Here is a 46,212-nt window from a genome sequence, read left to right on the forward strand (position 1 = left end):
GCGTGCAGTACCACCCCGAGGTGATGCACTCCACGCACGGCCAGCTGGTGATGGAGCACTTCCTCTACCGGGGTGCGGGCCTCAAGCCCACCTGGACCACCGGCAACATCGTCGAGGAGCAGATCGCGGCCATCCGCGAGCAGGTCGGCGACAAGCGCGCCATCTGCGGCCTCTCCGGCGGTGTGGACTCGGCGGTCGCCGCGGCACTCGTGCAGAAGGCCATCGGCTCGCAGCTGACCTGCGTCTACGTCGACCACGGCCTGATGCGCAAGGACGAGACCGAGCAGGTCGAGAAGGACTTCGTCGCCGCCACCGGCGTGCAGCTGAAGGTCGTCGACGCGCAGGAGCGGTTCCTGACCGCGCTCGCCGGCGTCTCCGACCCGGAGACCAAGCGGAAGATCATCGGCCGCGAGTTCATCCGCGTCTTCGAGCAGGCCCAGCTGGAGATCCTCCAGGAGGACGGCCCCGCGGTCGCCTTCCTGGTGCAGGGCACCCTGTACCCGGACGTCGTCGAGTCCGGCGGCGGCACCGGCACCGCGAACATCAAGTCCCACCACAACGTGGGCGGCCTCCCCGACGACATCGAGTTCGAGCTCGTCGAGCCGCTGCGCCAGCTGTTCAAGGACGAGGTCCGGATGGTCGGCCAGGAGCTCGGCCTGCCGGACGAGATCGTCCACCGCCAGCCCTTCCCGGGCCCCGGCCTCGGCATCCGCATCGTCGGCGAGGTCACCAAGGAGCGCCTGGACCTGCTCCGCGAGGCCGACGCCATCGCCCGCCACGAGCTCACGGCGGCCGGCCTGGACCGCGAGATCTGGCAGTGCCCGGTCGTGCTCCTCGCCGACGTCCGCAGCGTCGGCGTGCAGGGCGACGGCCGTACCTACGGCCACCCGATCGTGCTGCGCCCCGTCTCGTCCGAGGACGCGATGACCGCCGACTGGACGCGCCTGCCGTACGAGGTGCTCGCGAAGATCTCCACCCGCATCACCAACGAGGTGGCGGACGTGAACCGCGTGGTCCTGGACTGCACGAGCAAGCCCCCGGGCACCATCGAGTGGGAGTAGTCCCCACCCGCGCGTGAAGCGAAGCCGCCGCTCCCTCCGGAGCGGCGGCTTCGCCGTTTCTATGGCCACCTGGCGGAGCCGCCGGTACCTTGCGCCGCGACCCGAGCCGTCGGAGTGGCGGAGTCGGAGTGGAGTCGAAGGAGGCCCCATGCCGGATCAGCCCGTACCTGTACCCGTACCCGTGGACCGGCTGGGCTTCGAGATGCCGCCCGTGCACGCGGACCCGGCCGACGAGCGCGAGTACCGCAAGCGGCGGCTCGCCGGGGCGCTGCGGCTGCTGGGCCGGCTCGGGTACGAGGACGGTGTGTCCGGGCACGTCAGCGCGCGGGACCCGGAGTTCGAGGACTGCTACTGGGTGAACCCCTTCGGGCGGGCCTTCGCCGGGCTGGCCCCCGGCGATCTGCTGCTGGTGGACGGGGACGGGCGGGTCCTCCAGGGCGACCGCCGGGTCAACGAGCTGGCCTTCGCCGTGCACGCCGCCGTCCACCGGGAGCGCCCCGAGGTCGTGGCCGTCGTCCGCACGCAGGCCCCGTACGGCCGCGCCCTCGCCAGTCTCGGCGAGCTGCTGGCCCCGATCACCCAGGAGGCCTGTGCCTTCTACGAGGACCACGCGCTGCTGGACGAGTTCGCGGGAGCCGAGGACGCGAGCCGGATCGGGCGCGCGCTGGGCCCGTACAAGGCGCTGATCCTGCGCAACCGCGGGCTGCTGACGGTCGGGGACTCGGTGGACGCGGCGGTCTGGTGGTTCATCGCGGCGGAGCGGGCGGCGCAGGTGCAGCTGATCGCGCGGGCGGCCGGGAAACCGGTGCTCATCGACCACCACAATGCCGTCGCCACGCGCGAGCGGTTCGGGTCCGATCTGGCCGCCTGGGTGAACTGCCAACCCCTGCTGGCAGCCCCTGCTCCACAACGGTGACACGCCGGTGACACGCCGGTGGCGTCAACATCATGAACGGTTAATCACCTGCTCTGACATCGTGCGCAATCCGGAGCACTGCCGCAGTGGTGCACAATTCGCTGGCATTGCACCGAAGTTCAGAGAGGCGGCACGCACGTGGCTGTCCAAGAGATGTCCCGAGGTACCCATACCGCGGCTTGCGCCTGCGACGAGTGCGCACGCGAGGGACACCGTCGCGCGGTCGCCGCGTTCCTGGAGAAGCGTGACGAGTTCGCCGCGGGCCAGGGACTGCCGGCCGCGGTGGCCCACTCCCTGGGCGCGTCCCGGCAGTGGGTCTCCGACGAGCTGACCCTGTCGGCCCGCACGGTCGCCGACCGGGGCCGGGAGGCCGGCAAATCCTGGCTGTACCTGTTCTCGCGGCGGGCCGTGCTCGCCGTGTGGATCGCCGCCGGGGTCCTGCTGGTGGTGCAGGTCGCCGCCGCACTCGGCACCGGCTGGTCCACCGCCCGCACCGCCGGGCTGCTGGCGGCGCTGGTGCTGGCCGGGCTGCTCACCGTCGCCGCCCGGGCGCAGACGCTGCGCGGCGGCCTGCTGGCCCCGCTGGTCGGCGAGGACAACCGGCTGTCCACCTCGAAGGCGGTGCCCACCGCCTGGCTCGTCCTGACGGCGTTCGCCGCGCTGCTGCCCGCCCTGCGGCTGGCCGCGTCCTCGCCCGGGCCCGAACGGCAGGCGCTGTACCAGGGTTTCGCGCTCGGGCGGGCGCTGCCGCTGCTGGCGGTCCTCGCGCTGACCTCGGCGGTGGCGGTGCTGGTGCGCCGGGTGGTCTCCGTACGGATCATGGGCCAGAAGCTGCAGAAGCTGCCCGCGGCCCGGCCGACCGGGGCGGACCTGCTGACGGACGACGCCGGGCGCGGGAGCTTCCCCGACGCGCAGTACGTGCTCGTCTCCACCGTCGTACTGGCCTACGCGGCGGTGTCGCTGGCCCGCTTCCCGGACCGGCTGCCGCAACTGCCGTGGGCGCTGGCGCTGCTCGTCGCGCTGTCGGCGGCGGTGTACCTGGCGGCCAAGTACGCGGAGGGCAGCCGTCCGCTGGTGCTGTCCGTGGTGCGCAGACGGGAGCCCGGGGATCTGGACGCGGCCGTCCGCCCCGGGGACGACATCGAGATCCGGGGGGTGGGGTTCGTGCCGCCCGGGGCGCAGACGCCGGAGATGCTGGCCCGGCTGGTGGTGCGGATCGGGGCGGTCCACGTGCACGTGCCGCTGGTCCCGGTGGCGGGCGGGTTCACCAATCCCTCGGACGCGGTGCTGACCGTACCGGTGCCGGCGGAAGTGGAACCGGGCCGCGTGGAGGTCCAGGTGGTCACCGCGGCGGGAGTGGAATCCAACCGCTGCACCATCGACGTGGCCGAGTGAACGGGGTACACATGTCCCCGTGACCCGAACTGACGTGACCCGAACTGACGTACCTTCCGGGCTGAGAGAACAAGCCCCCAGGTACGCGCTCCTGCCACTGCGGATCTTCCTCGGCCTGACGTTCGTCTACGCGGGGCTGGACAAGCTGACCGACGCCACGTTCTTGTCCGCCGACGGCGCCGGCTCCATCGGCGAGCTGATGCGCGGGGTGCGCGACACCGCCGCGTTCCCGGCCATGGTGGACCTGGCCCTCGACTCGCCCGTCGGCTGCGCCGTGGCGCTGGCCATCGGCGAGATCCTGGTGGGCCTCGGCACCCTGGCCGGCCTGCTGACCCGGATCGCGGCCACCGGCGGAGCGCTGATCTCGCTCAGCCTGTGGCTCACGGTCTCCTGGGCGGTCACCCCGTACTACTACGGCAACGACCTGATCTACCTGATGGCCTGGACCCCGCTGATCCTGGCCGGGGCGCGCTATCTCTCGCTGGACTCGCTGATCCGGTCGCGCCGGTCCCGGCGGACGGCGTAGGTGGTCATCCCCACCAGCCCGGCGAGCGTGAGCCCGCCCATCGCCATCGGCACCACGGCGAACCACGGCAGATCGGTCTCGCCGGCCGCGTCGAGCAGGTAGAGCACGCCCGCCGCGAGCAGGACCAGTCCCGCGATCAGCCGTCCCGGCTGGAACTCATGACGCCGCACGGGCCACCTCCACTTGTCCCACAGCCGCTTCGAGGCGCAGGTCGATCGTTCCGCCGGCCTCGGTGCCGGCGGCGGGCGCCAGGGTCACCTGCCGGTGTTCGCCGCCGTCGCGCAGGCGCAGGTCGTCGCTCCTGTCCCCTGGTAGCTGTACGTCGCCCAGGCGCCGGATGTCGATGTCGGCCTCGGCGGTGACCTCCCGGGGCACGACCACCTTGAGCCGGCCCGCGTCGATGGACACGGCGATCTTCAACGTGGTGCCCCTCGGCACGTCCAGGCGGCTCAGGTCCAGCGTCGCGAGCCCCGTGCCCGCCTCGTACACGGGCCGTACGTCGGCCACCGCCGCCGGGCGCCAGTCGACGTCCCGCCAGTCGGTGCCGATCTCACGGGGCAGCGCGGCCGCGCACGCCAGCAGCCCGGCGGTGGTCAGCGCCAGCAGGACGGTGCCGAAGCCGGTCCGGCCCTTGACCGAGCTGACCACCAGACCCAGGCCGAAGACGGCGAGCGCGGCGGCGAGACCCACCTGGAGGGCGTGCCCGAGCGTGCTGCCGTCCCAGACCGCGGCGGTGGCGATGCCCCCGGCCAGCACGGCCAGGACGAAGAGCCGGCCGCCGATGCCGCCCCGGGGAACGGCCGGGACGACCGGGGCGGCCACCCGCTGGGGGGCCGCCGGGGCGCCGGGGGAGGGCGCCGCCTCGTCGTCCGGGCCCCACAGGTACCCGACCGCGCCGACCGGACCGGTGGTGCCGTCCTTGACCAGCGGGTCCCGCCACCAGGACGGGCCGCCGGGGGTGGGCGGCGCCTGCGTCTCCGGCGGGGCCGGGCTGTGCGCGGGGCGCTGCGCCGCCGGGTCGGCCTCCGCCTCCGGCGCCTGGGCGCCGCGGCTGCGCTGCGACCAGTACGCGCCGCCGCCGACCGCCACGATGACCAGGGCGGAGAACACCCCGAGCCCGCCGCTGCCCAGCATCGACAGGAACAGCGCGCAGCCGATCAGGGCCGTGAACACAGCCGCCAGGGTGGTGCCCTCGACCCGGCCGGTGAGCAGCTTCTTCGCCTCGCTGTCCTCCTCGCCCTCCTGGGGGAGCAGCAGCCACGCGAAGCCGTAGAAGATCAGGCCGATGCCGCCGGTGAAGGCGAGGACGCCCAGCACGATCCGGAAGATCACCGGGTCTAGGTCGAAATACCGGCCGAGGCCGCCGCACACGCCCGCGAGGACTTTGTCGCGCTTGCCGCGGCGCAGGGGCGGTCGCCCGTCGGGTATCGAGGGGGCCCCGGAGTCCGGCGGGGCATCGTGCACTTCGGTCATGGGTCCATGGTGACGGGCCGCGCGGCGGTGCGGCACCGGGCCCGACCCTGGCGCGACCCTGATATCCCCCGCACAGAACTGGGGGGATGCCCTGATGCCGGGCGCACCCCGCGCATGTGACCATCGGTGGCATGCCCGTAGCCGCCGCTCCCCGAATCCCGCACGCAGCAGAGCCCCCGCCGAGCCCCGAGACCCCGCAGCGCAAGCTCTACCGCAGCGCCGACGGCCGGATGCTCGGCGGGGTCGCGCGCGGCCTGGCCGGGCACCTCGGGCTGCCGGTGATCTGGGTCCGGCTGGCCTTCCTCGGCCTGTTCATGTTCGGCGACGGCCTCGGCGTCCTGCTCTACGCCGCCTTCTGGGTCTTCGTCCCGCTCGGCGTGGGCGGCGGCAGCGGGCACCGCTCCTTCTTCGAGAACCTCGCCGGCGGCAGCCTGCGCCTGCGCAGGCCCGCCAAGGGGCAGATCACCGCGCTGATCGCGCTGTGCGTCGGCGTCGCGATCTTCAGCGCCAAGGTCCAGGCCGGCGGCGCGTCCGGGCGGTACGTCTGGCCGACGCTGCTGGTCGGCGCCGGTGTGGTGCTCGTATGGCGGCAGGCCGACAACGCCCGCCGCGCCCACTGGAGCGCCGCCGCGGGCCGGCACGCCCGGCTGCTGCAGATCGCCCGGGGACTCGCGGGGGTGGCGCTGGTCGGCGTCGGTCTGACCGTCTTCCTCGTCGTACGGGGCTCCGCCGCCCAGCTGGGCAACGTACTCACCGCCACCCTCGCCGTCCTCGTCGGCGTCGCCCTGCTGGCCGGGCCCTGGCTGATCCGGATGACCCAGGACCTCTCCGAGGAACGCCTCATGCGCATCCGCGCCCAGGAGCGCGCCGAAGTCGCCGCCCACGTACACGACTCGGTCCTGCACACCCTCACGCTGATCCAGCGCAACGCGGAGGACGTGGGCGAGGTGCGCCGCCTCGCCCGGGCCCAGGAGCGGGAGCTGCGGAACTGGCTCTACAAGCCCGAGGGCACCGGCAAGGACGAGGCCGAGGAGCCGGCCACCGTCGCGGAGGCCGTGAAGAAGGCCGCCGCCGAGGTGGAGGACCACCACGGCGTCCAGATCGAGGTCGTCATCGTCGGCGACTGCCCCCTCGACGAGCGGCTGGCCGCGCAGACGCAGGCCGCGCGCGAGGCGATGGTCAACGCCGCCAAGTACGGTGGCGAGAGCGGGCCCGTGCAGGTGTACGCCGAAGTGGAAGGGCAGACCGTGTTCGTGTCCGTACGGGACCGGGGACCGGGCTTCGACATCGACGCGGTACCGGACGACCGCATGGGCGTACGAGAATCGATCATCGGCCGGATGCAGCGCAACGGCGGGACCGCACGGCTGCGGTCCGCGCCCGGCGGCGGCACGGAAGTCGAGCTGGAGATGGAGAGGGCGGCGAGCACAGCATGACCGAAGAGACCACGACCGGTTCCGGTTCGGATGCGGGTTCCGGTTCGGATTCGGGTTCGGAGAGCAGGAGGGTCCGGGTGGTGCTCGTCGACGACCACCGGATGTTCCGCACCGGCGTCCAGGCCGAGATCGGCGACACCGCCCGCACCGGCGTCGAGGTCGTCGGCGAGGCCGCGGACGTGGACCAGGCCGTCACCGTCATCACCGCCACCCGCCCCGAGGTGGTGCTCCTCGACGTGCACCTGCCCGGCGGCGGCGGCGTCGAGGTGCTGCGCCGCTGCGCCCCGCTGATGTCGGCGGCCGAGCATCCGGTGCGCTTCCTGGCCCTGTCGGTGTCGGACGCGGCCGAGGATGTCATCGGGGTCATCCGGGGCGGCGCGCGCGGTTACGTCACCAAGACCATCACCGGCACCGACCTGGTGAAGTCGATCTTCCGGGTGCAGGACGGGGACGCGGTGTTCTCGCCGCGGCTGGCCGGCTTCGTCCTCGACGCCTTCGCCTCGACGGACGCGCCGCCGCTGGACGAGGACCTGGACCGGCTCACGCAGCGCGAGCGCGAGGTGCTGCGGCTGATCGCGCGCGGGTACGCGTACAAGGAGATCGCCAAACAGCTCTTCATCTCCGTCAAGACGGTGGAATCGCACGTCTCCGCGGTGCTCAGGAAACTCCAGCTCTCCAACCGCCACGAGCTGACCCGCTGGGCCACGGCCCGCCGCCTGGTCTGAGCGGGGCCCGCCCCGCTGTGATCCACGCCGCACGCGGCCCGGGCAACCGGGCCGCGCCGGGTGCGCCTCTTGGGGGGCGTGATGAGTCTGACGGGGACCCCCCTCTTCGCGACGGTGATCGCCCTGACGGTGACGGCCGTCGTCCTGCCGCTGGCGTCGTGGGGCAGGGTGCGCGGTCCCGCCGTCGTGCGGCACGCCACCCGCTGCCTGATGCTGCTGTTCGCCCAGGCGACCGCCATCGCCCTGGTCTTCGTCGGAATCAACAACGACCAGAACTTCTACACCTCCTGGGGTGACCTGCTCGGCACCTCGAAGTACGTCACCGCGGCCCACGACCTCGGCGCGGACGGGCTCGGCGGCAAGAAGGTCGAGGCCGAGCCGAAGGTCCTCCAGGAGTTCACCGCCGTCGACGGCCTGGGCGGGCGGGTCCGCAAGACCCAGCTCGACGGAAAGATATCCGGGGTCAAGGGCGACGTCATGGTGTGGCTGCCGCCGCAGTACGACGACCCGGCCTGGAAGGACCGCACCTTCCCCGTCATCGAGCTGATCCCCGGTATCCCGGGCACCGGCAAGTCCTGGTTCCAGGGGCTCAAGGCCCACGAGACGCTGGAGCCGCTCATGAAGAACGGCACGGTGCAGCCGTTCATCCTGGTGTCGCCGCGCGCCATGCTGCTCGGGGACACCGACACCGGGTGCGCCAACATCCCGGGGAAGGTCAACGCGGACAGCTGGTTCAGCGTGGACGTCCGCAAGATGGTGACCGACAACTTCCGGGCCTCCGGGGAGGCCCGGCACTGGGGCGTGGCCGGCTACTCGGCGGGCGCCCACTGCGCCGCCAAGCTCGCGATCGCCCACCCCGACCGCTACAGCGCGGCCGTCTCCCTGTCCGGGTACAACGACCCGGGCCAGGAACCCACGTCGCTGATCGCCAAGGACCCGGAGCTGCGCAAGGCGCACAACCTGGTGAACCTCCTGAAGGCCGCCCCGACTCCGCCGGCGGTGTCGCTGTGGATGTCGGGCGCGCAGCACGACGGTTACTCGTCCGGGCTCGACCTCGGGGCGGTGGCGAAGCCTCCCACGGTGGTGCACGCGGAGAAGGTGGGCGGCGGCCACAACATGGACTCGTGGACGCGCCAGCTGCCGCAGACCTTCGGGTGGCTGAGCACGGTGGTCAAGGCGCCGTAGCCGCTCCCGGGGGTACTCGGGGGTACCGGCGGGCGGCTATGAGGGCGCGGCGACGACGGGCGGGCGGCTGCGGGGCGGGCGGCTACGAGGGGCGGGCGGCGCCGGCCCAGGGCATCGAGTCGATCGGGGCCAGGCGGACCGTGGAGCCGGGGCGCGGGGCGTGGATCATCTGGCCGTTGCCGACGTAGAGGCCGACGTGCGTCACTCCGGAGTAGAAGAACACCAGGTCCCCGGGGGCCAGCTGGTCGCGCGAGACGCGCCGGCCGGCATTGATCTGGGTGTAGGTGGTGCGGGGCAGCGAGACCCCGGCCGAGCGCCAGGCTGCCTGCGTCAGGCCCGAGCAGTCGAACGAGCCCGGTCCCGTCGCGCCCCAGACGTACGGCTTGCCGACCGCCCCGTACGCGAAGGACACGGCGCGGGCCGCGCGGGAGCCGTCGGAGGAGGGCGGCGGGGGCGCGGTCTGGGACGGGGCCTGGGTCCGGGCGCCGGGCCGGGCGGGCGCGTCGTGGGCCTGGCGGGCGCCGGCCGCCTGCGCGCCGCTTCCGGCCGACTGGGCCTCGTAGGCGGCCCGCTGCTCGGCGGTGAGGCGGGCGAGCAGCCGCCTGGCGGCGCTGAGCTTTCCCTCGATGACCGCCTTGTGCTCGGCGAGTTCGCCCTGCCGGGCGCGGAGGTCGGCGAACCGACCGTCGGCCTGCTCGCGCAGCTGCCCGACCTCGTCGAGCTGACGGCGTACGTGGGTGATCTCGGCGGCGCTGCGGTCGCCGGTCCGGGAGAGGAAGGCGGCCCGGTCCAGGTACTCCTGCGGATCGTCGGCCATGGCCAGCTGGACGGCGGTGCCCAGGCCTCCCGCCCTGTACTGGCCGGCGGCCAGGGACCCGAGCGCGCGGCGGGCGGTGTTCAGCCGGTCGGTCCTGCGGGCGGTCTCGTCGCGGAGGGTGGTCAGCGAGCGCTGGGCCTCGTCGGCCTTCTCCTTCGCCCCGTTGTACTGCTCCGTCGCGGCCTCGGCCTCCTCGTAGAGCCGGTCCACCTCCGCCTTGACCTGCGAGGGGGTGAGCCGGGGATCGGCCTGGGAGGTGCCTTCGAACGCGGTGGCGGTGGCAGCGCCCGCGAGGGCGAGGGTGGTGGCGGCGGTCCGTACGGTGCCGCCGGAGAGCGGGCGCTGCCTGGGCTTTCGATGACTGGCCACGAGGGCCTCACGTCCTTCCTCTGCCGACTGGGCCGGTGCTTGGGCCGGTGCTTGGAGGAGGACGCTAGACCCGGAGGTAACGGGGAGATGTCGAGATGATCCGAAGTGATCGGATGCGGCTGGATCTGACCGGTCGGTGTCAGTTCCAGAGAACGGCGATGAAGATATTGGCCACGGTCAGTCCGCCGACCGCCCCGAACAGCGCCTTGTCCACCTGCTCCTCGTCACGCTTCACGTAGACGAGGGCCAGGATGACGAAGAGGATCGCCAGCTTCACGCCGATCTTGATGTTGTTGACGGGGTCGCCGTCCATCTCGCGGAAGCCGACGAGGAGCACGCCGGTCACGAGCATGGTCAGCGCGCCGTGCAGCATCGCGGGCACGAAGCGGGCGGTGCCGGCGCTCATCGCCTTCATCTGGGTCAGGAAACCGCCCAGGAGGGCGGCGATGCCGATGATGTGGAGGCCGACGAAGACATTGATCAGTACGTCCATGCCGTCGAGCGTACGGGCAGCTTTCCGGCGGAGTCCGGGCGGAGTCCGGGCGGCGACACCGGTGAATCCGGGGGATCCGGGGATCCGGCGGCTGCGGATCCGGCGGTCGCGCGGCGCCTTTTTTCCGGGGCCGGGACCGGCTGTCGGTCCCGCCCCCTAGACTCGGAATGCGATGAGCAGCCTCTTTGACGACAGTTTCCTGGCGGACCTCACCCCCTCCGACGAGGGCCCGCCGCCGCCCGAGGACCACGCCGCCCCGGAGCCGGGCGCGGACGATCTCTTCGGGGGCCGATTCGACGTGCCCATGACCGGGGACCGGGAGGGGGACGGGGACGGGGACGGGCACGCGTACTACCGCAACGGCGCCCCCAAGCCCGTCATCGACCCGGCGGCGCTGCTCGACGGGCTGAACGAGCAGCAGCGCGCGGCCGTGGTGCACGCCGGATCCCCGCTGCTGATCGTGGCCGGCGCCGGCTCCGGCAAGACCCGCGTGCTGACCCACCGCATCGGCCACCTGCTGGCCGCGCGCGGCGTCCACCCGGGCCAGATCCTGGCGATCACCTTCACCAACAAGGCCGCCGGCGAGATGAAGGAGCGCGTCGAGAGCCTCGTCGGCCCGCGCGCCAACGCCATGTGGGTGTCCACCTTCCACAGCGCGTGCGTCCGCATCCTGCGCCGCGAGTCCAAGCGGCTCGGCTTCACCTCGTCGTTCTCGATCTACGACGCGGCCGACTCGAAGCGCCTGATGGCACTCGTCTGCCGTGATCTCGACCTGGACCCGAAGCGCTTCCCGCCCAAGTCCTTCAGCGCCAAGATCTCCAACCTGAAGAACGAGCTCATCGACGAGGACGCCTTCGCGGGGCAGGCGGTGGACGGCTTCGAGAAGACGCTGGCCCAGGCCTACGCGATGTACCAGGGGCGGCTGCGCGAGGCCAACGCGCTCGATTTCGACGACATCATCATGACGACCGTCCACCTGCTCCAGGCGTTCCCGGACGTCGCCGAGCACTACCGGCGGCGCTTCCGCCACGTCCTGGTGGACGAGTACCAGGACACCAACCACGCCCAGTACACGCTGGTGCGCGAGCTGGTCGGCACCGGCTACCCGGACCTGCCGCCCGCCGAACTGTGCGTGGTGGGTGACGCCGACCAGTCGATCTACGCCTTCCGCGGCGCCACCATCCGCAACATCCTCCAGTTCGAGGAGGACTACCCGAACGCGACGACGATCCTGCTGGAGCAGAACTACCGCTCCACGCAGACGATCCTGTCGGCCGCCAACGCGGTCATCGAGCGGAACGAGAACCGCCGCGCCAAAAACCTGTGGACCGAGGCCGGCACCGGCGCCGTGATCACCGGCTACGTCGCGGACACCGAGCACGACGAGGCGCAGTTCGTCGCCGACGAGATCGACCGGCTGACGGACGCGGGCGAGGCGAAGGCGGGCGATGTCGCGATCTTCTACCGGACCAACGCGCAGTCGCGTGTGTTCGAGGAGATCTTCATCCGGGTCGGACTGCCCTACAAGGTCGTCGGCGGCGTCCGCTTCTACGAGCGCAAGGAGGTCCGGGACGTCCTCGCGTACCTGCGCGTCCTGGCGAACCCGGAGGACAACGTCCCGCTGCGCCGGATCCTGAACGTACCCAAGCGCGGGATCGGCGAGCGCGCGGAAGCGATGATCGACGCGCTCGCGATGCGCGAGAAGATCACCTTCCCGCAGGCCCTGCGGCGGGTGGACGAGGCCTTCGGCATGGCCGCGCGCTCCACCAACGCCGTGAAGCGGTTCAACGTACTGATGGAGGAGCTCCGCACGATCGTCGACTCGGGCGCGGGTCCGGCGGTGGTGCTGGAGGCGGTGCTGGAGCGTACGGGCTACCTCGCCGAGCTCCAGGCGTCGACCGACCCGCAGGACGAGACGCGGATCGAGAACCTGCAAGAGCTGGCGGCGGTCGCGCTGGAGTTCGAGCAGGCGCGGGCGGCCGCCGCGGCGGAGGCGCCCGAGGGCGCGGCGCCCGTGGGCCCCGGTACCCTCGCCGAGTTCCTGGAGCAGGTCGCGCTGGTGGCCGACTCCGACCAGATCCCGGACGAGGACACCGAGGGCACGGGCGTCATCACCCTCATGACCCTGCACACCGCCAAGGGCCTCGAATTCCCGGTGGTCTTCCTGACCGGCATGGAGGACGGGGTCTTCCCGCACATGCGGTCGCTGGGGCAGACCAAGGAACTGGAGGAGGAGCGGCGCCTGGCCTACGTGGGCATCACGCGTGCCCGGGAGCGGCTGTACCTGACGCGGTCCTCGATGCGCAGCGCGTGGGGGACCCCTTCGTACAACCCGCCCTCGCGGTTCCTGGAGGAGATCCCGGCGGAGTACCTCCAGTGGAAGCGCACCGGCGCATCGCAGAAGCCGGCGGGTCCGATGCGGAGTTCCGGGTACGGTGCGGGTTCGGGCGGATCGGGTTCCGGCTTCGGCTCGGGTTCGGGCTCCGGCTCGGGGAAGGGCGCCTCTTTCGGGACCTCGCCCGAGGCGTTCCTGTCCTCGTCGCGTACGAAGGCCGGCCCGTCCGGGTTCGCGACGCGCCGGGCGACGGACAAGCCGGTCATCGCGCTGGTCGTCGGGGACCGGGTCACGCACGACCAGTTCGGGCTGGGCACCGTCATGGAGGTCAAGGGAGCCGGCGCGGACGCGCAGGCCACCGTCGACTTCGGGGACGACAAGCCGAAGCGGCTGCTGCTGCGTTACGCGCCGGTGCAGAAGCTGTAGGGCTCGGGGCTTGGGCGGCTCGGGCTTGGGCTCGGGCTTAAGGACTTAACGGCTTGACGGATTAGGACGGGTCCAGGCCGTGGCTGCGCAGCCACGCCAGGGGGTCGATCGCCGCGCCCGCGCCGGGCCGTACCTCGAAGTGGAGGTGCGGGCCGGTGGAGTTGCCCGAGTTGCCGGAGTACGCGATGACCTCGCCGGCCTTGACCTTGCCGGACCGGATCTTGGTGCTGCTCAGGTGGCAGTACCAGGTCTCGGTGCCGTCGGGCGAGGTCACTATGGCCATGTTGCCGTAGGCGCTGTTCCACTGGGTGCGCACGGTGCCGTCGGTGGCGGCCATGACCGGGGTTCCGTAACCGACCGGGAAGTCGATGCCGGTGTGCACGGACATCCACATGCCGCCGGCCTGCCCGAAGTTGGCGCTGAGACCGTGCTGCGCGACCGGGATCGCGAATTTGGGGCGGGCGGCCTCCTTGGCCGCGGCCTCCTCGGCCTTCTTCTTCTTTTCCTCGTCCTGGCGCTGGCGGAGGTCGATGCGCTCCTGGGTGCGGCTCGCGCGGTCCGCGAAGTCGCCCGCGTCGGCGCTGAGCGCGGCCAGCTGGGTGTCCAGCTCGCTGTTCGCCGCGACCGGCTGCACCGAGGCCGGGTCGGGCGCGGCCAGGGTGGTGACCTCTTCGCCGGGCTTGTTGCCGGTGCCGGTGAGTCCGCCGACGGACGCGGCGGCGACGCCGGCCACGCCCATCACGCAGGCCGAGGGAACGGCGACGGTCAGCAAGGCGGAACGCTTCGCCGGCGTGCGGCGGCGGCTGTTGCCGCCCTTGGCGGCGCCGGCCCGGCGCGCGGCGCGGGGCGCGGGCGGGGTGACCGGCATGGCCTGGGTGGGGAGATCGTGCACGGCGCCGACCGGGGAGACGGTGACGGGGTCGATCTCGTCCTCGGCCTCGACCTCGGGCCCGGCCTCCGGCTCGACGGCGGGTACGACCACCGTCTCGGCGGCGGCGTACTCGGTGTGTGAGGGCGCGTAGTGCTGCTGCTCGTACGCGGCCTGCTCGGGCTGCTCGTGCTGCTCGTGCTGATGGAGCTGCTGCGGCTCCGCGAACGGCTCGTACTGCTGGTGGTGTTGGTGCTGCTCGTGCTGCTCGTGCTGTGCGTGCTGCACGTACGGCTCGTAGGCGTAGGCCGCCTCGGGCTGGAGCTGCTGCGGGAGCTCTTCCTGCGCCACGGTGTTCCAGGCGGTGGCGTCGTACGCGCCGGTCTCGGTGCCGGTGGTTCCGTAGCCGGGCATCGCCCAGTTGCCGGTCTGCTCGCCGGAGGTGTCGTAGCCGTAGCCGGTCGGCTGGTACTCCGTGGCCGGCGCGGCCCAGGCGCCCGTGTCGGTTCCCCAGCCACTGCCGTCGACGGCGGTTGCCTGGCTGGGGATCGTCGGGAGGTAACCGTTCTGCTGCGCGTAACTGTCCCGCGTGGCCCAGGCGGTGGTGTCGTACGCGCCGGTCTCGTAGGAGTTGTACGCGTAGTTGTACCCCTGACCCTGCGTCTGCGCCTGTGTTTCATAGGACGCATAGGTCGAATCACCAGCGAAAGTGGTGGTGGAAAGGCCGTCGTACCCCAGATCGGGGTACTGGCCCGACGATGGGCGGTCGTTCACCAACTTCTCTTTCGCCTCGGCGGTGGGGGGCCTGGGTGGCCGGGGACCAGAGGTACCCCGGAGGAGAGCAGTGGCGTGACTGTACCCGCCGGTTACGCGCAACGACAATCTTCAGCGGGCTTCCTCCTCGGGGGAACCGGGCATTCGGCCGCCTTTCGGTCGCCGGAAGACCTAGCCTTGGCCTTGAGTTCGAAATTCGTTCGACTTCCGTTGCGTTCTGTGAACCTCGATGGCGCGCGGTAACCGGTCAGGCTGACTCAGCGGAGTCGGAGCAGTCGGAGCGGTCGGAGGGGTCCGAGGGCCGGGCTCCCGCTCGCGGAGCCGAGAGCGCGCCGAGTTCGCCGGGCGGCCCGTCGAGGGCGCGGCGGACGGCGGCGATCACCGCCGGGTGCGCGGGGAGGGTCAGGTGTCCGATGCCGGTGACCTGCACGTTCTCGGTGTGCAGATCCGGATGCTCGATGCGCGCCGTTCCGGTCGGCGCCATCAGGGCGTCGAACTCGCTCCAGAACGCCACGCAGCGCGTCCGGCACCCGGGCGCGGGGGCGCGGAGCTCGGCCATCACCGCCGAGTCCGGGCGTATCTGCCGGACCAGCGGGTGCGCGTCCATGAAGGGGGCGACCCGGGTTCCGGAATGCGGGGTGCCGAGGGTGACGAGCGTGCGGACGCGCGCGTCGCCGCCGAGCCGCTGTACGTAGTACCGCCCGACCAGCCCGCCCAGGCTGTGGCCGACCAGGTCCACCCGGTCCTGCCCGGCCCGCTCGCACAGCTCCTCGACGCGCCGGGCGAGGTGGCGGGCGGTGACGCGCAGATCGCGGGTGAAGGGGGAGTAGTTGTACGTCTCCACCCTGCGTCGCCCGTCCGCGCCGAGCGCGCGGCGCAGCAGGACGAAGACGGACCGGTTGTCGGTGAACCCGTGGAGCAGCAGGACGGGCGGTCGCGGCCCGGCGGGCCCGGTGTCCGGCCGTTCGTCGAGCACGCCGGTGGGGTAGAGGAGCAGATGCCCGGCGAGTACGACCGCCTCCAGAAGGGCAGCCCGCAACGCGTCCCCGGACGACGGTCCGGATGACGGCATGATCGACAACCCCATCGACGGCCTCCCCTGAGCCCTTTGGGTACGCGCCTCGATGCCGTGATGCGTGATGCCGTGATGCGTGATGCCGTGTTCGGCGGTGCCGAGTTCGGCGGTGCCGTGTTCCGCGAGTTCCGCGATGCCGCAGATGTGATGTCGCCCCACCACCGTGCCGGGCGGCTGACGGCACGGTGGCGGGGCAACTGGTTGCGGCTCGGTGCGGCTCGGGCGGCTCCCCTGGTGAATCAGTCGCGGTGAATCAATGGCGTCCCACGTGTGATTTCCCCCTCCTGGTTGACCGTGAAACGGTGGCGTGCGCGATGCTGTACTTAACGTTCGTTCACTCGGGAGGCAGTGCGATGGGTGTGACCGGTCCGATCCGTGTGGTGGTGGCAAAGCCGGGTCTCGACGGCCACGACCGTGGTGCCAAGGTCATCGCGCGGGCCCTGCGGGACGCGGGCATGGAGGTCATCTACACCGGCCTCCACCAGACCCCCGAACAGATCGTGGACACCGCCATCCAGGAGGACGCCGACGCGATCGGCCTCTCGATCCTCTCGGGGGCGCACAACACGCTGTTCGTGCGTGTGCTGGAGTTGCTCAAGGAGCGCGACGCGGAGGACATCAAGGTCTTCGGCGGCGGCATCATCCCGGAGGACGACATCGCCCCGCTCAAGGAGAAGGGCGTCGCCGAGATCTTCACCCCGGGCGCGACAACGACGGCAATCGTCGACTGGGTCCGCACCCACGTCCGCCAGTAGCCTCCGGAGGTAGTGGGGGGCCGGCCTGTGTCTGCCGGGCCCCCCGATTCCGCGGCTCCGGCCCCCGGCGAAGCCGACCGGGTCCGCGCCCACGTCGGCCAGTAGCTTCCGGCGGTAGCGGGGGAGGGCCGACCTGTGTCTGCCGTGCCCTGCCCGCCCCCCTTCCGGCGAAGGTTTCGTGAAGGCGTGCACGAGAGGGCGCGGGCGCAGCTGCTGAGTGCCGTTCGGGGAAGCCTTCGCTTCCATGCGGTCTGATAAGAGTTGATCATGGATGTTGAAACCCTTGGCCCGATGGAACGCCTGATTGCCGAGCGGGCATGTGAGCGACTGATCATCGAGTTCGTCCGTCAGCTCGACCTCGGGAACCCGAGCTCGGTGGCGGACCTATTCACGCCAGACGGGATCTGGGAATGGCCCGCCGGGGATCGCCGCATAGCGGGCCGCGACGCTCTTCGTGACTACTTCGACGGCCGGCCCGCGGACCGGCTGTCGCGTCGTATGTGCACCAACATCCTGGTCACCGTGACCTCTGCGGACACGGCTGCTGCCACCACCTACTTCGCCACGTACCGAGTCGACGGCTACTCCGAGGGCATGGTGCCGCCCCGGCCCCCGGCTCAAGTGGGGCACTACGAAGACACGTTCCGCAAGGTGGACGGAATCTGGCTGCTCGCCACCCGGACCCTGTTTCTGTCCTTCGCCGGTCCCACGGAACACCTCGATCATCCCGGCCAATCGTGACGATGACCTGCCGAGCTCTGAGCTCCCAGGCGCCGTGGGACCGCATGATCCAGCCGGTGATCTTGCGCGGGCTGGGGATGTCGGCGGGGACGGGTTCGGCGTTGCCGGCGCGGAGGGCGGCGAGGTGTTTGCGGACGACCTGGCGGCTGCCGCGGTAGCCGCGTTCCTGGATCTCCAGGAACAGGCGGCTTCCGCTGACCTGGCCGAGGCTCTCGGTGAAGCGGGTGTTCAGGTACGGCTTGAACGGTTCCAGCACCCCGGCCGGTCGCGGAAGCGTCGGACGGTTTTGCGGTCGAGGTGGAGACGGCGGGCGATGGCGCTGATGGTCCAGCCGGCCGCGACGAGGCTCTGCACGTCTGCGTAGCGGTGCCGGGTCCGTTCGACGATCTGTGTCCGGGGCAGTTCCAGGCGCGGTGCCGGGGGGCATGCCCAGCCGGAACGTTCCCGCACACGCGCCCTGACCTGGGGATTCACGCAACTCCGGTCAGAGTCAAGTTCAAGGATCGCCATCGGGGGCCGGTCTGGGGCCGGTCTGGGGCCGGCCCCGTGCGGTGAGGCGGACTTCCAGACCTGGCGGTCGGGTCCGAGGTCAGGCAAGGCTGGACCCCTTGCTTGTCTGCGACGGGCGCCGGCGGCCCCACCGGATGGTGAGATGTGCCTCCGCCAAGCGTTCGGCTGGCGGCCCGGCGGGTGGTCGGCGTACAGACGTAACCTGCGAGAAGAGGCCGTCCGGGGCTCGGGTGAGCCATCGGCTACCGGTTCGAGGGGGGTGGGGGCACTCTCACCCTTCGCCGGGCCGACGAACTCCGTTCAAGGGCCTGCTCCTTCCGGGGCGAAGGTGCCACCGCGCAGCCGGCCTGTATCCGAGCTGGCGGTCGGTGCGCCCCCGGGTCGGATGCCAGTCGGGTCCAGACTCGGGCGGTCAGGTCCGGCGTCGGGCCAGCCCACCCTTCCCCCTCCCAGGCGGGACCCCCTTTCCCCTCCCGGGCCGAACCCCCTTGGAAGCGGCCCGGGGGTCCGCTCGACGGCCAAGCGGCCGAGCGACCTCGGGCCATGGGCCGACGACGAGGCGTCCTTGAACCTCGGGCCTCGGGCCACAGGTTGGCGGCCAGGCGGGCTCTGCCCCCGGCCCCCGGGGCCTCTGCCCCCGGCCCCCGGGGCCTCTGCCCCCGGCCCCCGGGGCCTCTGCCCCCGGCCCCCGGGCCTCGGCCCCCGGCCCCCGGCCCCCGGGGCCTCGGCCCCCGGCCCCCGGGCCTCGGCCCCCGGAGCCCGGGCCCCGGGCCTCGGGCCTCGGCCCCCGGGCTGGCGGCCATTGGCCTCGGACCACGGCCACCACGGCCAGGCGGACTCGGCACTCGGGTTGGCGGCCAGGTGGCCTGGGGCTACGGGCTGGCGGGCAGGGGGAACGCGGGTCAGACCTGGCGGTCAGTCGGGTCGGACAGGCCCTGGCGGTCAGTCGTCGGGGCAGGTCCTGGCGGTCGGGCGGGGCGGGGCAGGTCTCGGCGGGTGGGCGGGATCGGGCGGGTGGTCAGGGGGTTGGTGCGAGTTCCGAGAGCATGGTTGCGCGGATGCGGAGGGTGGATACCAGGCGCTGGAAGGCCTCCGACCAGTACGCCGCCGCGCCCGACGCCGAGTCGACGGGGTCCTCCACGGTGGCGGTCAGTGCTTCCAGACGCCCCGCCTCCGCAGGATCCAGGCAGCGCTCCGCCAGGCCCATGACCCCGCTGAAACTCCACGGGTAGCTTCCCGCATCCCGCGCGGCGGCCAGCGCGTCCACCACCGCCTGGCCCAGCGTCCCCGCCCACGGCACCACGCACACCCCCAGCAGCTGGAACGCCTCCGACAGCCCGTGCGCCCGTACGAACTCCGCCACCCACTGCGCCCGTTCCCCGTCCGGCAGGATCGACAGCAGCTTCGCCCGCTCGGCTATCGACGCCGTGCCCGGGCCCGCCGCGGGCGGCGCGGAGGCTGAGCCCAGCAGGGCCTTGGACCACTCCGGGTCGCGCTGGCGGACCGCCGCCCGGCACCACGCCGCATGCAGTTCCTCCGCCCAGCCCTCGGCCACCGGCAGCGCCACGATCTCCGCCGGGCCCAGCCCCCCGAACCGCTCCCGCCAGCAGGACAGCGGCGCCGCCTCCACCAGCTGGCCCAGCCACCACGCCCGTTCCCCGCGCCCGGCGGGCGGCCGCTTGACCACTCCGTCCCGCAACATCCCCGCATCGCACTCCGCAGGCGGAGTCACGCCCTCCGGGCCGACACAGGCCAGCGCCCGCTCCGCCATCCGCCCGGCCAGCGCCGAACCCGGCAGCGCGGACAGCAGCTCGGCGGCCGTCGCCCGGACGTTGCGGCTGCGGTCGCCCAGGGCCGCCTCCAGGAACGGCTCGTCCGCTTCCGACAGTCCCACCCGCAGCGAATCGAGGAACATCAGCCGGTCCTCGGCCCGTTCGGTGGCCCAGGTGGTCGCCAGCAGCCGCGTCGCCGCTGCCGCCTCGTCCGCCCGTACGGTGCCCAGCAGCGCCACCCGTTCCGCGAACAGGCCTTCCTGCCACAGCCGTTCCACGCCCGCCCGGTCCGAGACCTTCGGCAGTTCCCCGGCGCCCCCGGACCCGCCGCGCAGCGCGAACCGCCAGTCCGGATTCAGCCGGGCCAGCCACAGCCCCCGTACCCCGGCCAGGGCCAGCGCCTGCGGGCGCAGGTCCGTACGCGCCCGGGCGGCGTCCAGTAGCGCGGGCACCAGCGCCGCCGGTGCCCGGTAGCCGTGCCGCCCGGCGGCGGCCAGCCACTGCGGCAGCAGCTCGGTCAGATCCGGGGCGGTCCCGCGCCGGCCGCCCCCGCCGGCCGTGCCCGACCGGCCCGCCAGCAGCTGCGCGAGCCGCCGCCGGGCCGCTTCCGGAGGCGCCGGACGAGGGTCCCGGGGCGCGGGCTCCGGACGCGGTCCCGCCTCGGCCGGCCGCAGCCCGGCCCGCCGCCGTACGGTCTGCACGGCCGCCGCGTCCAGCAGTGCCTCCGGGCTGCCCTGCCGCCGCTCGGTGCCCAGCAGCGCGGCGCCGACCAGCTCGTCCCAGTCCCCGTAAACCGTCTCCATCGGACCCCTCCCTCTTCTTCGTCGTGTGCGTCGCTCCGGTCCCGCCCCCTCCGCGGGACCGGAGCAGCTCGTTGACCCGTCTGACCAGCGGCTCAGCTGGCGTGGCTGTCGTTCACGCATGCCCCCCGGCTTGCCCGTGTGTTCACGCCGACGCCCCCGCGCCGTGCGCTTCCTTCGTTTCCTCGCCGCCCGACGACCTCCCGGCCGTCGCCTCCCCGCCCGGCGACTTCCCGGCCGTCGCCCCCCCGCGGCGACTTCCCGGTCGGCGCCCCCGCTCGGCGACCTCCCGCCCGGTGGCGGGCGGTCAGAGGAGTGGCACCGGGTCCGCCGTATGGGGCTGCCAGGCCGTCAGGGGAGTGAAGCCGCGGTGGCCGCACTCGCCGAAGACCGTGACGGGACCGCCGCCCGAGAGGGCGGCCAGTTGCCACAGGCCGGATCGCGACCGCCCCCCGGTCAGCGCCACCGGCAGGGCGGACGTCCCCTCCGCGTCCGCCAGCTGCCAGCCCAGCTCTCCCGGTATCGGGATCACCGGACCCAGCACCACCGGCCACGACTCCAGCCACGGGTCCTCGCGCAGCGCGGCTCCGTACGCCTCCAGAGCCGCCTCCGTGCTCACCCCGGCCGGGACCCGCGCGCACGGCATCGCCGCCGCGAACCGCTCCCCGAGGTCCGCCCGCAGACCCGCCGATCCGGGCCGGAAACGAGCCTCCGCCTCCAGCACCAGCCCCACCGGCAGAGCCAGCCCCGGCGGCCGCCCGGGCGGGCCGAAGTCGAGCACCAGGGCCGGGCGCCCGCTCCCCAGCCCATGCAGCCATATCCGGCGGGTGGTGAGCCGGCCGTCCGCGGACACCGAGTCGTACTGGGCCAGGACCAGCCAGCGGTCCCGTACGACCTCCCCCTCCCCGGAGGCGCCCGGTATCCCCACCCGGTTGCGGACCGTCGCGGCCAGCGGTTCCGGTAGCCCCGACACCCCCAGCCAGGCCCGGTCCAGCAGGTGCAGCAGCGCGGCCTCCTCCAGCATCCGGGCGGGCCAGCCGGTGCCGCAACTGGGTATCGTCCCCAACTCCCGGACCCGCGCCGCCAGTCCGGGCGCCTGGGCATCGACCATCCGGGCGGCCGTCTCCTCCCAGGCCGCGTATCCCGCCTGCTCCTGGCCGGCCAGGCCGCCGCGCAGCAGATCCGAAAGCCGCTGCTCCAGCTCGGTGACGCCCGCGCCGACGCGGGCCGCCCGCCGCTCGGCCCGGCGCCGGGCGGCCTCCTCGTCCACCGGCTTGGCCGCCCCGGCGGCCGGGCGGACGGCCTTCGCCGCCCGCTCGGCCAGCCATTCCCCTGCCCAGTCAGGCGCCTCGCCGGGCTCGCCCAGGCCCTCCGCCGCCCAGAGCAGCAGCAGTCCCAGCGCGTGCTTGCACGGGAACTTCCGGCTCGGGCAGGAGCACTTGTACGCCGGGCCCGTCAGATCCACGACCGTCCGGTACGGCTTGCTGCCGCTGCCCTTGCACAACCCCCACACCGCACCGGAAGCGGAACCTCCAGTCTGTGACCACGGCCCCGCCCCGCCGAGTCTGCCCCCCGCCTTGCGTGACGCCACGTCAGGAGCCAGAGCCAGTACCTGTTCCGCCGTCCAGCGGTCCCCCTGCTCAGTCATGTGAACAACCGTAGAGACCCCCACTGACAATCGCCCTGACCTGCAACAACGCCTCGAACAAGGCCGGTTGTCAGTGGCGTGGTGCACCGTTGTCACAGCAGTCGGAAGCGGCTGCCGAGCACTGGAGGGGGACCATGACCATGCCCGAGGACAACAACGGCGCCGAGGCGCTCCGACCGCACGCCGAAGACGCCTTCGCACACGAACTGAAAGCCCTGGCGGCCGCCGACGACCGGCCCCGCCCGACCCGCTGGAAGCTCTCCCCGTGGGCCATCGCGACGTACCTCCTCGGCGGCGCGCTCGACGACGGAACCGTCATCACACCCAAGTACGTCGGCCCGCGCCGCATCGTCGAGGTTGCCGTCACCACGCTGGCCACCGACCGCGCCCTGCTCCTGCTCGGCGTCCCCGGCACCGCCAAGACCTGGGTGTCCGAACACCTCGCCGCCGCCGTCAGCGGGGACTCCACCCTCCTGGTCCAAGGCACCGCCGGCACCCCCGAGGAAGCCATCCGCTACGGCTGGAACTACGCCCGGCTGCTCGCCCACGGCCCCAGCCGCGAAGCCCTCGTACCCAGCCCCGTCATGCGCGCCATGGCCGAGGGCATGACCGCCCGCGTCGAGGAGCTCACCCGCATCCCCGCCGACGTCCAGGACACCCTCATCACCGTCCTGTCCGAGAAGACGCTCCCCATACCGGAACTCGGCCAGGAGGTGCAGGCCGTGCGCGGCTTCAACCTCATCGCCACCGCCAACGACCGCGACCGCGGGGTCAACGAGCTCTCCAGCGCGCTGCGCCGCCGCTTCAACACCGTCGTACTGCCACTGCCCGCCACCGCCGACGCCGAGGTCGACATCGTCGCCCGCCGCGTCGACCAGATGGGCCGCGCGCTCGACCTGCCGGCCGCACCCGAGGGCCTGGAGGAGATCCGCCGCGTCGTCACCGTCTTCCGCGAGCTGCGCGACGGGGTCACCGGCGACGGCCGCACCAAGGTGAAGTCGCCCAGCGGCACGCTGTCCACCGCCGAGGCCATCTCGGTCGTCACCAACGGCCTCGCCCTGGCCGCCCACTTCGGGGACGGCGTCCTGCGCCCCTCCGACGTGGCCGCCGGGATCCTCGGTGCCGTCGTCCGCGACCCGGCCGCCGACAAGGTCGTCTGGCAGGAGTACCTGGAGGCCGTGGTCCGCGAGCGCGACGGCTGGAAGGACTTCTACCGCGCCTGCCGGGAGGTGACGGCATGAGCGCGGCCGCGCGCGGGCCGCTGCTGCTGGGCGTACGGCACCACGGGCCCGGCTCGGCCCGCGCGGTGCGGGCCGCCCTGGACGCGGCCCGGCCCGCGGCCGTCCTGATCGAGGGGCCGCCCGAGGGGGACGCGCTGATCGCGCTGGCCGCCGATCCCGGGATGCGGCCGCCCGTGGCGCTGCTCGCGCACGCCGCGGACGACCCGGGCCGCGCCGCCTTCTGGCCGCTGGCCGACTTCTCCCCGGAGTGGGTGGCGATCCGCTGGGCCCAGGAGGCCGGCGTACCGGCGAGGTTCATCGACCTCCCGGCCGCCCACTCCCTGGCCGGAGTCGGGGCCGGGGAGCCCGACCCGGATGCGGACGGGGACGTGGAGGGGGACGCGCCCGATTCGGTACGGCTGGATCCGCTCTCCGTGCTGGCCGAAACCGCCGGGTACGACGATCCCGAGCGCTGGTGGGAGGACGTCGTCGAACACCGGGGCACCGGTGGGGAACGGGGACACCGCCCGGCCTCCGGGGGGCCGCTCGCCGCGTTCGAGGCGCTCGGCGAGGCCATGGGCGCCCTGCGCGAGGAGTACGGGGACGGCGGGCACGCCCGCGACCTGGTCCGCGAGGCGTACATGCGGCAGCGGATGCGGGCCGCCCGGCGGGAGTTCGGAGAGGACTACGCCGTGGTGTGCGGGGCCTGGCACGTCCCGGCGCTGCGGGCCAGGACCACGGCCGCCGCGGACAAGGCGCTGCTCACCGGACTCCCCAAGGTCAAGGTGGAGACCACCTGGGTGCCCTGGACCCACCGCCGGCTCGCCCGCGCCGGCGGGTACGGGGCGGGCATCACCTCCCCCGGGTGGTACGCGCACCTCTTCGCGGCCCGCGACCGGCCGGTCGAGCGCTGGCTGACCAAGGTTGCCGGGCTGCTCCGGGACGAGGACCGGCAGGTCTCCTCGGCCCACGTCATCGAGGCCGTCCGGCTGGCCGACACCCTGGCCGCGATGCGGGGGCGGCCGCTACCGGGGCTCACCGAGACCCTGGAGGCCGTCCGGGCGGTGATGTGCGACGGCTCGGACGTACCGCTGGCGCTGATCGAGGACCGGCTCGTCGTCGGGGACGTGCTCGGCGAGGTCCCCGACGCGGCACCCGTCGTACCGCTCCAGCGGGACCTCACCCGGCAGCAGCGCTCGCTGCGGCTCAAGGCGGAGGCCCAGGACCGCGAGCTGGAGCTCGATCTGCGCAAGGACACCGACGCGGCCAAGTGCCTGCTGCTGCACCGGCTGCGGCTGCTCGGGATCGAGTGGGGCACGCCCACCGCCTCCCGGGGGAGCACGGGCACCTTCCGGGAGACCTGGCGGCTGCGCTGGGAGCCGGAGCTGTCGGTGCGGGTCGCCGAGGCCGGCATATGGGGCACCACCGTCCTGGCGGCGGCCACGGCCAAGGCCGAGGCGGACGCGGCGGCCGCGGTGGAGCTCGGGGAGGTCACGGCGCTGGCCGAGCGGTGCCTGCTGGCGGGGCTGTCGGAGGCACTGCCGGCGGTGCTGCGGGCGCTCGCCGACCGGGCCGCCCTGGACACCGATGTGGCGCGGCTGGCCAAGGCGCTGCCCGCGCTGGCCCGCTCGCTGCGGTACGGGGACGTACGGGGGACCGACGCGTCGGCGCTGGGCACGGTCGCGGCCGGGCTCGCCGAGCGGATCTGTGTGGCGCTGCCGCCCGCCTGCGCCGCCGGGCTGGACGCGGACGGGGCGGCGGAGCTGCGCGGCCATGTCGACGGGGTGCACGGGGCGATCGGGCTGCTGACGGCGGCCGACGAAGCCGACGGCCTGCGCGAGCGCTGGTCGGCGGTGCTGCGGACGCTGGCCGGGCGGGACGCCGTGCCCGGGCTGATCCGCGGCCGCGCGGCCCGGCTGCTGCTCGACGAGGGACGGCTCCCGGCGGAGGAGACGGCTCGGCTGATGGGGCTCGCCCTGTCGCCCGCGTCCGCCCCGGCCGACGCGGCGGGCTGGATCGAGGGCTTCGCCGGCGGCGGCTCGGGCGGCGGCACGCTGCTGGTCCACGACGACCGGCTGCTGGGGCTGATCGACACGTGGCTGGTGTCCGTGCCGGAGGGCGCGTTCATCGACGTACTGCCCTTGCTGCGGCGGACGTTCGGCGCGTACGAGCCGGGCGTCAAGCGGACCCTCGGTGAGCTGGTCCGCCGCGGCCCGGGCGGCGGCCCCTCGGCGGCCGGCTCCGGCTCGGCCCCGGCGGGCTTCGCCCCGGACCTGGACCCGGTCCGCGCGGACGCGGTGGTGGACCTGGTCCAGCTCCTCCTCGCCGCCCCGGCGGCCTGACCCCGGCGGGCGGGCACCGGCCGCCGGACGCCTCAGCGGTCTCGGGGAAGGGGGGCACGCCTCCATGCCGCCCGGCACGGCACCTCGCCGCACTGCCGCATCGCCCGAGTACGGCAGGTACGCCGAGGCACCGCACCGGACGACGCGGAAACGCACGCACCCCACTACCCCGAGACCGCTGAGGCGGAACTCGGGCGGGGGTCAGCGGCAGCCGGGGCAGGGGCCGGGGGCGGAGCCCTGGGGTTTCGGGTCCGGGGCAGGCCGCGGCCGGGATCGGGGTACCGGGTCCGGTCGGAGACGAGAGCACACCGGCGGCAAGGGCCGCCGGGCTACAACGAGAGCAGGGGACGGACGAATGGCGAGTACGCGAAACCAGGTGGCGCCGGGTGCGGGGGTCTCCGCCGAAGCCGCCGGAGCCGCCGGAGCCGCCGGAGGCGAGCGGCTGCGGCGGTGGCGGATGGTGCTCGGCGGGGGAGAGGCCGACGGCACCGGGTGCGTGCTGGGCGGCCGGGACGCGGCGATGGACGGCGCCCTCGGGGCCCTCTACGGCGGCAACGGCGCCACCGGGTCCCGCAAGGCGTCGGGGGAGCGGTCGGCCGGGCTCGGCGGCTCCGCGCCCAACGTTGCGCGCTGGCTCGGGGACATCCGTACGTACTTCCCCAGCTCCGTCGTCCAGGTCATGCAGCGGGACGCCATCGAGCGGCTCGGCCTCTCCGCGCTGCTGCTGGAGCCGGAGATGCTGGAGGCCGTCGAACCGGATGTGCACCTCGTCGGCACGCTGCTCTCCCTGAACAAGGCCATGCCGGAGACGACCAGGGAGACGGCCCGCGCCGTGGTCCGCAAGGTCGTCGAACAGTTGGAGAAGCGCCTCGCGACCCGCACCCGGGCCACCCTCACCGGGGCCCTCGACCGTTCCGCCCGGATCAGCCGCCCCCGCCACCGGGACATCGACTGGGACCGCACGATCCGCGCCAACCTCAAGAACTACCTGCCCGAGTACGGCACCGTCGTCCCCGAGCGGCTGATCGGATACGGCCGGGCGGCCCAGTCGGTGAAGAAGGAGGTGATCCTCTGCATCGACCAGTCCGGCTCGATGGCGGCGTCCGTCGTCTACGCCTCCGTCTTCGGGGCGGTGCTGGCCTCGATGCGGTCGATCGCGACCCGGCTGGTCGTCTTCGATACCGCCGTCGTGGACCTGACCGACCAGCTCGACGACCCCGTGGACGTCCTCTTCGGCACCCAGCTCGGCGGCGGCACCGACATCAACCGGGCCCTCGCCTACTGCCAGTCCAAGATCACCCGCCCTGCCGACACCGTCGTCGTCCTGATCAGCGACCTCTACGAAGGCGGCATACGCGACGAGATGCTCAAGCGGGTCGCCGCGATGAAGGCGGCGGGAGTCGAGTTCGTGACCCTGCTCGCGCTGTCCGACGAGGGCGCGCCGGCCTACGACCGGGAACACGCGGCCGCCCTCGCCGCGCTGGGCGCCCCGGCCTTCGCCTGCACGCCCGACCTGTTCCCGGACGTCATGGCCGCGGCCCTGGAGAAACGCCCACTGCCCGAGCCCCGGCCCGAGCTCCGGCCCTAGCTCCGGCCCGTCCGCTGACGTCCCCCGAGTCCGCGGTCACCGATGCCGTAAATCGGCAGATCGCACGAAGACGCAGCTCAACCGTGAGGGGATCTGTGACAGGTATCACCGCTCAGGTGTGATCTGCGATTTAGGGACCCACGTCCCACGGGGATAACCTGCGAGACGGACATGCCGCGTCCACGGTCACCGTGTGCGCCTTCCTTGTGACAGAGCCGTCACGTTGCCCTCCGCGGCACGCCCACGCAGATAGCAGACAACCGCGAATCACTGCGAATCTTTGAAGACAAGGGACGGACGCGCGTGGACCTGTTCGAGTACCAGGCGAGGGACCTCTTCGCCAAGCACGGTGTACCGGTGCTGGCCGGTGAAGTCATCGACACGCCTGAGGCAGCCCGCGAGGCCACCGAGCGCATGGGTGGCAAGTCGGTCGTCAAGGCGCAGGTGAAGGTCGGCGGCCGCGGCAAGGCCGGCGGCGTCAAGCTCGCCGCCACCCCGGACGAGGCCGTCGCCCGTGCGACGGACATCCTGGGCATGGACATCAAGGGCCACACGGTCCACAAGGTGATGATCGCCGAGACGGCTCCCGAGATCCTTGAGGAGTACTACGTCTCGTACCTGCTCGACCGGACCAACCGCACCTTCCTGGCCATGGCCTCGGTCGCGGGCGGCATGGACATCGAGCAGGTCGCCGAGGAGACCCCGGAGAAGCTCGCCAAGGTCCCGGTGAACGCCAACGAGGGCGTGACCATCGAGAAGGCCCGCGAGATCGTCGCCCTGGCGCAGTTCCCGGCCGAGGTCGCCGAGAAGGTCGCCGAGGTCCTCGTGACCCTGTGGGCGACCTTCATCGCCGAGGACGCGCTCCTCGTCGAGGTCAACCCGCTCGCGAAGGTCGCCAACGGTGACGTCATCGCGCTCGACGGCAAGGTCTCGCTCGACGAGAACGCCGAGTTCCGCCAGCCGGGCCACGAGGAGTTCGTGGACCACGCGGCCGCGAACCCGCTGGAGGCCGCCGCCAAGGCGAAGAACCTCAACTACGTCAAGCTGGACGGCGAGGTCGGCATCATCGGCAACGGCGCGGGTCTCGTCATGAGCACCCTCGACGTCGTCGCCTACGCCGGCGAGAACCACGGCGGCGTCAAGCCCGCCAACTTCCTGGACATCGGCGGTGGCGCCTCCGCCGCCGTCATGGCCAACGGTCTCGAGATCATCCTCGGCGACCCGGACGTCAAGTCCGTCTTCGTCAACGTCTTCGGTGGCATCACCGCGTGCGACGAGGTCGCCAACGGCATCGTCCAGGCGCTGGCCCTGCTGGAGGAGAAGGGCGAGGCGGTCACCAAGCCGCTCGTCGTCCGTCTCGACGGCAACAACGCCGAGCTGGGTCGCAAGATCCTCTCGGACGCCAACCACCCGCTGGTGCAGCGCGTGGACACCATGGACGGCGCGGCCGACAAGGCCGCCGAGCTCGCGGCTGCGAAGTAAGGGCAGAGGTCACAGACTCACATGGCTATCTTCCTCAACAAGGACAGCAAGGTCATCGTCCAGGGCATGACCGGTGCCACGGGCATGAAGCACACGAAGCTGATGCTGGCTGACGGCAGCAACATCGTCGGCGGCGTGAACCCGCGCAAGGCGGGCACCACCGTCGACTTCGACGGCACCGAGGTCCCGGTCTTCGGGTCCGTCGCCGAGGCGATGGAGAAGACGGGCGCCAACGTCTCCGTCCTCTTCGTCCCGCCGGCCTTCGCCAAGGCCGCCGTCGTCGAGGCGATCGACGCCGAGATCCCGCTGGCCGTCGTCATCACCGAGGGCATCGCGGTGCACGACTCCGCCGCCTTCTGGGCGTACGCGACCGCCAAGGGCAACAAGACCCGGATCATCGGCCCGAACTGCCCGGGTCTGATCACCCCCGGCCAGTCCAACGCCGGCATCATCCCGGGCGACATCACCAAGCCCGGCAAGATCGGTCTCGTGTCCAAGTCCGGCACGCTGACCTACCAGATGATGTACGAGCTGCGCGACATCGGCTTCACCTCCGCCGTCGGCATCGGTGGCGACCCGGTCATCGGCACCACGCACATCGACGCTCTGGAGGCCTTCGAGGCCGACCCGGAGACCGAGCTGATCGTCATGATCGGCGAGATCGGCGGCGACGCCGAGGAGCGTGCGGCGGACTTCATCGCGAAGAACGTCACCAAGCCGGTCGTCGGCTACGTCGCGGGCTTCACCGCCCCCGAGGGCAAGACCATGGGCCACGCCGGCGCCATCGTCTCCGGCTCTTCTGGCACCGCACAGGCCAAGAAGGAGGCCCTGGAGGCCGCCGGCGTCAAGGTCGGCAAGACGCCGACCGAGACGGCGAAGCTCGCGCGCGAGATCCTGAACGCCGCGCGGTAGCAGCCCCTGGCTGTATGTGTGTGCGTACGTGTGTACGGGCGTGGCCCGCACCCTTCGAGGGTGCGGGCCACGCCCGTTCGCGCTACTCCCCCTTGGGGGCGAGGCGGGCCGGCCCGGCCGCCGGGTCATTGCGCAGCTTGTGGTGGAGCGCGCTGCTCCGCTCGGTCTGCTGCTGGGGGCCGCTGAGCGGGGGCACCCCGGAGACGCTCGTACCCGGGGCGAGCGGGGGCACGTACTCCGTCGGCGCGGTCGAGACCGTGTAGGCGGTCGCCACCGCGATCACGGCGGTCAGGCCGAATACGGCGCGGCTCCGGCGCCGGGTGCGCTGCTCGCCGGCGCCGCGTACGGCGGGCGCCGGGCGCGGGTCCAGGGGTACGGCGGGCCGGAGCGCGCCGAGCCGGTGGTGCAGTAGCGCGGACAGCTTCTCGGGTGGTGCGCCGGCCAGTTCGGGAACCCGGGCGGCGAGCATGGCGTGCGCGCGGAGGAGGCGGTTGCCGGCGGTGGGGGTGGTGGCCTCCGTCTCGGCGGCGGTGTCGGGGAGGTCGAGCCCGATGCCGTCGTAGAGCAGCACGGTGCGGCGGTGGACCGGCGGCAGCGCGAGCATCGCGTCCATCAGGGTCCGGTCGGCGGGGTGGGCCGGGGCCTTGTCGGCGTGCCGGTGCGCGCGGCGGAACCGGTGCCAGGGGGAGAGGGCGTACTCGTACGCGGCCGCGCGTACCCAGCCGACGGGGTCGGGGTCGGCGACGACCTCGGGCCAGCGGCCCCACGCCTGGTGGAATGCCCGCTCGACGGCCTCCAGGGAGAGGGTGCGGCGGCCGGTCAGGAGGTACACCTGCCGGGTCAGCGCGGGGGCGGCGTGGGCGTAGAGCACGTCGAACTCGGGAGTGGGTGCCGGTGCCCCCGGCGGTCTCAACGGGAACGGAACCTCGGCCCCTGGAGCCCCTGGAGCCCCTGGGACCCCTGGACCCGCCAGAGCCCCTGGAGCCCCAGGAGACCCTGGACCCCCCGGAGCCCCCGGAGCCCCCGGAGCCCCCGGAGCCCCCGGAGCCTCCGGGGAGGCGGAGTGCTCGGGGAAGCCGCCCGGTACGCCCGAAGCGTCGGGGGCGGCCGGGGCGGCCGGGGACCTGGGGGAGTCCGAGGTGTCGGGGGTTTCGTGGGACCTGTGGGACCCGTGGGGTTCGGGGTAGGCCCGGGCGCTCGGAGCGCTGCGCGCTCCCGGGGCTCCCGGGGCTCCCGGGGCTCCCGGGGCTCCCAGTGCTCCCAGTGCTCCCGGGGTGGCCGGGGTGGCCGGGGTGGCCGGGGACCTGGGGGGACTGAGGGAGTCCGGGGACCCGGGGGAAGTGAGGGGGGCCGGGTTGCCAGGGGCTTCATGGAACGCATGGGACCCGTGGAACCCGGTGGACCCGTTGGGGTCGGGGTAGGACCGGGTGCTCGGGGCGCGGGGGACTCCCGGGGTGGCCGGAGACCCAGGGAAGTCAGAGAAGCCGGGGGCTTCGTGGGGTCCATGGGGTTCGGAATCGGCCGGGATGCTGGGAGTGCCGTGGGACCCGTGAGGTTCGGGGAGCATCGTCGCGCTCGGAGCGTCGGGGGCTCCCGCGCTGTTCGGAGACCGGGGGGAACTGGGGAAGCCCGGGGTGTCGGGGGCTTTGTGTGACCCGTGGGGTTCGGCAAAGGCTGGCGTGCTCTGAGCGTTGAGAGCTCCCGGGGTGGCCGGAGCCCCGGGGAATCCAGGGACGTGGAGGGCTTCCTGGGACCTGTGCGATCCGGGGAAGCCCGGGCAGCCCGGAGTGCCCGGGGCATTGTGGGATCCCTGGGCGATTTTAGACCCAGAGGTGCTCGCAGCATCCGGGGAGCCGGGGAGGCCAGGGGTACCCGCAGCATCCCGGGTGCCGGGGGTGCCGGGGGTGCCGGGGGTGCCGGGGGTGCCGGGGGAGCTGGGGAGGTCAGGGGTGCCGGGGAGGTCAGGGGTGGCCGCAGTGTCTTGGGAGCTCTGGGAGCTCTGGGAGCTCTGGGAGCTCTGGGTGGGCGGGGGGCCTGGGGGTTGGGTGGCTGTCGGGTCGGGGTGGGTTCGGGGTGTCGCGGGGAGGGGCGGGCGCCGGGGAGTTGTGGGGCCGTGGGTGGTCAGGCCGGCGAGGAATGCGGCGTAGGAGTCGCGTTTGCGGCCGCGGGGTTCGGTGCGGCCCGCCTCCCAGGAACGGATGGTGGTCACGGTGACCCCGACCTTCGCCGCGACCTCGTAATGCGTCAGGTCCGCCGCCTCGCGCAGACGTTGGCGCTCCTCGGGCGAGGGGAGGACGGGCTCAGGATCCGGGCCCTCGCCGGAGGTCGTACCGACGTTGTGTGTCATGCCACGCTCCCCGCGACGACCCGGCGACCCTGGGCGAAAAAATACATAAACGTATCTTGGGCGACACAACGGACATTCGCCTGTTACACGCCCAAAGCGCGTGTCGTTGGCACCATGGCGGGGTGACCCAAGTAATCGAACGAGGGACTCTGTTGTCGGCGCCGCCGCAGGCCCGCGGCCGCCGCCGCTCGCCGGCGGCCGCCGCGTGTGTGCTGGGCGGCGCCATGGCCGCCGGACTGGGGCTCGGCTTCCTCGCCGTGCTCGTGATCGTGCTGTGGATCAGCTCCCCCTACCCCGACAGCGGCCCCGGCGGCGCGCTGCACCTCGCCGCCGGGCTGTGGCTGCTCGCCCACGGCACGGACCTCATCCGCTACGACACCCTCTCCGGCGTCCCAGCGCCCGTCGGGGTGACACCGCTGCTGCTGGTCGCGCTGCCCGTCCTGCTGATGCGGCGCGCCGCCCGGCTCGGCAGTGCCTCGGGAGACGGGAGCGACGGGGACGAGGTCCTGCCGGCCGGCGCCGTCTTCTCGGCGGTGACCTGCGGCTACCTGGCCGTCGGATCCCTGGCCACGGTGTACGCGGCCGGTGGTCCGATGCCCGCCGATCCGCTGAGCGCGGCCTGGCACGTCCCGCTGGTGGCGGTACTCGCCGCGGCGGGCGGGGTGTGGGTGGCCAAGGGGCGTCCGCTCGGGCCGCTGCCCGCGTGGGTGCCGGTGGGCGTACGACGGGCCGTCGCGCGCCCCCGTTACGCGCTGGCGCTGCGTTCCGGTGCGGCCGGGGCGCTGCTGCTTCTGGGCGGGGGCATCCTGCTGGTCGGCGTGTCGCTGGCGTGGCACGGCGCGGAGGCCCAGGGGTCGTTCCTGACGCTGACGGAGGTGTGGTCGGGGAGGTTCGCGGTGCTGCTGCTCGCGGTGGCGCTGATCCCGAACGCGATGGTGTGGGGCGCGGCGTACGCCCTCGGGCCCGGCTTCGCCCTGGGCACCGGCGCGACGGCGACTCCGCTCGGCTTCCAGGACTCGGCGGCGCTGCCGTTGCCGCGCTTCCCGCTGCTGGCGGCGTTGCCGCCGGAGGGGGCGGGGTCGCCGCTGACCTGGGCGGTGGCGGTGATTCCGGTGGCGGCCGGGCTGGGGGTGGGGTGGTTCGCGGTACGCCGGGCGCGTGAGGTTTCGTACGGGGAGACCGCGCTGACGGCGGGTCTGGGCGCGGTGGTGTGCGGGCTGTTGATGGCCGGGCTCGCGGGGGCGTCGGCCGGGCCGTTGGGGTCGCGGGAGCTGTCGAGCTTCGGGCCGGTGTGGTGGCAGGTGGGGGGTGCGGCGGGGGTGTGGACGCTGGGGCTGGCGGTGCCGGTGGCTGTCGCCGTGCACGGGTGGCGGAATCGGCCGGCGGGGGTGGGGGCGGGTGCGGGCGGCGATGCGGCTGATTCGGGTGATCCGGTTGATGACTGGCACGCCTCGGGCGTACGGGAGCTGCGGTGGGAGGCGCTTCGCCGTACGGCGGGGGCGTTGGTTCCGGAGATGGCGTCGACGCCGGTGACGCCGGTTGCGCCGGTTGCGCTGGTGACTCCGGTGACTCCGGTGGATCCGGGGACTCCGGTGCGGCCGCATCCGAGGCCGGATCCCGTCCCGATTCCGGAGCCGGAGCCGGAGCCGGACCCGGTTCCGACGCCGATCCCGGATCCGATCCCGAGGGACGCCGTCGGCCCGCCGGTACCGGTACCTCCGGTGTTGGGAGCCCGTGTCCTCTCGCGCCGGCGGCCGTCACCCTGACGGGACCGGTGCGGCGCCGTTGCCGGGGGCCAGCCCCCGGACCCCCGCGCCTCAAACGCCGGCGGGGCTGGATGGGGGGCGGCCCCCGGGCCCCCGCGCCTCAAACGCCGGCGGGGCTGGATGGGGGGCGGCCCCCGGGCCCCCGCGCGCTCAATCGCCGGCGAGGCTGGATGGGGGCTGGCCCCCGGGCCCCCGCGCGCTCAATCGCCGGCGGGGCTGGATGGGGGCCGGCCCTCGGGCCCCGCGCCTCAAACGCCGGCGGGGCTGGGGTGGAGTCGGCGGGGTGGGGTTATTTCTGGACCTTGAGGATGTCGCCCACGAAGTTGTCCGGGAGGAGGGTGTTGCACTGGACTTCCGCCGTCCTGGTGAGGGCGTCGTCGCGGCAGACGTAGAAGTCCTTGTACGCCAGTTGCAGGCCGTACGAGGTCGCCGCCAGGAGGATCGCCAGGGCCGCCGTCGCCAGGCCGCTGATCGCCGCCGTGCGCTGCGGGCGGGCCGCCGGGCCCAGGGCCGCCAGGCCGGAGGGGGGCGGCGGGGTGCCGTCCGTCGGGGCCGGGGCGGGCGGCTGGCCGCGCAGGGCGGTGACGCCCCAGTACACCGCGAGCGCACCCAGCAGGAGCCCCATCGACGGGATCCCGAAGATCCCGAAGAAGAAGCCCCACATGCCCGCCAGCAGCGCATACCGCGCCCGTCGCTGGATCGGGTCCGTCGGATCCCAGCGGGCCGGGCCGCCCGCGCCGGGCTCCCCGCCCAGGCGGTCGCGGTCGCGGTCGCCGTCTCCGCCGCCACCGCGCGGCTCCCACGGCTGGTCGGGCCGGCCCTCCGGGGGAGCCGCGAAGGGGTTGTCGTCGGTCGAGGAGTCGGGCTGACGGCGGTCCGGCATCGAGTGCGTTACTTCCCCTGTGTCGTGGACGGTCGTAGACATGGCGTGCGGCGGCGCGAGGCATCGCGCCGCGCCGTTTGCGGCTTGTACGCCAGACGCTACTCCTCGGCCGTCCACCCGTCCCTCGGGGGCCTCCGGAGAGCCGGTATCGTTGCAGGCGGTCGATGGCTTCGTATGGTCCCCCGTATATCGGTGCCCTGGAGTTTCGTACGATCACACAGGATCATGCAAGATCACGCAAGACGAACGACGCGAACCCCGAGAAAGGGCCTCCCATGGCCGTCACCCGCCTGGTCGTGCTGGTCTCCGGGTCCGGCACCAACCTCCAGGCCCTGCTCGATGCCATCGACAGCCACCCCGGCGGCCCCGAGGGCTTCGGCGCCGAAGTCGTCGCCGTCGGTGCCGACCGCGAGAACATCGTCGGGCTGGAGCGCGCCGAGAAGGCCGGGATCCCCACTTTCGTGTGCCCCGTGAAGCGGTACGCGACCCGTGAGGAGTGGGACGCCGCCCTGACCGAGGCCACCGCCGCCCACGAACCGGACCTGGTGATCTCCGCCGGGTTCATGAAGATCGTGGGCAAGGCGTTCATCGACCGCTTCGGCGGCCGGTTCATCAACACCCACCCCGCCCTCCTCCCCGCCTTCCCCGGGGCGCACGGCGTACGGGACGCGCTCGCCTACGGCGCGAAGGTGACCGGCTGCACGGTCCACTTCGTGGACAGCGGCGTGGACACCGGTCCGATCATCGCCCAGGGTGTCGTCGAGATCCGGGACGGGGAAGAGGAAGCCGCTCTCCATGAGCGCATCAAAGAAGTCGAGCGCACGCTGCTCGTCGACGTCGTGGGGCGCCTGGCCCGGCACGGCTACCGCATTGAGGGACGAAAGGTAACAATCCAGTGACCGCCGTAGAGAGCGTAGAGAGCAACGACCCGACCACGACCCAGCGGCCGATTCGGCGTGCGCTCGTCAGCGTCTACGACAAGACGGGACTGGAAGAGCTGGCCCGCGGCCTGCACGAGGCGGGCGTCGCGCTCGTCTCCACCGGCTCCACCGCCTCCAAGATCGCCGCGGCCGGCGTGCCCGTCACCAAGGTGGAGGAGCTGACCGGCTTCCCCGAGTGCCTGGACGGCCGCGTCAAGACCCTGCACCCGCGCGTGCACGCCGGCATCCTCGCCGACCTGCGCCTGGAGGACCACCGGCGCCAGCTCGCCGAGCTGGGCGTCGAGCCCTTCGACCTGGTGATCGTCAACCTCTACCCGTTCCGCGCGACCGTCGCCTCCGGCGCCACCTCGGACGAGTGCGTCGAGCAGATCGACATCGGCGGTCCGTCGATGGTCCGCGCCGCCGCCAAGAACCACCCCTCCGTCGCGGTCGTCACCAGCCCCGACCGCTACGCCGACGTGCTCGCCGCGGCCCAGGGCGGCGGCTTCGACCTCGCCGCCCGCAAGCGGCTCGCGGCCGAGGCCTTCCAACACACCGCCGCGTACGACGTCGCCGTGGCCTCCTGGTTCACCGACACGTACGCCCCGGAGCCGGAGGCCGTGCTGCCCGAGTTCCTGGCCGGCGCCTGGGAGCGCAAGTCCACCCTCCGCTACGGCGAGAACCCGCACCAGGCCGCCGCGCTCTACACCGACGGGCAGCCGGGCGGGCTCGCCAACGCCGAGCAGCTGCACGGCAAGGAGATGTCCTTCAACAACTACGTGGACACCGAGGCCGCGCGCCGCGCCGCCTACGACCACGAAGAGCCCTGCGTCGCGATCATCAAGCACGCCAACCCGTGCGGGATCGCCATCGGTGACGACGTCGCCGAGGCGCACCGCAAGGCGCACGCCTGCGACCCGCTGTCGGCCTTCGGCGGCGTCATCGCCGTCAACCGCCCGGTGACCGTCGAGCTCGCCGAGCAGGTCGCGGAGATCTTCACCGAGGTCATCGCCGCCCCCGGCTACGAGGCCGGCGCGGTCGAGATCCTGGCCAAGAAGAAGAACATCCGCGTCCTGAAGGTGGACGGGCACCCGCACCAGCCGGGCGACCTCAAGCCGGTCTCGGGTGGCGTGCTGCTTCAGCAGTCGGACGTCTTCCAGGCGGAGGGCGACGACCCGGCCAACTGGACCCTGGCCACTGGCGACGCGCTCTCCCCGGAGCAGCTCGCCGAGCTCGCGTTCGCGTGGAAGGCCTGCCGGGCCGTGAAGTCCAACGCGATCCTGCTCGCCAAGGGCGGTGCCTCGGTGGGTGTCGGCATGGGCCAGGTCAACCGCGTCGACTCGGCGAAGCTCGCCGTCGAGCGGGCGGGCGCCGAGCGCGCGCAGGGCTCGTACGCCGCGTCCGACGCGTTCTTCCCCTTCCCGGACGGGCTGGAGATCCTGACCGCCGCCGGTATCAAGGCCGTGGTCCAGCCGGGTGGCTCCGTCCGTGACGAGCAGGTCGTCGAGGCCGCGAAGGCGGCGGGCGTGACCATGTACTTCACCGGGACCCGGCACTTCTTCCACTGAGCCCCGGCAGTCCGGCGACAAACGGCGAAGGCCGCGTTCCGCAGCAGTGCGGGACGCGGCCTTCGCCGTATGTGCCTATGTGCCTACGAGGTCAGTAGCGCGGGCGCTTGAACCAGGCGGTCGCGGCGCCGGTCACCATCGAGCCGAAGATGATGCCGCTGACGGTGAGGCCGATGGCGCACGGGACGATGCCGACGACCATGGCCGGCCCCGACGCCTCGTGGGCCGCCGAGGAGGCGGAGAACACGGTGACCAGGTTGCCGAGGCTGCCCAGGATCCCGAGGGCGCCGTAGATGATCGTGAAGACGCGCACCGGGGTGGCGCCCTTGCCCAGCCGGGCGGCCAGGAGGATGGCCACGAGAGCGACGACGGCGAGGAAGACGCCCGCGACCATGACGCCGGCGCTCATCACCGTCGTGACGCGGCTGTTGTCCAGGGAGCTGCCGAGCGCGGCACCGAAGACGATGAACAGCGCGGCGCCGATCAGCTGGAACCCGCCGATGATGAACAACAGGACGCGCGCGGTCTTCATCAGACCCGGCATCCGCATCGGTACGCCCAGGTAACCGCCGACACCGGGGCCGCCGGGGTACCCCGGGTAGGCCTGCGGCATCTGCTGCTGCGGGTAGGCGTAGCCACCCTGCGGCGGGATGCCCTGCGGGGCCTGCGGGGCCTGCGGCGGGTAGCCGTAGCCGGGCTGGCCCTGCTGCTGCCCGTACGGGTTCGGTTGGCCGAAGCTCATCTGGGGTGTTCCTCCGAGGAAGTGCGGGGACGCACGGCACGGCACGGAGGTGACACTGCGGCCTGGCGGTCCGCCCCCCGGCACCGCCCGCGGCACTCTTGATCCGCCATAGTGATCGGCGCGCGCGGCGCTTGTCCAGCTGATCCGCACACGGACGGTCACGTGTTGTACAAGCGCAATGATCATCGAGCCCCGCGAGGTGACGCGACTGGAACCGGGGCCGCCCCATCCGGGAGGATGGGAGCATGACCGCCCAGATTCTCGATGGCAAGGCCACGGCAGCCGCGATCAAGTCCGAACTGACCGCCCGCGTGGCGGCGCTCAAGGCCCGGGGTGTCACCCCCGGCCTCGGCACCCTGCTGGTCGGTGACGATCCGGGCAGTCGCTGGTACGTCAACGGCAAACACAAGGACTGCGCCGAGGTCGGGATCGCCTCCATCCAGCGCGAACTGCCCGCCACCGCCTCTCAGGAGGACATCGAGGCGGTCGTACGGGAGCTCAACGCGAACCCGGACTGCACCGGCTACATCGTCCAACTCCCGCTCCCCAAGGGCGTCGACACCAACCGGGTGCTGGAGCTGATGGCCCCTGAGAAGGACGCCGACGGCCTGCACCCCATGTCGCTCGGGCGGCTGGTGCTGAACGAGCCGGGTCCGCTGCCCTGCACCCCGTTCGGGATCGTGCAGCTGCTCCGCCACCACGGGGTCGAGATCAACGGCGCGCACGTCGTCGTCCTCGGCCGCGGCATCACCGTGGGCCGCTCCATCGGGCTCCTGCTGACCCGCAAGTCCGAGAACGCCACCGTCACGCTCTGCCACACCGGTACGCGCGACCTCTCCGGGCTGCTGCGCCAGGCGGACATCATCGTCGCCGCGGCCGGTGTCCCGCACCTGGTCAAGCCGGAGGACGTGAAGCCCGGCGCGGCCGTGCTCGACGTGGGCGTCAGCCGCGACGAGAACGGGAAGATCGTCGGCGACGTCCACCCGGGTGTCGCCGAGGTGGCCGCCTGGATCTCCCCGAACCCGGGCGGTGTCGGCCCGATGACCCGGGCGCAGCTGCTGGTCAACGTCGTCGAGGCGGCCGAACGGGCGACGACCAGTGGAAGCTGAACGCGACGGCGCCGAGGAGATGGCGCAGCAGACGGCGAAGCCGGTGAACGCGGCGGCGAACGCGGTGAAGGCAGCGGCGCCGGAATCCCCGGCGCGGTCCGCGGCCGAGGCGGCGCCGGATCCGGCGGCCCCCGGCCCCGAACCCCGTACGTCCCGGCGCTTCCCCTCCGTCACCCGGGACACCGCCCGGCCCGAGGGCGGCGGCCGCGCCGCCCCCCGCGACGCGCCCGCGCCGGCCCGTCAGTGGCCGATGCTCAGCGTGCTCGCGGCGACCGCCGCCGGGCTGCTGTTCACGGCGATGGGCCACCCCCGGGCCGGCTGCCTCGTGATCGGCGTCGCGCTGATCGCGGCGGCCGTGCTGCGCCGCGTCCTGCCCTCGGTGGGCATGCTCGCGGTGCGCTCCCGCTTCACGGACATGGCCACGTACGGGCTGCTGGGCGTGGCGATCACGCTGCTCGCGCTGGTCATGGAGCCCAGGCCGTGGCTGGAGATCCCGTTCCTGGAGACGGCGGTCAGGTTCACCGTCCGCTGAGCGCATGAGCTGACCGCATGAGCTGACCGCATGAGGGGTCTACACCCCTCGCCGCCTTCGAACTCCCGGCCGACATGTGCCACGCGCCACAAGGACCCGGGGGTTGGCCCGGTCCGGGGTCGGATAGCCTGACCGCGGATGTCTCTTCACGTCAAGACTTAATGGGAAGCGGCGTCCTCCAGCACATGGGGCAGGGACCGCCCCACCACCAGCTGTCTAACGGAGAAGGCCATGACCCGCACTCCCGTGAATGTCACCGTCACCGGCGCCGCCGGCCAGATCGGCTACGCGCTGCTCTTCCGCATCGCGTCCGGTCACCTGCTCGGCGCGGACGTGCCGGTCAAGCTCCGTCTTCTGGAGATCCCCCAGGGCATGAAGGCCGCTGAGGGCACCGCCATGGAGCTCGACGACTGCGCCTTCCCGCTGCTCAAGGGCATCGACATCTTCGACGACCCGAACCAGGGCTTCGCCGGCGCCAACGTCGCGCTGCTCGTGGGCGCCCGCCCGCGAACCAAGGGCATGGAGCGCGGTGACCTGCTCCAGGCCAACGGCGGCATCTTCAAGCCGCAGGGCAAGGCGATCAACGACCACGCCGCGGACGACATCAAGGTCCTGGTCGTGGGCAACCCGGCCAACACCAACGCGCTCATCGCGCAGGCCGCCGCCCCGGACGTACCGGCCGAGCGCTTCACCGCGATGACCCGCCTGGACCACAACCGCGCGATCTCGCAGCTCGCCAAGAAGACCGGCGCCGACGTCACCGACATCAAGCGCCTCACCATCTGGGGCAACCACTCGGCGACCCAGTACCCGGACGTCTTCCACGCGGAGATCGCCGGCAAGAACGCCGCCGAGGTCGTGAACGACGAGCTGTGGCTCGCCGACACCTTCATCCCGACCGTCGCCAAGCGCGGCGCCGCGATCATCGAGGCCCGTGGCGCGTCCTCGGCCGCCTCGGCCGCCAACGCCGCCATCGACCACGTGCACACCTGGGTCAACGGCACCGCCGCGGGCGACTGGACCTCGATGGGCATCCCGTCGGACGGCTCCTACGGCGTCCCGCAGGGCATCATCTCCTCCTTCCCCGTCACCACCAAGGACGGCAAGTACGAGATCGTCCAGGGCCTGGACATCAACGAGTTCTCCCGTACGCGCATCGACGCCTCCGTGGCGGAGCTCGTCGAGGAGCGCGACGCGGTCCGCGCGCTCGGCCTGATCTGATCAGATCTCATCTGATCGGAGCAGATTCGATTCGATCCGTAGTACGAACACCCTTGCGCCCCGGTCAAACACGACCGGGGCGCTTTGGCGTGAAATGACCTGTCGCTGGATGTAAGCGGTACATAAGGTCAGCCGGTGACCGACATCCCGATTCCCCACCAGCCCACCGCCGGCGGTGGGGGCGACCCCCGCGCCGGCCGCCCCCCGGTGCACCCTTCCGTCAGCGAGGCGGGCCGCTTCCTGTGTGCGGGCACCTACCTCGACGCCGGGTACCGCGATCGGGTGATCGACGAGCTGTACGTGCACGAGGAGCGCGTGGTCGCGCCCTCCTACGGCTTCGACGCCGCGCGCGTCCTCGCCCACGCGCTCCGCGCCCGCCGCACCGAACTCGGCTGGGCGGCCGGGGTGCTCGGGGCCTGGTTCGTAGGGAGCCTGCTCACCAGCGGCGCCCTGGCGGGCCTGCTGGTCCCGTTCCTCCTCCTCAGCCTCGCCGACTGGCTCCGGGCGCGGGACCTCGGGCTGCTGCGCTTCCTGGGCTTGGTGGTACGGATCTACGCCTGGTGGATGCTCGCGCTGCTGGTCGTGGTGGTGGTCGGCTTCGGACTGGCCCTCGGCGGCAGCTTCGGCGACCTGCCCGCCTTCGGCGCGGGCCTCGCCCTCGGCTCCTCCACCGGCGGCGCGGCGGAAGCGGCGGTCCTGTGGGGGACGTTCGCCGCCCTGGTGACAGTCGTCGGGCTGCAGCGCGGCCATGTCGCGCGCGTCATCGCCCAGGACCTCTCCCCGCACCGGTACGCCGACCCGGCCGCCGACCCCGCCGAGACGGCGCAGGGGGTGCGGTTCGCGCGGATCCGGCAGCGGATCCGCAACGAGCAGCACGCGCCGCTGATCATGTACAACATCAACGACCCGTTCAGCGGGGCGGGGGAGCCGTACCGGCCCTGGCACCTGTCGGTCGAGCTGCGTCCGCGCGAGGACCTCGGTTCCGACCGCAAGCCCACGCCCGTCACCAACGCCCACATCGTGGAGCGGATCGTGCCGCTGCTCCAGGCCCTGCGGGTGCCCTCCCCGCACGGCTCCCCGCAGGCCGAGGCGGCCGTACTGGACCGGCTGCGCGAACTCGTCATCGACGAGTGCGTGTTCCTTCCGGCCGGCGGCCTTCCGCACCGGGACGCCGCCCACCTCGTGCAGCAGCAGTTCGCCGAGCAGCGGGCCGAAGCCATCGAGGAGGGCGGCGAGCGCCGTCGGCACTTCCTGCGCATCCGGGTCGGCGGCTGGGACGAGAACCTCGTCGTTACCGTCTTCGTACGGGTCCACACACAGGGCCGGATGATGATGCTGGAGGTGGCGCCGCACGTGCTGCTGCCCGTCCACACCCTCTTCCACAACGCGGACGCCACCGCCCAGCGCTACCTCAACAACAATTGGTTCGGGAAGGCCGTCTGGGCCTTGCGGCACACGCCGGGATCGTTCGCGACGTCCGTCGCCACCCTGGCCCGCGGCCTTGCCAGCTGGTGGCGGATCGTCACCGGCGGCCACGGCGGCGCCCGCCCGGAAGGGCCCGGCCTGTCGGTGCGCGAGCTCGCCTCGCAGGACGCCGGCTCGCTGTTCCACCTCATGGACCTCGACCGGTACCTGAAGACGATCCAGGACCGGGTCGTCGGCGGGGTCACGGCGGCTCTGCACGAAGCCGGGTGGTACACCGAGGAGTTCGCGCGGCGCGCCGTCCACGTCGCAGAGGGTGGAGTATTCATCCAGTCGGTGCACGACAGCGCATTCAGCGTCGGCGGCACCGGCCATCACAACAGGACACACAGGGGGAGTGGCAGTGGCAGGTAGTGAGAGCGGTCAGGAGCCCTCGGTGCAGCTTGGCGACATTCACGGGAGCGCCTTCAGCATCGGCGGCACCAACCACACCAACACCGTCCACCACGGCGGTACGGGGGCACCCGCGCCCGGCGTCCAGGAACTGCTGGAGGCGGTGCTCGACCTGCGCGCGGCCCTCGTCCGGCTGCCCCGCGGCACCGACCGGTCCGCGCTCGACGCCGCGTTGGACGGGGTCGCGGAGGACCTGGAGGGCGCGGAGGCGATCAGACCCGGTCTGGTCAACCGGCTGCGCACCGCCCTGGAGCGGTGGGCCCCGCTGGTGGAGTCGGTGAGCGCGGCCACCGCCCTGGCCGGGCTGCTCGCCTCGCTGGGGGGCTGACCCGTGTCACCGGCACCTTCCGGCGAACCCCGCTGGGACGCGCAGGCGCAGCGCTGGGTGGTGGACCAGACCCCGGCGGGGCCGCCGCCGGCTCCGCCGAGTGCGCCGCCGGTGTACGACCCGCTCGGGTCGGGCTCGGGGTCGCCTGCTCCGCCTCCGCCTCCGCCGCCTCCGCCGCCTCCGTACGAGGCGCCGACCGCGCCGGTGCCGCCGTACGCCGCGCAGCAGCCGCCCTACGTCACGAACCCCGCGCACCTGCCGCCCGTACCACCGGGCTCCGCACCCGCCGGCGGGTCGCGCGGCCGGTGGCTGACTCCGGCGACGGCGGGCATCGCGGTTGCCTCCGTCGCGATCGGCGCCGGGGCGGTGTGGTTCCTGGCCCGCGACACGGGCGACGCGGACCGGGCGGGGGAGAAGAACGGGACGGTGGCCTCGGGGGCGCCGTCTTCGTCCGCCGGGGAGCCCTCCGGGACGGAGTCGCCCACCGCCGCCGGCTCCCCGTCGCCCGGCGTCAGCCCGAGTCAGATTCCGAGCCCGACCGGCACCGGGGCCGGGGAGGGGACGGGGGCGGGGGTCCACGAGACCAAGCAGGACCCGGCGGGCTTCACCATCGCCGTCCCGGCGGGCTGGGCCCGGGAGGAGGGCGGGGCCGGGGTCTTCTACCGCTCGGCCGACCGGACCGCGCTGATCCAGATCTTCCGCGTGTCGGAGCCGGAGCTCAGCCCGCTCGACGCCGTCAAGGGCGCCTCCAGCGACCTGCGGGCCCGGACCTCGGGCTACGAGGAGATCCGCGTCGGCACGGTCTCCGGCGGCGACGGGGCGGCGGAACTCGTCTACGAGTACGACAGCGCCGAGTCGCACGGCCGTCGGCGCGGTGTCGAACGGGTCTCCTTCGCGGCGGACGGCACCAAGTGGGCGGTGCTGGCCGCCGGCCCGGCCGCCGAGTGGCAGGTCACGCAGGACCACCACGCGGCGGCGCTGGAGGCGTTCCGGCCGGTCGGCTGACCCCGCCGGTCGGCTGACCCGGCTGGTCGGCTGGCCCGGCTGGGTCAGGGGTCAGTACTTGAACATGCCCGGGGTGTAGTGCCCGGGGACCGATCGGGTGGTGACGGCGAACCGGTTCCACGCGTTGATCGCCGTGATGAGGGCGATCAGCTGGGCCAGTTCGGCCTCCTCGAAGTGCTTGGCGGCCTTCTCGTAGACCTCGTCGGGTACGAAACCCTCCGTCAGGAGGGTGATGGCCTCGGTGAATTCGAGGGCCGCCAGCTCCTTCTCGGTGTAGAAGTGCCGGGACTCCTCCCAGGCGCCGAGCTGCACGATCCGCTCGACGCTCTCGCCCGCGGCGATGGCGTCCTTGGTGTGCATGTCCAGGCAGAAGGCGCAGTGGTTGACCTGCGAGGCGCGGATCTTGACCAGTTCCGCCAGGGTCGGGTCGAGGCCCTTCCGCGCCGCGATCTCCAGCGCCACCATCGCCTTGTAGACCGCGGGGGCGAGCTGGTGCCAGTGCATCCGGGCGGGTCGTTCGGGGGCGTACGCGGGTACTTCGTTCGTCGTCGTCATGTACTCAACGGTACGGAGGAAAAGACCGGCGATATGGTCCATATCCATGACGGAATCCTGGGCCACTTTCGGCGCTGACCTGCATCTCGATCTTTCCGCGGGGCGCGGCCTGCGGGCCGGGCTCGTGGAGGCGCTGCGCGAGGCCGCGCGCAGCGGGCGGCTGGCGGCGGGTACCCGGCTGCCGTCCTCGCGGTCGCTCGCGGGGGATCTCGGGATCGCGCGGAACACGGTCGCGGAGGCGTACGCCGAGCTCGTCGCCGAGGGCTGGCTGACGGCCCGCCAGGGCTCGGGAACCCGGGTCGCCGAACGGGCCCGGCCGCGGAAGGCGGCCGCCGCCGGGCCGGTACGCCGTCCGGCGCGGCGGGGTCCCTCGTACAGCCTGGTGCCCGGCACCCCGGACCTGAGCGGCTTCCCGCGCGCGGCCTGGCTGGCGGCGGCGCGGCGGGCGCTGACGGACGCGCCGAACGACGCCTTCGGGTACGGGGCGGACGGGCGCGGGCGGGTGGAGCTGCGGGAGGCGCTCGCCGAGTACCTGGCGCGGGTGCGCGGGGTGTACGCGGATCCGGAGCGGATCGTTCTGTGCGCGGGGTTCGTTCACGGGCTGAGGCTGATGGCGGGGGTGCTGCGGGCGCGGCGGGTGCGGGAGGTGGCGGTCGAGGGGTACGGGCTGGACGTGCACCGGAAGGTGCTGGCGGGGGCGGGGCTGCGGACGCGGCCGTTGGGTGTGGACGGGGCGGGGGCGCGGACGGAGTCGCTGCCGGGCCTTGGCTCTGGCTCTGGCTCTGCCGGGGCGGTGCTGCTCACGCCTGCGCACCAGTTCCCGACGGGCGCCGCGCTGACGCCCGCGCGGCGGGCGGCGGCGGTGGACTGGGCCCGGAGCACGGGCGGGCTGATCCTGGAGGACGACTACGACGGGGAGTTCCGCTACGACCGGCAGCAGGTCGGGGCGTTGCAGGGGCTGGACCCGGACCGGGTGGTGTACCTGGGCACGGCCAGCAAGGCGTTGGCGCCGGGGTTGCGGATGGGGTGGATGGTGGTTCCGCCGGGGCTGCTGGACGAGGTGCTGGAGCAGAAGGGCCGGGCCGACTGGACCTCCAGCGCGGTGGACCAGCTGACGCTGGCCGAGTTCATCAGGTCGGGGGCGTACGACCGGCATGTGCGGGGGATGCGGCAGCGGTACTTCCGGCGGCGCGAGGAGCTGGTGGCGGCGGTGGGGGACCGGGTGGTGGTGTCGGGGATCGCGGCGGGGCTGCACGCGGTGCTGGAGCTGCCGGCCGGGACGGAGCAGGCGCTGGTCCAGGCGGCGGCCTGGCACGACCTGGCCCTGATGGGCCTGACCTGGTACCGCCACCCGGAATCGGACATGCCGGTCCGGGACGCGCTGGTGGTGGGGTACGGGACCCCGGCGGAGAGCGCGTGGGGGCTGACGCTGGGGGCACTGGTATCAACCTTGCCGATGCCCTAGCCGGGCGGTGGGGGTGGGGCGGGGCGGCTGCCCCTGCCCTGCCCTGGCCGGGCGGTGCGGGTGGGCGGGGCCCCTGCCCCTCCCCTGGCCGGGGCGGTGGGGGTGGGGCCGTTGCCCATGGCGGGCGGGGTAATACCTGTGCTCCGGGCGGGGGTGGGCCGGGGACGGGGACGGGGTGGGGGGTTGTGCGGGCGGGGAAGATTTTTTTGGGCCGGGGGGGGGGCATGAGCGGGGGGGGGGCGGGGGGGGCAC

37 protein-coding genes and 1 pseudogene (1 of these 38 cut by a window edge) are annotated in these 46,212 nt (G+C 73.0%); 25 read left to right on the forward strand and 13 right to left on the reverse strand.

The features are described 5' to 3' along the window. The 4 genes from guaA to MTF65_RS19440 all read left to right on the forward strand — a co-directional run. A protein-coding gene (gene guaA / locus MTF65_RS19425; RefSeq protein WP_243629983.1) for a glutamine-hydrolyzing GMP synthase crosses the window boundary here: on the forward strand, positions 1 to 1,061 show its 3' portion. Its footprint begins 532 nt before the window's first position; 1,061 of the gene's 1,593 nt are visible here — the last part of the coding sequence; its start codon lies beyond the left edge, outside the window; it ends in the stop codon at positions 1,059 to 1,061. Positions 1,062 to 1,209: 148 nt separating this feature from the next. Further along, positions 1,210 to 1,977, forward strand: a complete 768-nt coding sequence (locus MTF65_RS19430; RefSeq protein WP_243629984.1) for a class II aldolase/adducin family protein — start codon at positions 1,210 to 1,212, stop codon at positions 1,975 to 1,977. A 138-nt stretch (positions 1,978 to 2,115) separates the two neighbouring features. Beyond that, entirely contained in the window at positions 2,116 to 3,372 is a 1,257-nt protein-coding gene (locus MTF65_RS19435; RefSeq protein WP_243629985.1) for a hypothetical protein, read from the forward strand. 19 nt (positions 3,373 to 3,391) lie between these two features. Beyond that, positions 3,392 to 3,898, forward strand: coding sequence for a TQO small subunit DoxD (locus tag MTF65_RS19440; RefSeq protein ID WP_243629986.1), 507 nt, complete (start codon positions 3,392 to 3,394; stop codon positions 3,896 to 3,898). On the opposite strand, the gene MTF65_RS19445 is transcribed toward MTF65_RS19440, so the two are convergent. Together MTF65_RS19445 and MTF65_RS19450 are read right to left on the reverse strand one after the other, a co-directional pair. After that, positions 3,844 to 4,068: a hypothetical protein gene (locus tag MTF65_RS19445; protein WP_243629987.1), complete on the reverse strand. Its 225-nt coding sequence runs from the start codon at positions 4,066 to 4,068 to the stop codon at positions 3,844 to 3,846. The two genes, MTF65_RS19440 and MTF65_RS19445, sit on opposite strands and share 55 nt — an antisense overlap. Beyond that, positions 4,055 to 5,371, reverse strand: coding sequence for a PspC domain-containing protein (locus MTF65_RS19450; protein ID WP_243629988.1), 1,317 nt, complete (start codon positions 5,369 to 5,371; stop codon positions 4,055 to 4,057). Before MTF65_RS19450 ends, MTF65_RS19445 begins: the two co-directional genes overlap by 14 nt. Positions 5,372 to 5,502: 131 nt before the next feature. Here MTF65_RS19450 and MTF65_RS19455 point away from each other — a divergent pair, with 131 nt between their 5' ends. The 3 genes from MTF65_RS19455 to MTF65_RS19465 all read left to right on the forward strand — a co-directional run bounded on the left by MTF65_RS19455 (position 5,503) and on the right by MTF65_RS19465 (position 8,717). Continuing rightward, entirely contained in the window at positions 5,503 to 6,807 is a 1,305-nt protein-coding gene (locus tag MTF65_RS19455; protein WP_243629989.1) for an ATP-binding protein, read from the forward strand. Next, the gene (locus tag MTF65_RS19460; RefSeq protein WP_279399246.1) at positions 6,804 to 7,532 is read left to right on the forward strand and encodes a response regulator transcription factor; all 729 of its coding nucleotides are present in this window, start codon (positions 6,804 to 6,806) and stop codon (positions 7,530 to 7,532) included. Before MTF65_RS19455 ends, MTF65_RS19460 begins: the two co-directional genes overlap by 4 nt. Before the next feature lie 81 nt (positions 7,533 to 7,613). Further along, on the forward strand, positions 7,614 to 8,717 hold the full coding sequence (locus MTF65_RS19465; protein ID WP_243629990.1) for an esterase family protein: 1,104 nt from the start codon (positions 7,614 to 7,616) through the stop codon (positions 8,715 to 8,717). 82 nt (positions 8,718 to 8,799) lie between these two features. Here MTF65_RS19465 and MTF65_RS19470 read toward each other — a convergent pair whose 3' ends face one another. Both MTF65_RS19470 and MTF65_RS19475 read right to left on the reverse strand, forming a co-directional pair. Continuing rightward, positions 8,800 to 9,903 carry a C40 family peptidase gene (locus MTF65_RS19470; protein WP_243629991.1) on the reverse strand — a complete coding sequence of 368 codons (1,104 nt, stop codon included), beginning with the start codon at positions 9,901 to 9,903 and terminating at the stop codon, positions 8,800 to 8,802. Positions 9,904 to 10,042: 139 nt separating this feature from the next. Then, entirely contained in the window at positions 10,043 to 10,396 is a 354-nt protein-coding gene (locus MTF65_RS19475) for a hypothetical protein (protein WP_243629992.1), read from the reverse strand. Between the two features lie 172 nt (positions 10,397 to 10,568). Between MTF65_RS19475 and pcrA the strand changes: the two genes are divergently transcribed. Continuing rightward, positions 10,569 to 13,157: a DNA helicase PcrA gene (gene pcrA, locus MTF65_RS19480; RefSeq protein ID WP_243629993.1), complete on the forward strand. Its 2,589-nt coding sequence runs from the start codon at positions 10,569 to 10,571 to the stop codon at positions 13,155 to 13,157. A gap of 61 nt (positions 13,158 to 13,218) precedes the next feature. On the opposite strand, the gene MTF65_RS19485 is transcribed toward pcrA, so the two are convergent. Beyond that, the gene (locus MTF65_RS19485; protein ID WP_243629994.1) at positions 13,219 to 14,799 is read right to left on the reverse strand and encodes a M23 family metallopeptidase; all 1,581 of its coding nucleotides are present in this window, start codon (positions 14,797 to 14,799) and stop codon (positions 13,219 to 13,221) included. A 247-nt stretch (positions 14,800 to 15,046) separates the two neighbouring features. After that, the gene (locus MTF65_RS19490) at positions 15,047 to 15,886 is read right to left on the reverse strand and encodes an esterase/lipase family protein (protein WP_374207262.1); all 840 of its coding nucleotides are present in this window, start codon (positions 15,884 to 15,886) and stop codon (positions 15,047 to 15,049) included. Between the two features lie 341 nt (positions 15,887 to 16,227). Between MTF65_RS19490 and MTF65_RS19495 the strand changes: the two genes are divergently transcribed. Together MTF65_RS19495 and MTF65_RS19500 are read left to right on the forward strand one after the other, a co-directional pair. Next, a complete protein-coding gene (locus MTF65_RS19495) occupies positions 16,228 to 16,629 on the forward strand; it encodes a cobalamin B12-binding domain-containing protein (protein ID WP_243629995.1) in 402 nt (133 codons plus the stop codon). 267 nt (positions 16,630 to 16,896) lie between these two features. Next, positions 16,897 to 17,370 carry a nuclear transport factor 2 family protein gene (locus tag MTF65_RS19500; protein ID WP_243629996.1) on the forward strand — a complete coding sequence of 158 codons (474 nt, stop codon included), beginning with the start codon at positions 16,897 to 16,899 and terminating at the stop codon, positions 17,368 to 17,370. A gap of 1,528 nt (positions 17,371 to 18,898) precedes the next feature. Here MTF65_RS19500 and MTF65_RS19505 read toward each other — a convergent pair. Together MTF65_RS19505 and MTF65_RS19510 are read right to left on the reverse strand one after the other, a co-directional pair. Then, entirely contained in the window at positions 18,899 to 20,455 is a 1,557-nt protein-coding gene (locus MTF65_RS19505) for a DUF5691 domain-containing protein (protein ID WP_243629997.1), read from the reverse strand. A gap of 304 nt (positions 20,456 to 20,759) precedes the next feature. Next, complete coding sequence (locus MTF65_RS19510; RefSeq protein ID WP_243629998.1) at positions 20,760 to 22,100, reverse strand: SWIM zinc finger family protein; 1,341 nt, start codon at positions 22,098 to 22,100, stop codon at positions 20,760 to 20,762. Between the two features lie 134 nt (positions 22,101 to 22,234). On the opposite strand from MTF65_RS19510, the gene MTF65_RS19515 reads away from it, so the two are divergent. From MTF65_RS19515 to sucD, 5 genes are all read left to right on the forward strand, one after another. Further along, positions 22,235 to 23,341 carry an AAA family ATPase gene (locus MTF65_RS19515; RefSeq protein ID WP_243629999.1) on the forward strand — a complete coding sequence of 369 codons (1,107 nt, stop codon included), beginning with the start codon at positions 22,235 to 22,237 and terminating at the stop codon, positions 23,339 to 23,341. Then, positions 23,338 to 25,662: a DUF5682 family protein gene (locus MTF65_RS19520; protein WP_243630000.1), complete on the forward strand. Its 2,325-nt coding sequence runs from the start codon at positions 23,338 to 23,340 to the stop codon at positions 25,660 to 25,662. The genes MTF65_RS19515 and MTF65_RS19520 overlap by 4 nt, the downstream gene beginning before the upstream one ends. Positions 25,663 to 26,119: 457 nt before the next feature. Beyond that, positions 26,120 to 27,250, forward strand: coding sequence for a VWA domain-containing protein (locus MTF65_RS19525; protein ID WP_243630040.1), 1,131 nt, complete (start codon positions 26,120 to 26,122; stop codon positions 27,248 to 27,250). A gap of 303 nt (positions 27,251 to 27,553) precedes the next feature. Further along, the gene (gene sucC / locus MTF65_RS19530; RefSeq protein ID WP_243630001.1) at positions 27,554 to 28,732 is read left to right on the forward strand and encodes an ADP-forming succinate--CoA ligase subunit beta; all 1,179 of its coding nucleotides are present in this window, start codon (positions 27,554 to 27,556) and stop codon (positions 28,730 to 28,732) included. A 21-nt stretch (positions 28,733 to 28,753) separates the two neighbouring features. Further along, positions 28,754 to 29,644 (forward strand): succinate--CoA ligase subunit alpha, encoded by an 891-nt coding sequence (sucD, locus tag MTF65_RS19535; protein WP_243630002.1) that lies wholly within the window; start codon positions 28,754 to 28,756, stop codon positions 29,642 to 29,644. Between the two features lie 82 nt (positions 29,645 to 29,726). Here sucD and MTF65_RS19540 read toward each other — a convergent pair whose 3' ends face one another. Both MTF65_RS19540 and MTF65_RS19550 read right to left on the reverse strand, forming a co-directional pair. Next, positions 29,727 to 30,557: an RNA polymerase subunit sigma-24 gene (locus MTF65_RS19540; protein WP_243630042.1), complete on the reverse strand. Its 831-nt coding sequence runs from the start codon at positions 30,555 to 30,557 to the stop codon at positions 29,727 to 29,729. Between the two features lie 1,260 nt (positions 30,558 to 31,817). Continuing rightward, positions 31,818 to 31,991 (reverse strand): annotated as a pseudogene (locus tag MTF65_RS19550) (helix-turn-helix domain-containing protein); the annotation flags it as partial. Between the two features lie 122 nt (positions 31,992 to 32,113). Here MTF65_RS19550 and MTF65_RS19555 point away from each other — a divergent pair. Beyond that, positions 32,114 to 33,757 (forward strand): DUF6350 family protein, encoded by a 1,644-nt coding sequence (locus MTF65_RS19555; protein WP_243630003.1) that lies wholly within the window; start codon positions 32,114 to 32,116, stop codon positions 33,755 to 33,757. Between the two features lie 289 nt (positions 33,758 to 34,046). On the opposite strand, the gene MTF65_RS19560 is transcribed toward MTF65_RS19555, so the two are convergent. Beyond that, positions 34,047 to 34,640 carry a hypothetical protein gene (locus MTF65_RS19560; protein WP_243630004.1) on the reverse strand — a complete coding sequence of 198 codons (594 nt, stop codon included), beginning with the start codon at positions 34,638 to 34,640 and terminating at the stop codon, positions 34,047 to 34,049. Between the two features lie 275 nt (positions 34,641 to 34,915). Here MTF65_RS19560 and purN point away from each other — a divergent pair, with 275 nt between their 5' ends. Together purN and purH are read left to right on the forward strand one after the other, a co-directional pair. After that, a complete protein-coding gene (gene purN / locus MTF65_RS19565; protein WP_243630005.1) occupies positions 34,916 to 35,539 on the forward strand; it encodes a phosphoribosylglycinamide formyltransferase in 624 nt (207 codons plus the stop codon). After that, positions 35,536 to 37,128 carry a bifunctional phosphoribosylaminoimidazolecarboxamide formyltransferase/IMP cyclohydrolase gene (gene purH, locus MTF65_RS19570; protein WP_243630007.1) on the forward strand — a complete coding sequence of 531 codons (1,593 nt, stop codon included), beginning with the start codon at positions 35,536 to 35,538 and terminating at the stop codon, positions 37,126 to 37,128. The genes purN and purH overlap by 4 nt, the downstream gene beginning before the upstream one ends. A gap of 91 nt (positions 37,129 to 37,219) precedes the next feature. Here purH and MTF65_RS19575 read toward each other — a convergent pair whose 3' ends face one another. Beyond that, on the reverse strand, positions 37,220 to 37,870 hold the full coding sequence (locus tag MTF65_RS19575) for a hypothetical protein (protein ID WP_243630008.1): 651 nt from the start codon (positions 37,868 to 37,870) through the stop codon (positions 37,220 to 37,222). Positions 37,871 to 38,115: 245 nt separating this feature from the next. Here MTF65_RS19575 and MTF65_RS19580 point away from each other — a divergent pair, with 245 nt between their 5' ends. From MTF65_RS19580 to MTF65_RS19605, 6 genes are all read left to right on the forward strand, one after another. Continuing rightward, a complete protein-coding gene (locus tag MTF65_RS19580) occupies positions 38,116 to 38,979 on the forward strand; it encodes a bifunctional methylenetetrahydrofolate dehydrogenase/methenyltetrahydrofolate cyclohydrolase (RefSeq protein ID WP_243630011.1) in 864 nt (287 codons plus the stop codon). Further along, on the forward strand, positions 38,969 to 39,511 hold the full coding sequence (locus MTF65_RS19585) for a DUF3017 domain-containing protein (protein ID WP_243630012.1): 543 nt from the start codon (positions 38,969 to 38,971) through the stop codon (positions 39,509 to 39,511). Before MTF65_RS19580 ends, MTF65_RS19585 begins: the two co-directional genes overlap by 11 nt. Before the next feature lie 231 nt (positions 39,512 to 39,742). Continuing rightward, positions 39,743 to 40,732 carry a malate dehydrogenase gene (locus tag MTF65_RS19590; protein ID WP_243630014.1) on the forward strand — a complete coding sequence of 330 codons (990 nt, stop codon included), beginning with the start codon at positions 39,743 to 39,745 and terminating at the stop codon, positions 40,730 to 40,732. 135 nt (positions 40,733 to 40,867) lie between these two features. Next, positions 40,868 to 42,568: a hypothetical protein gene (locus MTF65_RS19595; protein ID WP_243630016.1), complete on the forward strand. Its 1,701-nt coding sequence runs from the start codon at positions 40,868 to 40,870 to the stop codon at positions 42,566 to 42,568. Between the two features lie 22 nt (positions 42,569 to 42,590). Further along, the gene (locus MTF65_RS19600) at positions 42,591 to 42,935 is read left to right on the forward strand and encodes an FUSC family protein (protein WP_243630018.1); all 345 of its coding nucleotides are present in this window, start codon (positions 42,591 to 42,593) and stop codon (positions 42,933 to 42,935) included. Positions 42,936 to 42,938: 3 nt separating this feature from the next. Next, positions 42,939 to 43,940 carry a hypothetical protein gene (locus tag MTF65_RS19605; protein ID WP_243630019.1) on the forward strand — a complete coding sequence of 334 codons (1,002 nt, stop codon included), beginning with the start codon at positions 42,939 to 42,941 and terminating at the stop codon, positions 43,938 to 43,940. A 51-nt stretch (positions 43,941 to 43,991) separates the two neighbouring features. Here the strand turns inward: MTF65_RS19605 and MTF65_RS19610 are convergent, their stop codons facing one another. Continuing rightward, positions 43,992 to 44,495: a carboxymuconolactone decarboxylase family protein gene (locus MTF65_RS19610; RefSeq protein ID WP_243630020.1), complete on the reverse strand. Its 504-nt coding sequence runs from the start codon at positions 44,493 to 44,495 to the stop codon at positions 43,992 to 43,994. Between the two features lie 46 nt (positions 44,496 to 44,541). On the opposite strand from MTF65_RS19610, the gene MTF65_RS19615 reads away from it, so the two are divergent. Next, a complete protein-coding gene (locus MTF65_RS19615; protein ID WP_243630021.1) occupies positions 44,542 to 45,960 on the forward strand; it encodes a PLP-dependent aminotransferase family protein in 1,419 nt (472 codons plus the stop codon). Positions 45,961 to 46,212: the final 252 nt, after the last annotated feature.

It is taken from the genome of Streptomyces sp. APSN-46.1 (assembly GCF_022815725.1).
Taxonomy (GTDB): Bacteria; Actinomycetota; Actinomycetes; order Streptomycetales; family Streptomycetaceae; genus Streptomyces.

What these genes read in the sequence shown, in the direction of transcription:
- MTF65_RS19610 (WP_243630020.1), bottom strand. Translation starts at nt 44,495, where the DNA reads ATGACGACGACGAACGAAGTACCCGCGTACGCCCCCGAACGACCCGCC.
- MTF65_RS19580 (WP_243630011.1), top strand. Translation starts at nt 38,116, where the DNA reads ATGACCGCCCAGATTCTCGATGGCAAGGCCACGGCAGCCGCGATCAAG.
- MTF65_RS19505 (WP_243629997.1), bottom strand. Translation starts at nt 20,455, where the DNA reads ATGGAGACGGTTTACGGGGACTGGGACGAGCTGGTCGGCGCCGCGCTG.
- MTF65_RS19525 (WP_243630040.1), top strand. Translation starts at nt 26,120, where the DNA reads ATGGTGCTCGGCGGGGGAGAGGCCGACGGCACCGGGTGCGTGCTGGGC.
- MTF65_RS19455 (WP_243629989.1), top strand. Translation starts at nt 5,503, where the DNA reads ATGCCCGTAGCCGCCGCTCCCCGAATCCCGCACGCAGCAGAGCCCCCG.
- purN (WP_243630005.1), top strand. Translation starts at nt 34,916, where the DNA reads ATGGCCGTCACCCGCCTGGTCGTGCTGGTCTCCGGGTCCGGCACCAAC.
- pcrA (WP_243629993.1), top strand. Translation starts at nt 10,569, where the DNA reads ATGAGCAGCCTCTTTGACGACAGTTTCCTGGCGGACCTCACCCCCTCC.
- MTF65_RS19460 (WP_279399246.1), top strand. Translation starts at nt 6,804, where the DNA reads ATGACCGAAGAGACCACGACCGGTTCCGGTTCGGATGCGGGTTCCGGT.
- MTF65_RS19450 (WP_243629988.1), bottom strand. Translation starts at nt 5,371, where the DNA reads ATGACCGAAGTGCACGATGCCCCGCCGGACTCCGGGGCCCCCTCGATA.
- MTF65_RS19590 (WP_243630014.1), top strand. Translation starts at nt 39,743, where the DNA reads ATGACCCGCACTCCCGTGAATGTCACCGTCACCGGCGCCGCCGGCCAG.
- MTF65_RS19490 (WP_374207262.1), bottom strand. Translation starts at nt 15,886, where the DNA reads ATGGGGTTGTCGATCATGCCGTCATCCGGACCGTCGTCCGGGGACGCG.
- MTF65_RS19615 (WP_243630021.1), top strand. Translation starts at nt 44,542, where the DNA reads ATGACGGAATCCTGGGCCACTTTCGGCGCTGACCTGCATCTCGATCTT.
- sucD (WP_243630002.1), top strand. Translation starts at nt 28,754, where the DNA reads ATGGCTATCTTCCTCAACAAGGACAGCAAGGTCATCGTCCAGGGCATG.
- MTF65_RS19520 (WP_243630000.1), top strand. Translation starts at nt 23,338, where the DNA reads ATGAGCGCGGCCGCGCGCGGGCCGCTGCTGCTGGGCGTACGGCACCAC.
- MTF65_RS19475 (WP_243629992.1), bottom strand. Translation starts at nt 10,396, where the DNA reads ATGGACGTACTGATCAATGTCTTCGTCGGCCTCCACATCATCGGCATC.
- MTF65_RS19575 (WP_243630008.1), bottom strand. Translation starts at nt 37,870, where the DNA reads ATGAGCTTCGGCCAACCGAACCCGTACGGGCAGCAGCAGGGCCAGCCC.
- MTF65_RS19560 (WP_243630004.1), bottom strand. Translation starts at nt 34,640, where the DNA reads ATGCCGGACCGCCGTCAGCCCGACTCCTCGACCGACGACAACCCCTTC.
- MTF65_RS19430 (WP_243629984.1), top strand. Translation starts at nt 1,210, where the DNA reads ATGCCGGATCAGCCCGTACCTGTACCCGTACCCGTGGACCGGCTGGGC.
- MTF65_RS19465 (WP_243629990.1), top strand. Translation starts at nt 7,614, where the DNA reads ATGAGTCTGACGGGGACCCCCCTCTTCGCGACGGTGATCGCCCTGACG.
- MTF65_RS19500 (WP_243629996.1), top strand. Translation starts at nt 16,897, where the DNA reads ATGGATGTTGAAACCCTTGGCCCGATGGAACGCCTGATTGCCGAGCGG.
- MTF65_RS19495 (WP_243629995.1), top strand. Translation starts at nt 16,228, where the DNA reads ATGGGTGTGACCGGTCCGATCCGTGTGGTGGTGGCAAAGCCGGGTCTC.
- MTF65_RS19515 (WP_243629999.1), top strand. Translation starts at nt 22,235, where the DNA reads ATGACCATGCCCGAGGACAACAACGGCGCCGAGGCGCTCCGACCGCAC.
- MTF65_RS19510 (WP_243629998.1), bottom strand. Translation starts at nt 22,100, where the DNA reads ATGACTGAGCAGGGGGACCGCTGGACGGCGGAACAGGTACTGGCTCTG.